We start from the raw sequence: 57,550 nt of genomic DNA, 5'->3' as shown, positions 1-57,550 counted from the left end.
AAAACCATTAAGCAAATTCTGTAATGTAAAGCGCTGAAACAAGAAAAAAATGAGCGTAATTAACGTAGTCATAATTAAAGCTACTACCATCGCTTCTAACACGTCTGCTTTAATAAATGCTTCAAAAAAGGTGTGACTCTTACGATGTCCACTCCACCATGTTAAAAGTAAGGTAAGTGAAATCACAACAAGTAAAGGTACTAACAAATTCCAAGGCTTAGAAGGCAAATCCTTCGATACGCAAGGATGACAATCATGCCAATCTTTTTCGTCTTCTTCCTCGAGCTTCATAGGAGCCGTAGACGTTGAATGATGAAAAAAGCTGAAATAAATCCCTACTAAAATAATCACAATCGAAAAGAAATTATAAGGAATGCTTTGAATAAACAAAGAATAAGCGTCTTGTTTTATGCCTTGATGATCAATTGCCATTTGAATGATTGAGACCATATATCCTACAAATGCCGTTGCCACGGGAATTAAGACGATAACAGGAGTAGCAGTTGTTTCAATAACAAACCCTAGCTCTGCTGTCGTCATTTTCACTTTTTTCAGCAGCGCTCTCATAATGGGCGCGATCGTCACAAAACGAAATGTGGGAGCACTGAATGTTCCAATGGTTGAAACATAGGTTAAAATAAGAGCTTTTTTTCTTGTATCAATTCTTTCTGCAGCTGTTTCCACAAAACCTTTAACTCCTCCAGCCATCTTAATCATTCCGATAAGCCCTGAAAACGCGTATAAAAAGACAACGATTTCTATATTACTTTTATTTCTAAGAGCTTGTACAACGTAGTGAAGTAACTTTTCAACACCTCCGACAATCGAATGATCAATCAAATAAGCGCCTACTAATAAGCCTAAAAACAACCCTGGCAGCACTTGTTTGGTGAAAATAGCTATTGGAATAACAATTAAAAACGGTATAATTGAAAACCAACTAGATTCCATAGGACTCTCCCCTATCTTAAAAACCATATTAGACGTCTTCACGTATCGTTCATTAGCTTTTAATGTAACCCCAATAATATGTGTATATTCACGAAAACAATACGTATAAGCAGCACTGATTGAATAAACTATTTCTAATTAAAAACAGCATAGTAAAAATCTTTATTTCTACAACAAAAAAAGCAGTTTGCACATGCAAACTGCTTTTGAAAAGAAGCGGAAGACGAGGTTCGAACTCGCGACCCCCACCTTGGCAAGGTGGTGTTCTACCACTGAACTACTTCCGCGCAATATATAAAAGTAAAGATGCGGGTGAAGGGACTTGAACCCCCACGTCATAAGACACTAGATCCTAAGTCTAGCGCGTCTGCCAATTCCGCCACACCCGCGTGTGAATTGAAAAATAACTCCAAAATGGCAGGGGCAGTAGGAATCGAACCCACACTGACGGTTTTGGAGACCGTAGTTCTACCTTTAAACTATGCCCCTAGAAATGATTTCTTCAAAAGAACCTCGTTTATTGACGACGCTATATTATAATAAAACATATATGGAATTTCGTCAATAGGTCTTTTTATGAATCATGACTAGTACTGGCGACTTCAAAAAAACTGTGAGGCATATCACAGCTTTTCACACTTTCCACTGCCAGTTGCAGCACCTTTTACCCTCTACCATTTATTTTTAGAAGCTTTCTGTAAAAGCCCTTTTTTAGGCAAAGTGCAGAACTATACAAAATGTCTCCAAAATCGCGTGAAGACTGAAAGAATATGGAGGAGTGCAGATTTTACAGGAGGCACGTTTTTTTGAGAATCCGTATTAAAATCCACAGGTTCCCCCTCATTTCCCACAAGCGTACTGTGAGAAATTTTAGTTTCAATAGCCCCTGTTAGCTCGGCTGCAAATTCTTCACTATCTATCATAACCATAGATTCAGTATTTAAAAATACAGAACGTGAATCTAAGTTAAAAGAACCAACTGCGCTCAAACGCTGGTCGTAAACAACGGATTTCCCGTGAATGGAATAAGGCTGTTGATATTCATAAAGCTTTGAAGCCGCTTTTATGACGCGATTTTTCACTCCTAAGTATGCAGAAAAAGCCATAGCATTCGGAGTGGACGTAATAGAATTCGTTAAAATAATTCTTTGCACTTTAGATTTTACTGACTTATCTATATACTGTTCCATCTCTTTTGTTGGTACAATATAAGGACTTTGAACGACAATGGATTTTTCAGCTTGCTCGGAAAGCTTAATAAACGTTTTCCATATAAAAGGGCTTTTATTCATTCTTTGAATAGGATTTGTAATAAAAGAAATCTTTCTTGTAGGCATCGTCGATTCTCTCCATACAATATAAGGATGGACAAAGGGTTCGTTTGCTTTTTTGGCCTCTTCGTATTGATCTATTAACAATTTCTTTCCTGAAAGGCCACGAAATTGTTTAGTTTTCTTGAGCTTTGGAAAAGCTTTGCGCGTATACGGGTGGTTCCATAATTTCTCTACATACTTCTCCATTGAGAGAATGACACTATTACTTTCTTGCTTTGTATTATAAATCAGCACATCACGGTCATAGACAAAATTTTTATCCGGTTGACTGGCCAAGTATTTATCTCCAATATTTCGTCCTCCACTAATACCTAATTGGCCATCGACTACTATTATTTTATCGTGAAGACGGTTATGCCATGTCCAAGGTTTAAGAATAGTAAAGGGCTCATAGTACTTTAATTCAATATTATTGTGGAAAGCTAGAGCATAAAGAACATTTTTTCTCTTGCCTTTTAACCCATGAGAGATCCCGTCTAACAGCACTCGAATACGTATACCTCGGTCCGCAGCTTCGAATAAAGCACCCATAAGTAAATCCGACGAACGACCTTTGCCGATGGAAAAGTACGCAATATCGATTGTATGCCTCGCTTCTTGAATCATCTGCATCCGAACAAGTCCTGAAAAATAACCGTTTTCCAAAAGCATAACGCGGTCTGTGGATTCTTTCTTTCCGTAAAAATTCTCAGTATTCATTACTTTTAAGTCTTTTCCCTTGTGCAAAGGGACATAAAACAGTACCAATGCAGTTACGAATACATATATGAAGTACAATACGACAATCATTATTAGTATATTTATTAGCATGTTTCCTGTCACAATCCCTTTCCATTCTTATCGTTCTGTTTTTATTAGGATTCTTACTTTTTTAACTTCTATACCTTTTAAAATAAGAATGGAACGATGGATTATTTGTTACACTACTGTTGATTTCCGTGCAAGCCTTCGCTTCCGCTCCTGCAGGGTCTCACCTATTCTGCTTTCCCTATAGGAGCCTTCGCCTTGCCCTCAAAACAACTGCTAGAAGCTATTATATACACGAAACCTACATTCACTCTGCCAATAAAAAAAAGCAGAAGTTCATTATCTTCTGCTTTTGCAATTTATACCCTATTGTGAACCTGCTCTAAGTGCAAGTAAAACAGCGGCTCTTTTATTGATTAAGGTCGTTTTCCATATCTTTTATGTCTTGCTGAAACTCAGTTAAACGCTGACGCTGTGTTGCAGAAGCATTTTCAAGCGCATTCTCGATTTGCTGAGAGGCTTCGTTCACTTCACCTATCGCTTGCTTCGCTTCATGTCCATAGGATGCATCATTTTTAGCTTCATTTGCCTGTTCATATGCATCTACTGCTTCTTTATGCCCCTGCTGTGCTGCTTGAAACGATTGTTGTTTATCTTTGTTATATGGGAATTTTTTCATCATAGTGCTCCTTTCCATTTGTTCACTCTATAGTGTGGCATTTTTCCACTTATTCATACGACGTTTCAATAGGTTGAAGCTGCGTAAATATTCCGCATAACAACTTCCTTTATTATTTAAGAGCGTCCAATGATATCTTTTATCCCTTGAAATACTTTCTATATTTTACATAAATGTATAATCACTTTCTTTAGCGGACATCATACGAATAGCTTATTTGAACGTCAAAATATATTGGGGTTGACTGCATGCACTTGTTTCTTTCCTTTTTGATCATTTGTGCAGGGATTATATGGATGGAAATAAAAAGATTACCTCAACACTCTCATAAAAAAGAACGGAAAATTTTTATTGTATTCATGACAATCAGTATCATGATCGCTCTTGCAAAAATCTTTCGGCTGCCTCTACCGAACCCTTCTGATTGGGTAGAAGCAATGTTTCAGCCTTTAAGTCACTTATTATTCCGTTGGATCACTTAATTCGTGTATATGGCAAAAGGATGTGCTCATTTTGCTTAATGAAATCAATATTTCGGCTGCGCAATTTCGCAAGCTAGTAACTTTATATAGCATCGGAAGCACAATTATTGTTGTGCCTGCCGCTATTACGGCTGATGCTCATCAAGATGCCTGGATTGCAGCACTTTTCGGTGTAGCATCAGGAATTGGCTTAGTTTTGCTTTTTACCTCACTAGGAAAAATGTTTCCAACGCTTACGCTGATGGAAATGAACGAAAAAATTTTAGGTAAACTGTTTGGAAAGATTGTTTCTGCTGTTTTTGTATTATCCAATTTGTTTATCAGCAGTCAAGTTCTTTACTATGTAGGGAATTTTCTCACTACACAAATTCTTCCCTACACGCCGCTTACAGCCATCCACATTGCATTTATGGGTGTGGTTATCGTAGGAGTACGCCTAGGAATAGAAGTTATTGCACGAAGTGCCGAGATTTTATTCCCTTGGTTTGTCGGATTATTCGGACTTCTGATTTTGTCTATGATTCCGCAAATTAAAATAGAGCATATTCAGCCTGTGTTCGAAATACATCCAAAAGCTTTTATTCGGGCTGTTTTAACGTTTTTAAGCATGAGTTCTTTGACTTATACGATTCTGCTTATGATTTTCCCTTCCCATACACCAGACACAAAAAAGTCCACTCAATCTTTTTATATAGGGAATATAGCCGGTGGACTAGTGATGGTTACGTTAATCTTACTTGGAATTTTAGTGCTTGGTCCTTATTACTCCCAAATCACCATGTTTCCAAGCTATGAATTAGGAAGAAGAATTGATGTAGGAAACTTTCTTCAAGGTATTGAAGTAGTCATTGCTATTTTGTGGTTTATTACTCTCTTTTTTAAGCTTTGCATTTACTTTTACGCTACTCTTTTGGGGTTTGCCAATGTATTTCATATAAAGGACTACAAGCTATTTTCTTTTCCAGTCGCACTCATCATGATTACACTTTCCCTTATTGTATATCCAAGCGTTTCTTATCAAAAAGATTGGGATACAAAAACGTGGATTCCCTACAGCTTACTTGTAGGCATCTTATATCCGCTTTTCCTTTTAATTGCAGGATTTATTCAAAACAAAAAGCAGCATTCTTCTAACAGCGACTAAAAAATCAAAAACCTTTAATAGAGAATGCACCTTCAGTATAAGTAGTTATTTTTCTGGAAAATATAACATTAATTATTCATGTATAGGAGCTAGTCTATGCTAGGGGTATTGGGGTTACTTATTGTTTGCACGCTCGTCATTTGGTTTGAAGTACCTAACTTACGGCAAAAAAAAGCGAAGAAAGAATTATGGCTATTCTACACAGTTCTTGCAATTGGAACGTCCGTAAGCATCTGTAAAGCACTGGGTTTGTATGTTCCAAATCCTTCTGATTTATCAGCTGCTATCTTTAGACCAATCAGCATATTTTTACTTCATTTATTATCTTAATACGTAAGACGAGGAAGTGAATACCGTGAAACCTGTAGTTAAAATTTCAACGATTCAATTTCGCATGCTCGTCATGCTTTATACAATTGGAAGCACAATTGTTATTGCTCCAGCGGCTATGACTGTTGATTCTAAGCAAACTGCTTGGATTCCGGCTATTCTCGGAGTAGCATGCGGATTTGTATTAGTGAAAGTATATATAGCTCTCGGACTTTTATTTAAAGATAAAAATCTGGTAGAAATCAATGATGTAGTATTTGGAAAATATCTAGGAAAAGGTGTATCTTGTTTATTTGTCCTATCTACTGTCATAACGTGCAGCCGCATTGTATACTACGTCGGGAGTTTTTTAAATACCCATATTATGATGGAAACGCCGCTGCTTGCTATTCATATTATTTTTATGCTTGTAGTTGTGTTCGGGGCAAGACTCGGGCTAGAAACAATTGCACGCTGCTGTGAAATCTTTTTCCCGTGGTTTGTTGGCCTTCTCGGAATTTTTATTTTTTCACTAACTCCTCAAATGAAACTTGAAAATCTTATGCCTTTAATGGACATTCACTTAAAACCGCTGACTCATTCGGTTCTTATCTTTCTTAGCATTACTTATTTTACTTTTGCTCCTTTGATGATGATTTTCCCCCTTCATTTAAGAAAACCTGAAAAAGGAGCTAAAGCTTTAATGAGCGGCAGCCTGCTAGGTGGATTTATTATGGTAATTGTTATTTTTTCTTGTATAATCGTTATTGGTTCTTATCATTCTTCAACTACCATGTTTCCCGTATATGAAATGGCTAAGCGAATTGAGGTGGGAAATTTTTTGCAAGGAATCGAGGTAATTATTGCCATTATATGGTTTCTTACTCTTTTCTTTAAAGTTTCTCTTTATTTTCATGCTTCCATCGCTGGACTTTGTCATATTTTTAACATCAATGAAACTCGATTTCTAACGTTACCGATGGGATTAATTGTTACGACTTTTTCCATTATTGTGTACCCAACCATTACCTATCAAAAAACATGGTTAGCCGAAACGTGGATTCCCTATAGTTTTTTGATGGGAGCTTTATATCCTTTTATTCTTCTTATCATAGGATGGATTCGTTTTAAACCAGCTAAAATAAAAATAAAAAAGATAATAAAATCTACATAAAAAAAGCAGGTAGTCACCTGCTTTTTTATGCTTGAAGCGCTTGAAGCCCTGCTTGGTTTAAGAAATGCCAAGGCTTATTAAAGTGGGGTTGAAAGAAAAAGTCCATAAAGCCAAGCTCATCGATCGTCATTTCCTGCTGTACGCATACAGACAATGTATTAATTGCTTGAGTAGCATCAATTTTAGAAATAACCTGTGCACCTACAATTCGTCTCGTTTCTTCTTCATATACTACTTTTAACGTAATATTTTCGTACGTTGGCATGAATTCTGGTCGGTTATTTTCTGATATTGTGATACTTTTCACATTCATATCAAAAAGAGAAGCCGCTGTTTCAGTTATGCCGGTAGATGCAACATTGTAATCATAAATATGCAAGCCTGATGTTCCTTGTGTTCCCATATACTTAATCGTCGGTTTAACAAGGTTTTGAGCAACTAATGTTCCCATTCTAACCGCATTTGTAGCAAGTGGAATATAGGCATGTTTCTTAATCGGATTGTAGTAAATCGCACAGCTATCTCCGGCCGCAAATATATCTTTTTTGCTTGTTTGCATATATTCATCAACCACAATTGCGCCGTTTGGAAGCATGTCTACCTGCCCTTTTACTAAGTCTGTGTTTGGACGAAAGCCAACACACAAAATAACAAGATCCGCTTCATATTCACCTGCAGTTGTCACTACTTTTTCAACAGATCCATCGCTGCCTGCAAATTTAGTAACCGCTTGGTTTAATGCTAATGTAACTCCGCGCTTTTTAAATTCCGTTTCCATCAAGCTTGTAAATTCTGGATCAAGATATTTATTTAAAATACGATCAGCACTATCAATGAACGTGACTTCTTTTCCATACACTTCAAAGGCTTCTACTAATTCTGCACCAATATAACCCGCACCAATTACGGCGATTTTTTTTGCTTGTTTTGCTTTTTCGATAATGTGATTAGCATGCTGATAGTTTTTACAAAGCACAACATTATTTAAATCGATGCCTTCAAGGTTTGGAATAATTGGCCATGATCCAGTTGTCATCACTAATTTATCAAATGTATCTTCAAATTCTTCGTTTGTTTCTAAGTTTCGCACCGCTATTTTTTTGTCTTCTGTATCAATATTCGTCACTTCATGTTTCATTTTCATATTTACACCCATCTCTTGCAATTCAGACGGTGAAGAGTAAAATAAACCATTTGCATCTTTTACGACCCCGCCTACATAGAGCGCAATTCCACAAGACAAAAATGAAACATTATCATTTCGCTCATAAACTGTAATTTTAGCTTCTGGATAAAGTTCTGCCATATTTTTTACTGCTGCTGTTCCTGCATGTGTACACCCTACTACTGCAATTTTCATAGATGATATCCCCCTTAGGATTATAGAAAATATAATTTGTGAAGTTTTTCACATATATTGTGAAATGTTTCACATACCTTTTACAATTCTTATTATACAAACATGTTTGTTCTTTTTCAAGAGATATGTGAAAAAAATCACATACTTTTTTTAAAAAATATGTTACAGAGTTCTTTAAATAGCATTGAAGCTTGATATGATGCGCTTTTTTTGTTGATGCGCTGCTGATGAACAATTTCATCAGCTTGTTTTTTTACGTAGAAACTCACTATCCAATGCACTCTCTAACAAAAAAAATAAACCGGATAAAATAATCATCGCTAAAATAGATACACGGATTCCGCTTATAAGCAAGTCTGCTATATAAACCGATAGAAAAGTAAAAAATATGTCCACAAAAGCTGCAGATGCTACAAATAATACTCTGTTCATCCTAGCATTCTTCATTAAAAAAATAAGCGCCTTTGAAAAAAGCTCTGTGATAGAGCCAAACACAAAAATAAAAAATAGAAATAAACATATGGCCCAGTAAGAGTCATACTCCACTCCCATCACTCTAAGGAAGCCTATAAAACCAAAAAAGTAGCTTCCCATTAAGATAGCTAAAATGATTAGTACCATCGCTCCTGCTATAAAGAACGCAATTAAAAGATCCATTCCCTTGCTTTTTCTTTTCATTGTTCCATGCCACCTTACTTATGATTCAATCCGTATTATACCAAAAAGAGGACGAGACATAACGAAACGAATCCATTCTAAAAACAAACAACTAGTACACATGAGCGGAGTCACTTTGGACACCGCCGTTGACTTCCGTGAAAGTCTTCCCCTTGTCCTCCAATCAACTGCTAGAAAGACCTACACACGAAACCTACATTTACCACAACAAAAAAAACGAACCACGAATCAAACATCTTGATCAATGGTTCGTTTTTCACTTTGTCTAAAATCTTTTTGTCCTAGTCTCTTTTCTACTTTACTTATCTTTTTTATCTTGAAGAGCTTGTTTTAAAGCATCTCCCAAGCTTGAACCAAATGCTCCGTCATCGTTGTATTTGTTAAGAAGCTTTCGTTCTTCTCGTTTTGAAATCTTTTTCTTTTTGTCCTCGGCTTTTTCCACTACTTGACATGAACGGCATTGGAAATACGTACCCGCTTTTCCTGAATGAATTTCCATTCGTTTATGACACTGCGGACAGCGTCGGTTCGATAGTTTAGGGTCTTTTGCGCGTCTATAGCTGCACTCAAGGCTTGAACAAACGAGCACTCTTCCTTGCTTTGTTTTCTTTTCTTTTAAGAACGAACCGCATTCCGGACATTTAGAGCCCGTTAAATTATGAGGTTTGTACGTTTGATTACTTGTTTTTACTTGCTTGACAAGCTTTTCTGTTTGTTCGCGAATATTCGTTAAAAACTCTTTTGCATTTCCTTTTCCTTTAGCAATTGCTTCTAAGTCACGTTCCCATTTAGCCGTAAGCTCAGGAGACTTTAACTCGTCTGCTACTAAGTCAATCAGCTGCTTTCCTTTTTTTGTTGCGTGCAGACGGTTATTTTGGCGATCAATGGATTCGTTTTGCAGAAGTTTTTCAATAATATCTGCACGTGTTGCCGGCGTACCTAAGTTGTGTTTTTCCATTTGTCCAAGAAGATCGGCTTCTGTATAGCGCTGCGGCGGCTCTGTAAATGCACTTTTCATCGTTACATTTTGAATGAGCAGCTTGCTGCCTTCTTTCATATCAGGCAGCTTCACCGTTGCTTCTGAGTCTCCACCAGAAACTTTTTTGAAGCCTGCATTCACAACTTGCTTTCCGCTCGCTACCAACAGTTCCCCGTTTACTTCAAGCTCTGCTTTAACCACTTCATACTCATATGCAGGATAAAACAATGAAATAAATCGCTTTGCAATTAAGTCATACAGCTTTCGTTCATCAGCTGATAAGTCCTGTAAAAACACAGGCTGATCCGTTACGATAATCGCATGGTGATCACTTACTTTTTCATTATTAACCACTCGCTTTGGCAGCTGTGCATTTTTTAAAATTGGACGAACTTCTTCTTTATATACAGCAGAGATGCTTTCCAAGCGCTCTTTCATAGTGGAAACCATATCTGTTGTTAAATAACGAGAATCTGTACGTGGATACGTGACTAACTTATGCTGTTCATATAACTTTTGAAGTACATTTAATGTCTTCTTAGCAGAGAAGTTAAAGCGTTTGTTAGCGTCGCGCTGCAGTTCATTTAAGTCATAAGGAAGCGGCTGCGCTTCTTTATGCATTTTACGCTTGATTGTTTTCACAACTGCTTCACCTGATAATTTTGAGTGCAGCTCTTTTGCACGTTTTTCATCAAAAATGCGCTTTTCATTGCCCTTTTGCCAAGCTGCTTCAAACGACGAAAACTGAGCTGTAAGCGTCCAATATTCACTAGGTTTGAATGTGTTAATTACTTGTTCACGCTCAATTATCATCGCAAGCGTCGGTGTTTGTACACGTCCTGCTGATAATGGTTCTTCGTATTTAGTCGTTAACGCTCTCGTTACGTTTAAACCGATAAGCCAATCGGCTTCTGAACGGCAAACTGCTGAATCATACAAACGATTAAACTCTTTTCCTGGTTTTAGCTGTTTAAACCCGTCACGAATCGCTTTGTCCGTTTGAGACGAAATCCAAAGACGTTTAAACGGCTTGTTCCAGCGTACCTTTTCCATAATCCAGCGTGCTACAAGCTCTCCTTCACGCCCTGCATCAGTCGCAATAATTAACTCGCCAATATCCTTTCTTTTTGCTAGATCGGATACTGTACGAAACTGAGAGCTCACTTTACGAATTACTTTTAGTTTCATTTTCTCAGGCATAATTGGCAGATCTTCTAATCGCCATGTTTTATATTGGTTATCATAATCCTCTGGTGTTTGTAATTCAACTAAATGGCCGAGTGCCCATGTTACGACATACTTTGGCCCTTCAATATACCCTTTTTTTGTTTGTGTGCTGCCAAGCACGCGCGCAAGATCACGTGCTACACTTGGCTTTTCTGCTAATACAAGTGATTTCATTTTATGTATACCTCCAATTCACTTGTTCCATTATACATGATTGTATACTTTTTGTACGACTTCAAGATTAAGTTTACATAATCATATTATAATAAATAAAGCTGAAGAATTTCTCTTCAGCTTCTAGCTACTTCTTTTTATAAAATAGTCGCGAGATAATTAAACCGATAGCTCCTAAAACGATAAATAACAAGGCTCGTATAGCCATTGGGATAAAAGGTAAATCATATAAAACGAGTTTAAAAAGTGTTAAGAACAAAATGCCCACGCCGACATATGTTGCTGTTTTAAAATTTCGAAGTGATCCTATTACGAATGCAGCAATGGACAAGCATAGCCAAACGGCCGTCATAATAAGCGTTTGTGTATTAGCGGAAAGATCAGTGGTTCCAGCGACCGTCACTTCCGTTGCAAAAATTAAAGAAAGAATAGAAAAAACAATACTTCCTCCAATTTTGAACGTATCGTGCTCATCTTTTTCTGTTTTTTGAATACTGATCCATACAAATACTAGAATAGAAGCTAACACAACAACCCAGTTTAATGTCGGAAGAGACAGCACTTGTTCGATTGGTGTAACTAAGATATACGTGGCACTCAGTATATAAATCGTATAAGAAAACAGTTGATGAAGTAGATTTTTATACGTCATGGCGATATAGTAAACAGCAAGTCCTTGAATCACATATAAAATGACTCCTTCTCTTAAATCGACGAGCTGATGAATAAAAAACGCTACTGCAACAATTAAATAGGTAATAAAAAATTCAAATTTCTCCTTAGAACTTCTTACTGTGTAAACACCTAATGCGTAAATAATAACTAGCGCAAGCAGCACCATGGTAGTCGTGCCATCGTCAAAAACGGCAAGCAGCCAGCCGTACGTAGCTGCTAAACTCGATAGAAGGGTAAACGCATATACTTGGAGTACGGATTGTGATAGAAAAAAGCTAGAAATTAAGCATAAATGCTGAATCAGAATCGCCATACCTAATAACGCTTTTACACCATTATCACCAACAAACGAGTAATAAATGAGTAGCGTAAAATTTAATAGTACCGCGGAAAGAACATATAAAATTGAATATTTTTGTTTGATTGCCACATATAAAAAGGCAATATACAGAAGCGTTTCATAGCCAATGAAAACCAGAGCATTAGGCGAATTACTTTCAATAAGAAAAGGAACTAGTACGCCTCCAACCGCGCTAATAATCCCTAATGCCTGTGAACGATAAAAGACTGTCGCGATCATCCCTAAGATAATCCAGCTCGTATTTAGTATAAAAGCAAGCGTTGGTCCTGCTAAATGATATAGGCTATGCATCGCAAACGTCGTTAACATGAGAATAGGAATAGCTCCTCCTACAAGTACTTGCCCGAGCACCAGCCTACCCTTTTTGATTTGGAAATGACCTGTTACAGCAAAACCTATTGAAACAACGAAACCGAGAACAACTTTTGCTTTTTCATTCATTAATCCATAGTCAGAGGCTGCTTTAAATCCCCATAGCACGCCAATAATAAATACGAAAATAAAAATTCTCGGCAGCCATGTTTGAAAAAGGACTTTTTCCCAATCAACAGGCTCTTCTATTGCCTGTGAGCTTTTAGCTGCTGTTTGAGCAGGACGTTTAGTCGTCTCCTCGCGCTGTTTGGGAGGAGCGTGAACTGCTTTTGGTCTTGGAGAATTTGTTTTATATACAAGCGACTTTAGCTTGGCTACGTCTTCTTCTAAACTGCTTATTTTTCGTTCAAGCTCTTCTATTCTTTCGTTTTCCATATTTCCTCACCCTTTCTCTTTAAAGTATTTGTGATTTTTATATGTATACCTTACAGAACTTAACTATTATACCATCAAAAGGAATATCACTTAGAAAAATTCTATTTTTAGCAAAAAAAAAATACAGCGATCTTTTCAAAAGAAAAGTTCGTTGTATAGGATGTGCTACATTTTTTTATGTCACTTTCTCGCTGTATGTACTGTGAAAACCCGCTTCGATGTGGGCTACTTGAAAGCTATGATGACCAATTAAATATTTAACAATATCCACACGGTCAATTTTACCTGGCTTATTGTTCATTGCTTCTCGCACCATAGATTGAAATGTTTCTTTGCAAAACTTCTTTTCATGAAGCAGAATCGTTTCACAATACTCTTCATGGTCTCCCTCTGAAATACGATAATAATGCATTTCTTTCACCCCTTTTTAATGTTATACCTATTACATACCCCAAATATTGCTATTTTAACAAATTAATTTTATTATTCTTTATTTTTCCATTTATATATAATTTACAGCACAACGTTTCGAAACTCATCGTTATAAATGCTAATTTGAAGACGCTGAGAAAAACGTTCTTCTTCAATGTAGGTCTCAGGCATTAATCCAACAGGATATACCCTCGGGTTTTCGCCGCTTCCTAATATGTATACATACATCTTTCCTTCGCTTGTATATCGAACTTTCGTCGAAATACCTCCTTGCCCTTGAAGAGGCGCATAAACCGCTCTTACATTATCTCTAATTTCTTGTACAAATCCATGTAGTTCAACATCCGAATCGTAATAGTGGTTTGCTTCATACAAGCCGTAAATACGAGACTTATCGATATCACATAATATGTTCCAAAATTCAGATAAATCTTCTTGGAACAACACTTGAATAAAATTTCGTGCAGCTTCTTGCTGTTCTTTTGTTAATTCTTTTGTTAGCGCAAACTCTTCATTTTTTAACATCTCAGTCACCTCCCTTATGTATGTAATACGACAAGAGATACAAATAACCTCTTTTTTCAGCTTATTAGCAACCAATTTATTTTTCACATTAAAAATTGAAAAGCTATCTCGACTAAGATGTCAAAATAACTCTTCAATTACTGTAGAATAATTACGTAAAATACTCGATTTTCGCATTTGGAAAATACTGATCAATGTAATATTCCAACGTCTCTCTTAATTCTTGTTCTTCATCTTTCGCGTATACATACTTTCCAATCCCGTAACGCCCCCATTTGTAGCGGCGCTCTTCTTCATTCATCTCAAGCTTTGTTTTCGGATAGTTTTTCTCAATCACCCGTTTGGCCGGCTTGGTAAAGCGATGCTGAATCATTTCAAATGTAATATCATCTCTTGACTCTTCAGGTATAGAAGCATCAAGCTTTTCAAACAGCTGACGGTATCCCTCTTGCCAACCTTCATGAATGTAAATAGGCGCCACAATAAAGCCAAGTGGATATCCGGCTTTTGCAACTTTATTAGCAGCTTCAATCCGATAATCAAGAGGAGATGTACCAGGTTCAAAGTTTTTTATAACATAATCTGCGTTTATGCTAAAGCGAAAGCGCGTGCGACCATTATGTTTAGCATCCAATAAATGATCCACGTGATGAAACTTAGTCACAAAACGCAGTTGACCTAGTTCACTTTCCCCAAAATATTCAATCGCGCGCTTTAATGAATGTGTTAAATGATCAATTCCTACGATATCAGATGTACAAGCCGCTTCAAATCGCGTTATTTGAGGGGCTCTTTCCTGCATATATTGCTCTGCTTGACCTAATATTTCTTCAACATTCACGTACGTACGAATATATGGTTTGCTTCCCATTGTTGTCTGCAAATAACAATAGTGACAGTGCCCCATACACCCTGTTGCAAAAGGTATTGCATATTCAGCTGACGGTTTAGATGTATCAAATTTCAAGGTTTTACGCACACCAACTACTAAAGTAGACTTGGCATTGCGGTATTTTTGCAAATCATTTTTTCCCGGTATATTACGCACTTGATTATGAGAAGTTGTTTGACGAATCTCAATTCCCATCTTCTCAAATTTTTCTTTTAATTGAACACCAAGCGGGTACTCCATTGCCCCTGGCTCAATGTATACTAATTGAGGTACAAAAGGTTTTATCATCATGTACACTTCCTTTTTTCTAATACTAATAGCGTTTGAAAAATAAAAAGACTCTATCCGTGGTAATTATTTTTTAGATCAAAAAAGACTCTCTATTTAAGAGAGCCTTTCGTCAATCATATTGTTCATAATCAAATATCTTGTTATACATGTTCTCTGCTTCTTCATACGTTGAATACACGGCATCATCTTCAGCTAACAAATGATAAGACTCATGCAGAAACAGCGCTTTTTCACCTTTATTTTCAGGATGTTCAACAATTTCAGCTTGATTAATATTGGCAACGTTTGCCGTATGAGGGTTTCGGTAAATAACAAATACTTGATCTCCTACTTGATATTCTTTTTTCTCCACGATCATCATCCTTTTCTTCTTTCTTTACTCGTATGATGTCCGCTTTTACTCATTTTATCCGATAAAAACACGTGGTGAGATCATCAAGAATTTATACGCTTTTACGCTCAATAAACCGAAAAGGAAGCTCAATTTTTTGAGGATCCTTGCTCCTGACTAGTTTAAAAAGCGTTTCGCCCATTTCTTTGAGAGGAAGTTCGATCGTTGTGATTTGTAAATAAGAAGAAAGCGGATGATTATCAAAACCAATAATAGCTAAATCGCCTGGAACTGATATACCCGCTTGTTCGCACTGAGCTTTTATACCAATAGCGACTTGATCGTTTGTTACTAAAAGCGCCTGAGGCCGATTTTTCATCTGCACCAATTTTTTCACCACTTTTTCACCATCTGTCACGTTCAAACAGCCTTGAAACACCCATTCCGGATGATAAGGCTCATTTATTCTTTCTACATATTCTTTGTATGCTTGCTGCCTCTGTTGACTATTTGTACCCGTCATTCTTCCAATACAGTAGCCAATATCCGTATATCCTTTTTCTTTTAAATACATGAGCGCTTTCTTAAAAGCTGCATAATGATCAACGTATACGGAGCGAATAGAACGATTTTGTACGTTTTCGCACACGGCTATCGGCCCGTACTGCTGATAATATTCAATCGTGCTCCAGCTGCCTGCTCTAGAACAAATAATCACTCCATCAACCTGCTTTGTTTTTAGCATATGAAGCGCTTCTTCTTCTTTTTTTACATCATAGTTCGTCTGACAAATAACAAGCTGATACTGCTTTTCTAACGCTTGAGAGGCCACTCCTTCTAAAAGCAGACTGAAATAAGGATGATTAATAAAAGGCAAGACGACGGCAATCATATTTGTTTTCCCTTTTGATAAGTGAACGGCATTAATGTTTTGTTCGTAATTAAGTTCTTGAATTACTTCTTCTACCAGACGGCGCTTTTCTTCTTTTACATACGGATGATGATTTAAAACCCGTGACACGGTCGAAACAGATACACCAGCTTTTTTTGCGATATCTCGGATATTTGTCATGTTTTCACCTTTTTCTCTTGCGCTGAAACGCGTTTCATACTTTATTCTCATTATAAAGTGAAAAAGCAATAAGCTAAACCCGTTACAATCATGTTTTTATTCACTTATATAAGGAGGTCATATCATGGGTATTTTATTATTCATTTTATTATGCGGAATTGAAATCGGAGGAGCGGCTTATGCACTTAAACAAAATGAGACACTTTGGAAGGAGCTAGATGAAAAAAAGCCGACTGATTTTTTCAAACAGTAAAAAACCCTTAAAAAGAATGTTCTTTTTAAGGGTTTGATATTACGCAGCTTCTTTAGATGATTTTGATTTTTTATTTAAACGAGGAAAGCCAATTACAATCGCAATGATACCGCAAACCGCTGTTAACATTGGATAGAATGTAAATGGAATAATCTCAACCGGTGAAACTTTAGCAAATCCTGCTGCGAGAAGCATTTGTGCACCGTAAGGGATAAGCCCTTGAACGCTGCATGAAAACAAGTCGAGCAGACTGGCTGATTTACGATTATCAATTGAATACTTATCAGAGATTTCTTTCGCTAACGGACCTGCTGTAATAATTGAAATCGTGTTATTAGCCGTGGCTAAATTGGTTAAACTTACTAATCCAGCGATACTGAATTCTCCGCCTTTTTTTGTTTGAATGCGTCGTGTTAATAGGTTCAATAAGAACTGAATACCACCGTTATAGCGAATGAGTTCAACCATTCCGCCAATTAAAAGAGATAAAATAATTAATTCCGACATTCCGCCAATACCTTCTGTCACAGTTTTAGCAAGAGAAGAAAGCGTGTAGCTTCCGTCAGCTAATCCAATTACGCCGGCTAATACAATTCCTCCGGTTAAAATGCTTAATACGTTTGCACCAAATATGGCAGCAACGAGTACGCCGACATAAGGCAAGATTTTAAACCAGCTAAAATCTTTAATTTCTACTGATGACGTATTGCCTAGCGTCATTACAAGTAATAAAATCACTGTAACAATCGCTGCAGGAAGGACAATAAAAAAGTTTACTTTTAATTTATCTGACATATTTGTTTTTTGCGTACGAACTGCCGCAATGGTCGTATCAGAGATTACGGATAAATTATCTCCAAACATTGCACCACCAACAACAGCAGCAATTGCCAATGTAATGGATACATGCGCCTGCTCACTGATTCCTACAGCGATAGGCCCTAACGCAGCGATCGTTCCCATTGACGTTCCCATCGAAATTGAAATGAATGCGCCAATAACAAAGATTCCGACTACCACTAAGCTTTGTGGAAGCACAGACAGAGCTAAGTTTACCGTTGAATCAACAGCTCCCATGCCTTTAGCGACTTGAGAAAAAGCACCTGCCAAAATAAAAATAAGTACCATAATAATGATATCAGGATGCCCTGCTCCTTTAGCAAAACGTTCCACTTTTACATTAAGTGAATCTTTGCGGTTCATAGCCAGCGCCACGATGGCTGCAATGATAATAGCTACTAATACAGGCAGCTTATAAAAATCTCCCGTTATAATTCCTGATCCGACAAACAGGACTAAAAAGACGCCCAGCGGTAACAGCGCCCAGCCGTTTCCTTTTTGTTGTTCCATTCTTAACACCTCTTGTTTACGTAATAAAAAAAGACCTCTTCTTATTGATAAGAAGAGGTCTCTTATTTGTATCATAAGATTACCCTTCTCATCTTCCAAACGAAACATCGTCTGCTGGATTTGGCACCGCACTGCGTACAGCCAGTTGCCGAGACATCATAGGGCCAGTCCCTCCGTCTCTCTTGATAAGAAGTTTATAGTTGTTTTAAAAATAGTCTTTCACTACTGTAATCTCTTTTTATTTAATTGTCAAATGCTATTTTAGAAAAATATATAGTGTGAAAATTCTCACATCAATTAGCTACGTCACGTTTTAAAAACGCCACCCACGCTACGCCCATAAAGAAGACAAAGTGTGCAACTAAGATGAAGATTGAAAATGGAATTGTCATTCCGTCAAACATCGTCTTCATTCCGTCCATATACTGCACAAAGTTTGTGTTGGCGAACAGTAAAAATTTCCCCCACCATAGACCAAACTGCGATACTATCCCAGTTACTGCTTTCGCCCCAATACTTACGACAATAGCTAGACTTGAAGCAAGCGCGCTGTTTCTAAATAAAGACGACAGCATAAAAGCAAACGTCATCATCATAAACGTTTCCATATACGCGCTGTCATACGTAAGCGTAATGTTTTTAAGCAGCTGCGCATCTCCTTCTAGACTGGCAAATCCAAAGAACAATGCTCCCCATACAAACGAAAAAAGCAAATAGCTCAGCAAGTAATACAAGCTAATTAAAACGAGCGTTATGTACTTGGACGTTAAAATCGTTGAACGTCTAGCAGGGCGAATTAAAAGAAGCTTAATGGTACCCGCTTCAAACTCTTTTGCAACCATTGATCCTCCAACAGCAAGCGCGAAAAATTGAACGAGGATCAGCATGCCTGCACTAAATGACAGGAAATTCAATATGTTGTCTTCCGTTCCTGCGCTGTTTGCTACTTTCTTCATTAAAAGAGCCATACAAAGAGTTAAGATGCCGATTGTAATAAACGTGACTTTTGTACTTCTTTTGTAAAACCATTTCATATGTTCATTTTGAATTAACTTAAGCATGGTGCTCTCCCTCCGTAACGGACATAAACGAATCTTCAAGCGTCTCATAAACAGGAGTGATTCGGTAGACTAAAATATCGCTGTCCACTAATTTTCTATTCACAGCTGGAATTTGTTCTTTCATAATCACTACATCAATACTATCGGATTTTATTGTTACTTGGAATTCTTGAGATAAAAGATCCGCTGCTTGTTGCACGTCAGATACTTCAAATTCTACATACATCCCTTGATCTTGACGATTTGGAGATAGATCTTGAACAGCTTTTAACTCGCCGTTTTGAATAATACCAACGCGGTCACATAATGCTTCCACTTCTTTTAATAAGTGGCTCGCGATTAAAATTGAAATACCTTCTTCCCTGCAGAGGGTTTGTAAATATGTACGAAATTCTCTCATTCCCGCTGGGTCTAGACCATTTGTTGGTTCGTCTAGTAAAAGCAATGCAGGCTTATGTAAAATAGCTTGAGCTACTCCTAAACGCTGTCTCATCCCAAGGGAATACGTCTTCACTTTTGCATGAATGCTGTTTTCAAGCTTTACTAGCGCAATCACTTCATCCAAGCGTTCTGCTGTGATCCCTTCATGCATATTCGCAAAGTGTTTTAAATTTTGATAGCCCGTCAGATAATCATAAAACTCAGGATTTTCAATAATCGCTCCAATTGATTTCATAGCTGATGTAAACTGTTCTTTTAAAGGAAAACCATTGACGGTAATTGTTCCCTTTGTTTCTTTAATGAGTCCTACGACGGTACGAATGAGCGTTGTTTTTCCAGATCCGTTCGGACCAAGCAATCCGAAAATCTCACCGCGCTCAACCGATAAGGATACATCATGCAAAATGGTTTTCTTCCCAATTACTTTACTGACATGATCTACTTGTAGCACTGTTTCTGTCATCATGTACATCCTTTCTTTAATTAGCAATACGCCTTCTATTGTTTCTCTTTTTTAACTATTTGTCTACTATAACCTTATTTTTGGAAAAGTAGCCCATTCAAATCATTCGTATTATCCGCTTACATTTGATAAAATAAAACAAATCTTAGTTAGAGGAGGACTTCTACATAATGAACTTAACCGTATACCTTGCCGGGCAAATTCACGATAACTGGCGAGACGAAATTAAAAACCAAGCAGAACAATTAAACCTTCCCCTTACCTTTGTCGGTCCCATGACAGACCATGACCGCTCCGACAACATTGGAGAAGAAATTTTAGGAAAACAGCCTAATGCTGTCTTAAAAGATGAAGCTGCTTCTCAAATTAATAATTTACGCACACAGGTGCTCCTTAAAAAATCTGATGTGGTCATTGCTTTATTTGGTGAAAAATACAAACAGTGGAACAGCGCAATGGATGCGGCGACAGCCATCGCATTAGATAAACCGCTAATTTTGGTTCGCCCTGAAAAACTGCACCACCCGCTTAAAGAACTGTCAAACAAAGCCCAAGTTGTAGTCGAAACGCCAGAACAGGCTCTTCAAGCACTAGCTTATATTTTTGAATAACAACAAATAAGAGCTGTCGAAAACCGGCAGCTCTTATTTGTTGTTTGTTGAAGGCTCTGTACGAAGCATACGATGAGTATTTCGTGGGAAGTTCCGAGATTATTATTTTTTTAGGTTTTTTTCATTTTTGAATAACGATAAGCAAAGTTACAGTCAGGTGCTTACTTTTTTGATCCGGATGCTCCATAATCTTTAATCGTTAACTTCACATCATAGTTAATTGGCACTTCACTAAATGTTTGATCCCAATTTCCTTTGACCCTCATCCATGTTATAGGCTGCTTAATTCTCAATTGATTTCCGAAACCTGCAACATCAACTTTATATTTTGTTTGCATTTTTTCTAGTACGTTTCTTACCAGGTACTTTACTTTTTTTTCTGAAGTTTTTTGCGCATTCTGTAAAAATTGATTATTAAAAGAGCTCCCTGAGGTCATCCAACTTTCAGATAGCCTTCCCACTGATTCAATGTGTACATCAAAAGAGATATTATCTCCTTTAACATGGGGTTGAATGTGACTTTTCATAGACTCTATTTCATATACAATCAGCTGACCGGTCTTTTTATCAAAGCTTTTTACTAGCCCGCCTTTCCCTTTCCCTGTAATCCAAGCCAAACCATCTAGTTCTTCTTCATTCAAAAAACCAATCATTTTGCTTGTTTCCCCTTTAATTATACCAGCACCCGCAAATTTGATTTCTCCATTTGCTGATAATACATTTTGCAACAGAAAACTAGATCCAGTTTGAATCTTGCTTGCTAATTTAATAAGCGGCATGGGCGGTAAAACCCGCGTTGTTCGATACGTATTGTCTATCATTCCATACAGGTGAAAAGCTGGGATCTCTCCTGCTGTTTTTGATTCTAACGTGTCGCTAGCTCTTCCTTTACTAATAAACACAAGGCAACTAGGTCTAAAATCATTGTCCCGAAGAGTTTGGTCCACTAATTGCTCTAAACTATACGCTCGTGCAAGGGCCTCACTGATAACCATTACTTTCATATGAGGACTAGTTAAAGGAGTGTCACTTCTTAAAGATAATTCACGAAGCATTTGAAAAGGAGAATCTCCTGTTTCCGAAATATTTACGTAAGATTTCTGCTGCGGTCCTCCTTGTTTAGTGGTTGAACTTGCGACTTGAGGAGTGATAAGTTGATAAGTTGACGTAATCAGGTTCTTTTTAGTATACCCTTCTCCTTGTTCATCAAATTCTTTTTCAGCTATGGACTCCTTACCTTTATCATAGGCCACACCCACTCCAAAACTTTGCTCTTCAATTTCATGACTGCTCCAGCAGCCTGCCAGAGGAAAGAGCAAAAAAACAGAAAACAAAACCAATAGGTACTGGAAATGGTTAAAGGTTTGTTTCATATTTTACTCCCTTTACTTTTGAAATAATGAGAAGAAGCAGCGGCAAAAAGCCAAATAAAACTAAGGCGATATTGCCAATCATATCTCCCAATTTAAATACATCATTAATATTTTTAGGAATCATGGAAATAAGATATATGACCGGAAGCAAACCATACATAAATGGATGAATGTTTTTTTGGAAAAGCTGAGACAGTCCTAATGAAGCGGCGTAATGGTTAATAGTAAAAGAAGCAAACATCTGCATGATCCATACAACTAGCAGCAAGGAATCAAATCGTTCAAAAATCAAGCCTGTCAGCTCAAAACTCCTTATTAAATCAAGCGTTGGCCATGTTCTTATTACTACTCCATCAATCGATAACGCTCCAATCACCATTACAACAGTAATCACATAAATAAATATAGGAATAGTAATTCCAACTAGCACAGCTTTTCCTGCTTTGTGCGGTTCTTTCATAAAAGCTAAAATGATTAACATGATTTCAGGACCGGTGAATGCAAGAGCAGTTGTTTTTACCCCTTTTAGTACAGGAAGGACTCCTGATCCAAGTACGGGGCGCAGATTATCTATTTCAAATATTTTCATACTCATAAAAGCTACCAGTAAAAAAAGAATAACGGTAATAGGGAATATAATTTCAAACAGTCGAGCGATCGGATTAATGCCCCCTCTAATTAAATAGAGGCTTATCCACATGAATGGCATAATAATAGCCCACGTCGGCGTTCCTTCCAGCAAGAGATATCCGGTTACTTCTGCCAATGAACGAGCGTGAAAACCACCAAGCAGTAAAAAATAACCTATCATAAGTAAGCTAATTAACTTACTCAACCATTTCCCTGTAATTTCTTTACTGTATTGATAAAACGTCTTTCCAGGGAATTTCCGGCTTAACTTCACCATGATTATCGCTGCTATCATGGTGACTATTCCTCCTAGAATAACAGTTAACCACACATCTGGTGTTTTCACTTGTTCCGCAGCTGTTCGAGGCAACGTCAGAATACCAGTTCCAAGTATAAAATTGATGACAATAATAGCTGTTTGTGGCGTCGTAATACGATCTTTTGAATTTATCATTACCTCTGATTCACTTCCTTTTATCATAAGCTGCTATCCTTTTCGTAGAGAATCTTTGGTGTGCATCATCTTTGGACGTCTTTTCATCATCATAAGAGGCATACGGACCATCAAGTCTTTCCATTCACTTAAACGATAGGGTACCGCTGGACTCATGTAAGATACGCCAAAACTTTTTAGTTTCACCAAATGACTGGTCATAAAAAGGAAAAATAAAACGACGCCGTATAATCCAAGTATGGCAGCGCATAGCATAGCTATGAAGCGAAGAATACGCAATGAAATCCCGACGCTATATTGCGGAATAGCAAACGATGAAATGGCAGTTAACGCCACAATAATCACTAAAATAGGGCTAACAATCCCTGCCTGCACAGCAGCTTCTCCAATAATTAATCCACCGACAATTCCCATTGCTGGACCAATTGGTTTTGGTAACCTGAGTCCAGCTTCTCTCAAGATTTCGATAGCTATTTCCATGAATAAGGCTTCTATAAGGGCTGGAAACGGCACTCCAGACTTTGTTCCTATAATGGAAATAGCCAATTTAGTCGGAATCATCCCTGGGTGGAACGAAATAAAAGCAATATACAAAGCCGGTGTAAAAAGGGAAAGAACTACTGCAATATAACGAAGAAAACGAATAAATGTACCGGGAATCCACCTTTCATAATAATCTTCCGGCGACTGTAGCATCATGCTAAACGTAACGGGGGCAATCAAAGCAAAAGGCGTCCCGTCTAATAAGATGGCTACTCTCCCTTCCATCAAAGCAGCAATTACACGATCAGGACGCTCCGTATTCTGCACCTGAGGAAATAGGCTAAGGTAATTATCTTCAATGAGTTGTTCCACATATCCTGACTCCGGTACATTATCAAGATCAATTTTTTTAATTCGTTTTTCTACTTCTTCAACTAGTTCTGGATCAACAATTTCCTTTATGTAAGCAACAACTAAGTCTTTTTTGGAACGCTTTCCTACTTGAAATTTCACCAGCGACAAATTTTCAATGTCTCCGCTTCCTCTTAATAAAGAAGTATTATCACTTAAAGATTCAGTGAAGCCTACTCTCGGCCCTCTCACTAATGCTTCTGATACGGGCTCTTCAATCGTCCTTGTTTTCACTTTGCTTGTACCAAGAATTAAAGCAGGTGATATTCCGTCAATTAAAAGAGCCGTAGATCCTGTTAAGACTTTTGATGTTACTTCTTTAATGAAATGAACCTCTTCTACATCACTGATTGATAATACTTGGCTTTTAATAAACTGTTTTGAAAGGCTTTCCTTTACGTAAAGCTGATCCTGTTGGTATTCTTTTGAAAAATCAGCCATCAATGATGACAAAATATGTTTTTCAATAAGATCTTTATCTGATAGCCCCTCTACAAAAATAATAGCTGCCTGAATGCCTGTACGTCCTATAATAAACTCCCGAAAATGAACGTCGGAGTTATGACCAATTTCATTTTTAACTGCTTTTAGAGTTAAAGCTAAATGATCCGTAACATGATTAGATGAATTTTGAGATGTAAATTCCTGTTTGTTTTCCTTTTCATTCGCATGGTTTCCTATTTTTTTTATTGTTGATCTCCATTTTTTCACTTTCATCACTCTTCCTCTGAATTACGAATCCCGCTTAATAATTTGTAGATTATATACGGGATGAAAAAAACCAGAACTGCTTGTATAAAAACTGGCCCTTCTGGAAGATAGGAAACAACTAATTTCCACATAATCATCACCCTATTTATGTCCATATCAAAGCAATTTTAGAAATAAGCATCCGTAAAATATCAGTGTTTACTTCATAGAAATTCTTTTATTTACCAGGTAGTATTATTCTTCTTTTTGTTTCTTATACAAAGGAATACAACATCCATCTTAAAAATGAAAAAGAGCTGCTTACTGAAGGCTTAGATATACTAGTTTGCTGCTCAAAGTTTTGGTGAATGCTAGAATAATCAAGCGTTACCGCTCAAAAAATCCCTTAAATGGTTGACGAGTGCTTAAAGTGTCGGTTACACTTTATGTTTGAAATATTGTATTCATATCGCTCTTATCTCAAAAGAATGGTATAATTTTATAGATATTGAATTTGGAGGACTGCTCATACATGATTACAGTTAGTAATGTAAGTTTACGATTTGGCGACCGAAAGTTATTTGAAGATGTGAATATTAAATTCACGCCTGGTAACTGCTATGGATTAATCGGCGCAAACGGTGCTGGAAAATCAACGTTTTTAAAAATTTTATCTGGTGAAATTGAATCTCAGACTGGTGATGTACATATGGGCCCTGGCGAACGCCTTGCTGTCTTAAAACAGAACCACTTCGAATATGAAGATCAAGAAGTTATGAAAACCGTTATTATGGGGCACGCTCGCCTTTATGAAGTAATGCAAGAAAAAGATGCTATTTATATGAAAGCAGACTTCACAGATGAAGACGGAATGAAAGCAGCTGAGCTTGAAGGTGAATTTGCTGAATTAAACGGTTGGGAAGCAGAATCAGAAGCGGCTATTCTTTTAAAAGGATTAGGTATTTCTGAAGATCTTCACGCCAAAAAAATGGCTGAACTAACGGGTAGTGAAAAAGTAAAAGTGCTTCTTGCACAAGCTTTATTCGGAAAACCTGATGTATTACTTCTAGATGAGCCTACGAATAACTTGGATATCCAAGCAATTCAATGGTTAGAAGAGTTCTTAATTAACTTTGAAAACACAGTCATTGTTGTATCACATGACCGTCACTTCTTAAACAAAGTATGTACGCACATTGCTGACCTTGACTTCAGTAAAATCCAAGTCTACGTTGGTAACTATGATTTCTGGTATGAATCAAGTCAATTAGCACAAAAAATGGCGTCAGATGCAAACAAGAAAAAAGAAGAAAAAATTAAAGAGCTTCAAGCCTTTATCGCTCGCTTTAGCGCAAATGCATCGAAATCAAAACAAGCAACGTCTCGTAAAAAATTGCTTGATAAAATTTCATTAGATGACATCCGTCCTTCTTCTCGTCGTTACCCATACGTGAACTTCACGCCGGAACGTGAGATTGGAAATGACGTACTTCGCGTTGAAGGTTTAACAAAAACAATTGACGGCGTAAAAGTACTTGATAACGTAAGTTTTATTATGAATAAAGATGACAAGATTGCTCTTGTAGGCCGAAACGAACTTGCAAATTCAACATTAATGAAGATTTTAATGGGTGAAATGGAAGCAGACAGCGGTACGTACAAATGGGGTGTCACAACGTCTCAAGCCTTTTCCCCAAAAGACAACTCCGAGTACTTTGAAAACGGAGATTTAAACTTAGTAGACTGGCTGCGTCAGTATTCACCTAATGATCAAAGCGAAAGCTTCTTACGCGGTTTCTTAGGCAGAATGCTATTCTCTGGTGAAGAAGTGTTGAAAAAAGCCAACGTTCTTTCCGGAGGAGAAAAAGTTCGCTGTATGCTTTCTAAAATGATGCTAAGCGGTTCGAACGTTCTTTTACTAGACGATCCTACGAATCACCTTGACTTAGAATCAATCACAGCACTAAACAACGGACTTATCAGCTACAAAGGTTCAATGATTTTCACATCTCATGACCATCAGTTCGTTGAAACGATTGCGAATCGTGTGATTGAAATTACGCCAAATGGAGTAATTGACAAGCAAATGACGTACGATGAGTATTTAGAAGACAGCAACCTGCAAAAACAAGTAGCTAGCATGTACGCTTAATAAAAAATCCCCCCGTTCTTTAAAGAACGGGGGGATTTTTTATATATGCACCTCTTGATTTAGCGATGACTTCGGAGAATACGTTAAAAACGCTAAGCTAGCAAATACTAGTGCTGCTCCGCATATGTTTACCAAAGTTAGAGATTCTCCTAAGAAAAAGACGCCAAGTAAAAAAGCGGTAACGGGCTCTGCTAACGATAACGTTACGGCGGTAGACGCTTGCACTGACTTAAGCGCTGTAGAAAATAATACATAAGCAATCGCCGTCGTAAGTATTCCTAAATGAAGAGCAATCCCCATTCCATTTAAAGAGACTAGCCAGCTCATATCGTACATAAACCAGCATGGTATCAGTAAAACGGCGGCGGCTGTGAACACAAGCGAAGCTCCTACTTGCGGATCAACATGCTGAACAATTTTTTTATTGACAGTCGTATAGCAAGCAAAAGACGCCCCTGCTCCTATCGCCATACCCAAACCTATCACGTCGATTTGAGTATCTTTTTTTAACAGCAAGCAGCTGCACCCTATAATACCAGTAACCGTAGCAAGCAACCATTTTTTTATAGGTTTCTTGCGGTACACTATGTAATCTAATACTCCTGATAAAACAGGCGCACTGCCAATTGCCACCATTGTGCCTACTGCAACACCCGTTTTAATGACAGCGGAAAAAAATAACGGCTGATAAGCGGCCATACTTGCTGCAGCAACCGCAAGAGGCAAAATAGGAAGACGTCTTACGTCCACATTCTTTCTTTGTATAAGACAAGCTGTAAGAAGCGCTAGTCCCCCTACCGCTAAACGTACGGCTCCAATAGCCACGGAATGCGCTTCAGCAGATGCTAAAGCTTGGGCGGTTCCTGTTGTTCCCCACAAAACTGCGGCACATAAAATAAGTATTTTTGATAATGAAGTATTCATCGTTTCATCTCCTTTCTTTTATCATAGCTAAAAGAAAGAAAAAAGTTTTTCCGCTTTTATGATCTTATTTGTCTGTTTTTAAGATACTTCGATATCGCGTCGGTGAGACTCCTTCTTGTTTTGCAAACCATTTCGTAAATGAAGACAAGCTGTGATAGCCGACTTCATGCGCAATATACGTTACCGAGTAGCTGCTCTCTTTTAGCAGTTCTTTTGCTTTATTTAAACGTATATGCGCTACATAGCTTTGAGGCGAATAACCCGTTTTTTGTTTAAACCAAGCGGAAAAATAGGCAGGATGATAATTTTCCAGCTTAGCAAGACTTTCTATGTTTAACTCTTGATTAAAGTTAACATGAAGGTAATCAATGGATTTAAACGTTTGTTTCTTTGGTAAATAATGCTGAACGTAACGGACTAAATCTTCAAGCGCCCCCCTGTCAGTGCTTTTTTGAAGCCCATCAAGTAACAGGTAGCGAAGTGCTTTCCAGGTTGAATCCCATTGAATAAAAACTGCTTCTTGAGAAAGATGCGCACTTTCTGTAAATTTCAAAGGAATATCAACAACCAAACATTCATTTGTATTTTTAGCTTGATACGTATGAAGCTGACGAGGCGGAATGTAAAAACATCCTTCTTGCAGCGTTAAGTGCTGCTCGCTTGCTTGAATATCAAGAGCGCCTGCTAGCGGAAACAAAAGCTGACTGTAGTTATGATCATGAGTATGAGGTGAATAGCTGTAGGCTCTTTTTTCGCAAATAATTTCACGTAGCGTATCCATTTTGTTCTCCTTTCCTTATTTCCTGTCTCAAAGAAGCTGTTCTATGCCGTCCAAAACGGTTCCCAGCACCCTTAACGATTCTGCTGGAGCATATAAAACATCCAATGAATGATCGGCATTTTCGATGACCGCAATATTCATTAGATTTGTTTTTAATCGATAAACTTCTTCAGTATAATAGTGATCACCACTTCCTATTACAAGAAGACCTTTGTGAGAGCTTTTTAGTAAACTTTCAAACAGTTCTGTTCTTGTTAAAAGCGGCGTCAGTAAAAGCATCACTGCGTCTTTGTAAACTTCATCTTTCATAACTCGCTGAATTAGAGGAATGGTCCCAAGCGATTTCCCTGCAAATATGATATCTTTATAGCTATTTTTAGGCAAAACGTCTTGCAGCACTAAACAAATGTCTTTCATCATAACGTCTGCAATCTCATCTGTAGACTTTGTCATCAGCTCTTTGGAATATGTATAGTGAATCTGAACCACGTCAATTCCGTGTTTTATCATCAGCATCGTTACATAATACAACAGGGGCTTTTCGTACGTATAGCCTAGCCCTGAAAACATAAAGCAAATGCGAGGCCCTCCTGTTTTAATATATGTATAGGTAATCTTATTAGTTTGGCTGCTTACACTTTTTTGCTCTACTTGCATGTCACTCCTCCTTTTTAAATATTCTAACATTTAATCCCGTAAAAAAACCCCATCTTTTTCTTTAAAAAATAAACGGGTTTGATAATGTATCGTTAAGCTATTGTAGAGCCGTTTAATGACGTTCTATTAGGTTCTGGTTTTCAAAGCAGCATATCTTTATAAATTAAATTATATGGGGGCAACTGTTTTTTTCCTTTTTTACATAAATAAAAGTTACAAAAAACACTACTGTACTTTTCCACAAACATTTATAAGCTTATCTAAAACAGAAAAATAAGTAGAACAACAAACTTCGAAAATATAAGAAGCTGATAGTATATGAGCAAGTGGATTCCTCACATTTTAACGAAAAAATTCTGGTAGAGAAACAAACAGAGGTCTAACGCTAAAAATAAGTTCAAATAATAGGATTACGAGCAACTTTTGGCGTAATTTATCGGCCTCCATTATCTCCGTTCACAAAGAAATCGTGGATATAATAAAGTTGTATAAAAGGCTGAATTACTTGGTGTATGTGCTAATCCAAAAGCATTATCTACCTTAATTAAAAATGTATTTTTTTGTAAGTTCAACACAATCTTTTGGGCAATTTAATACAATAATCTGGAGGTGAGGGAATGAAAGAACATCAATCTATATCTATTAGTTTGTGCATGATTGTAAAAGATGAAGAAGCTGTGATAAGGGATTGTTTATCATCTATTCAAGAAATAGTTGATGAAATTATTGTGGTTGACACAGGATCTACCGATGAGACAAAGAAGATTATTGCTGAATTCACAGATTTTATTTATGATTTCAAATGGACTAATGATTTTTCAGCTGCACGGAATTTTGCTTTTTCTAAAGCTAAGAAAGACTATATTTTATGGCTTGATGCGGATGATATTATAACTGCAGAAAATAAAGTAAAGTTATTAACATTAAAACAAACATTGAATCCCAATATAGATGCTGTATCAATGAATTATCACCTTGCATTTGATGAGAGTGGTAATCCGAGTTTCATCTCCCGGCGCAACCGTCTTGTTAAGCGCAAAATGAATTTTAAGTGGTTTGGTTTTGTACATGAATTTTTAGAAGTATACGGAAATGTTATTGATTCGGATATTGCTATTACTCATAAAAATTTTAAAAAAAGCAGTGATCGTAATTTACGAATTTATGAAGAATTATTAAAGGATGGAAAATCGTTTTCTCCTAGAGATCAGTATTATTATGCTAACGAGTGTAAAGATCATTGTATGTACGAACAAGCAATTGAATGGTACCAGAAGTTTCTAGATGGCGCAAAAGGATGGCTTGAAGATAATATTGAGGCTTGTGGAAGAATGGCAGATTGCTATATTTATTTAAAAGACTGGTCTAATGCTATTGATAGTTGTATCAATTCTTTCAGATATCATGCTCCAAGAGGAGAGATTTGCTGTCGATTAGGCTTTATATACTTACAGCAGAATTGTATTGAAAAAGCTATTTCTTGGTATAAACTCGCTACAGAAATAGAAATTCCAAATACTAGTCCTTTTGTGAATAAGCCTTGTTATACATGGCTTCCTCATTTACAACTTTGTTTATGCTACAGTAAACTATCTAAATTTCACGAAGCTAAAAAACATAATTCTCTTGCTGCTTCGTTTGTTCCTGACAATCCTCATGTTAAGCATAACGAAAATTTTCTTCATTCTGTTCTTCAATAAAATAAAAATTTTATAAAATACTACTATTTATCATTATTTAAAAACATCAATTTACAAAGAAATATAAATCTGAAAACATTACTAAGCTAGGGCGTTATCTAAGTAATTAGTGGAGCAAACACTTTTCCCCCACTCTTAAATCCCTCTCATATCAACAGCTTCCTCACCCTCCATCTTTTTCTTAAAAAAATGAGGGTTGAGGAAATAGCTCTGCAAGCAATTCATAAGACTTCTTTTTTGCTTCATAGTCATGGATATTTGTAATAATTAAAAATTCGTCGTTATCGTATTTTTGCTGCAGCTGAGTTAACCCTTGTTTTACTTCAGCTGGATTTCCTACGATCATACGAGGACGATTGGTGCTTATTTTTTTAAGCTCTTCTTCTGAATAAGAACGATTGCGCACTTCTTCTATCGATGAAATTGTTGTGTCTCCGCCTTTGGCTACTTTCAACAGCCAATCATCCAACGTTTTGGCGTGTTCCTCGGCTTCTTCTGTTGTTTCTGCACATACAACAAATACACATACGTTGGTGTTAGGCTTTGATTGATACGAAGAAGGGACAAATTCTTCTTTATAATGACGAATGGCTTCTTGTCCACCAACTGAATAAATAAAGTGTCCAAACGTAAAAGAAATGCCCAGCTCAGCAGCTGATCTTGCTCCTCTTTTATTGATACCAAGATGCCACAGTTCCGGCTTTGTTTCACTTAACGGATAAGCTGTCACCCCGTAATACGGATGGTCAGACGGCAAATTATGCTCAAGATGTCCTTTTAACGCCTGAATTTGCCGCGGAAATTCATTGAGGCTTTTACGTACTCCATCTGTAAGCGCTAGCCGCGTCAGCGCATCTCCTCCCGGTGAGCGTCCAAGACCTAAATCAATTCGATTCGGAAACAGATTTTCAAGCAGCTGAGCATCTTCTGCTACTTTATACGGACTGTATTGAGGAAGAAGGACTCCTCCAGATCCAATTCGGATTCGGCTCGTTTGAGAAGCTAAGTGCGTCATTAAAAGAGTTGGAGATGAGCCTGCAAGACCGTTCGTATTATGATGTTCCGCTACCCAAAAGCGATGGTAGCCAAACTTTTCCGTTAATTTTGCCAGTTCCACCGTACGTTTTAACGCTTCTTTTGGTGTTGATCCGCTTGAAACTGGAGACTGATCCAATACGCTTAGCTTAATCATAGCTGATTCTTCCTTTCGATTTTCAATTTCTATTGTATCTATTGTAGGAGAAAAATATGAATTCGTCTTGAAATTTGCTTCACGCTCATAAAAAAAGCAAACGCTAAGGCGCGTTTGCTTTTTCTTTTTCTTATTTTGCTTCGTGTATTTCTTTCACACGCTTATCGCTCGGCAACAGCCATGTTAACAGCCCTAGGATTGGTAAATAGCTGCAAAACAGCATAATAAACTGAAGGCTGAAGACATCGGCTAATTTACCGAATACAACAGCTCCTAAAGCTCCCATCCCAAAAGCAAGCCCTACAATTAAGCCGGAAACCAAGCCAATTTTCCCCGGCATCAGCTCTTGAGCATAGACGACCGTGACGCTGAAACTTGACTGGAGAATAAAGCCGATTAGTATTAAAAGAGGCGCTGCGACTCCGAGAGAAACGTGAGGGAGTAATAAAGTAAACGGTACTGACCCTAACATAGAAAACAATAAAATATTTCGTTTTCCGAAACGATCGGCAAGCGGACCTCCAAAGAATGTTCCAAACACCCCTGCAATCATAAATAAAAAAACGTAAAGCTGAGCGCTTTTGATAGGCAAATTAAATTTTTCAATAATATAAAACTGAAAGAAATTAAGGATGCCTGCTCCGTACCATGAACGTGCAAAAACGAGAAAAATTAAAAGTCCAATCGCAAAAATAATTTGCTTGTTCATCGTAAATGAAGCATCTGACTGCTTTTTCTTCAAGCGTTGACGAGTAGCTAACTCTGATTTATACCATTTAGAGACGCTGTATAGAACCACTACGCCGATACCTGCAATTAACGTAAACCAAATTGTTCCAAACTGACCAAGTCCGATAAAGATAAATGCCGTAAACAGCGGAGCCATCGACTGTCCAGTATTCCCGCCAACTTGATAAATAGACTGTGCCAGCCCCCGCTTTCCTCCTGCTGCCATATACGCTACGCGAGAACCTTCCGGGTGAAAAATAGCGGATCCGAATCCTACAAATAAAACAGATATAATCACAAAATAAAAATTTGGCGCTAAAGCGAGTCCAACCATACCAATCATGCTTAAACACATTGCAATTGGCAATAAAAACGGCGAGGGACGCTTATCGGCAAATACGCCGAATACCGGCTGCATAATCGATGACGTCATGTTTAAAGCAAAGGCAATCCAGCCGATTTGCGTGTAGTTTAAATTCATCGATTTTTCAAGGACTGGAAAAAGTGCCGGTATAACGGACTGCATACAATCATTTAGGAAATGTCCTAAACTAATAGCAAATAAAATACGGTAAATCGTCGCCGGCTGCGCTTGCTGCGTTCGTGCTGCTGCTTGCATTCATAACCCTTCTTTCTTATTTAATCTACATTAAAACTGTTAAAGTCTTACAATGTCTTTTTCTATTATACAGTGAAAAGTAAGATTATAGTTGTTTTCTTTTTTATAAAAAAGGGAAAATTGCCTGTGAGGTGAGAACAGTGAAAAAACATGTGCATATGATTGTAGACGGACGCGTTCAAGGGGTTGGGTTCCGTCACTACACGCAGCTAAAAGCAATGGAATGCTCCATTAACGGATGGGTACGAAATCGAGACGATCAAAAAGTAGAAATTGATGCTGAAGGTGAAGAAAGTAATATCCAAAAATTTATTGAAGAAATTAAAAAAGGTCCCTCGCCGTTCGCTTCTGTCAGCAATGTGGAAGTAAAGGTAGTAAACACCCCTTCCCACACCCATTCTTTTCGCGTAAAGTACAGTTAAAATACTCGCTAAATTAAGATAATTTTTGATAAAATGGAAAAGTAAGCGATTTTATATCATCTACATATAAGGGGGAAAAAACGATGGTTGAAAACAAAATTGTGTTAATTACAGGTGCAGCTCAAGGTATTGGTTATCAAATTGGTGAGCGCTTTGCTGAAGACGGAGCGACTGTTGTCTTAACTGACTTGAATGAAGACGGAGTTAAGAAAGCAGCAGACAAATTGAAGACAAAAGGCTACGAAGCATTAGGCATTAAAGCAGATGTGACAAATGAAAGTGACATTGAACAAATGATTGCTCAAACGGTTGAAACATATGGCCGCCTTGATGTATTAATTAACAATGCCGGCATGCAATTTGTTTCCCCGCTCGAAGAATTTCCTACTGAAAAATTTGAACTTTTAACGAAAATTATGCTTGTTGCACCTTTTGTTGCGACTAAGCATGCGTTTCCTATTATGAAAAAGCAAAAATTCGGCCGCATTTTGAACATGTCTTCCATTAACGGATTGATTGGTTTCTCAGGAAAAGCGGCATACAACAGTGCTAAGCACGGCGTGATTGGCTTAACGAAAGTGGCTGCTCTTGAAGGTGCGGAGCACGGCATTACGGTAAATGCGATTTGCCCTGGTTATGTTGATACACCGCTTGTTCAAAATCAATTAAAAGATTTAGCACGTACGCGAAATGTAGCGCTTGAAAAAGTGCTAGAAGAAGTTATTTATCCTCTTGTTCCTCAAAAACGCTTGCTGGCAGTTGATGAAATTGCAGACTACGCAATGTTTTTAGCAAGTGATTTAGCAAAAGGCGTCACCGGCCAAGCTGCTGTGATCGATGGAGGATATACGGCTCAATAAAAAAAGAGTGTCAGTGTAACTGACACTCTTTTTTATTTATTGAATTTCAAATTCTCCTAAAGAACCGGTCGTCTGACCTGCTTTTACTGCTTCTGCGTATAAATAATACGTTCCCGCTGGAAGAGCTTCACCATTAATTTTTCCGTCCCACGTTGCGCTAGAGAATCCTTTTCCTACATTCGTATACGAACTTAACAATTCCCCTTTTTCTAGCGTTGCATCGTAAATGTAATAGCTAAGCTTCTCTGCTCCTCCTGGTAAATAACTGCCGTATTCAAACGAGCCATTTCCTAGTACATCTACATACGCAGAAGTAACGCGAGGATAATCCGGCTCTTTTACAAATAAGATCGTTGGAACATCGTACGTTTCTTTATTGTTACTTACCGTAATTGTGCCTTCGTAATAGCCAGGAGATAATTTCCCTGCATCTACTTTTACATTGAGATTTACTTTTTGCGTTTTTCCTGCATTAACAACTAAATCGTTTGTTGATTTAACGTCAATTGCTTGATGGCTTTTCTTAAATTTCACTTTGACCGAGTATTTTTGACTGTGATTTGATAGATTTTTAATCTTAAAGCTTTGTTTTTCTACTTGTTTCCCTTTATCTTTATAAAAGACGCCGTACGAGTGACTTCCTGGGGTAATAAGCGTTTTTGCTTTAATTGCATCTACTACGCGCATGCTTCCTGCACCCTGCGTATTATGAGGGTAAATGAGCCCGTTGCGGTCACGAAGCAGTTCCGTTGTGTTCATTAAAGATGCTTTTACGTCTTCTACTTTATAATTGGGATGCGCCTGTAAAATTAACGCTGCTGCTCCTGCTACGTGCGGTGCGGCCATGCTTGTTCCTTGTTTTGATCCATATCCATGAGGATTGCTTGGATCATTGGTTGGCACTGTACTGATAATATCGACTCCCGGTGCCGAAATGTCCGGCTTAATCATCCACGTATCCACAACCGGTCCGCGAGATGAAAAGTCAGCCATTGTTTCATCGACTGTCTGATTAAAGGTTGCAGTAAAAGAGCCTGTGACGGATCCTTTTGCTAAAGAAGATATCAAAGCTTGTCCATCGGCTTTCGATAGGCGAATACTCGGCAGAGATGTACCTGGAATATCAGGAATTGTTCCTTCTACGTTATTGTAAATGACTGTTGCAACAGCGCCAGCTTTTTTCGCATTGTCAACTTTATCTACAAATGCAATGTCACCGCGGGAAATAACCGCTACTTTTCCTTTTACATCCTTTCCTTCAAAATCTTCTGGTTTTCCAAGTCCGACAGGTACAAATTCATAATTTTTACCGCTTGCATCCAGTAACGCCTTGTCGTTTGGAAAGCCCATTACTTCAGCTGAAGCATAGCTTGCGTTATCTACGGTTAATGTCGTTTTATACAAATTATAAGGAAGCTGAGTCGCACCAACTGAAATAGCTTCACGAGACGTTCCCGGAGAGCCTACTGTCCAGTTAGCTGGTCCACTGTTTCCATTTGATGTAACGGCTACTACTCCTTCTTCCATTGCCCAATCTAATGCAATACTCGTTGCCAAGTCCGGATTATTAATCGTATCTCCAAGCGACAGGTTCATTACATCCGCCCCGTCTTCTACCGCACGTTCAATACCGGCAATCACGTCTTCGGTTGAACCCGTTCCTCCTGGGCCTAGTACACGATACGCAAGTAAATGAGCATCAGGAGCTATCCCTTTAATTTTTCCGTCCGCTGCAATTGTTCCCGCTACGTGCGTACCGTGCGTTGTGGCTTCGCCTTTTGGATCTCCAGCCGGCGTTTCTTGAGGGTCTTTGTCATCATCAACAAAATCCCATCCTTTATATTTCTCAAACGCGGACTTTAAATCCGGGTGGTCGTAATCAACGCCTGTATCGATAACGGCTACGGTCATATTTTTACCTGTATATCCTGATTTCCACGCTTGATCTGCTCCCACGTAGTAAATGCTTTTATCCATTTCAGAACCGTATTCTTCGGCGCTCACTTCTTTCGATTTTACTTCTGTTGTATGATATTCAACGCTTGGATAAATAGCTTTTACTCCGGGTAAACTTGCTACTTTTTCAAGGTCATTAGCTGGAAGTTCCGCTGAAAACCCGGAAAACACTTGGTCGTATTCTCGCTTTACTTTTGAAGTTTTAGAAGCTTTTGAAAGCTCTTTTTTCACTTCGTCACGCGCTTTTTTAATCTTTCCTTTACTTTGCGCTACTCCTTTTTTCTTTGCTTCCGCTACAGACTCTTCATTTAACTCCACAATAACTTTTACTTTTTTAGCCGACTTTAAGTTATAGTCTCCTTGAATTTTAACTAGTGACGGTTCCAGCGCCGGCTTTGAATTCCCGTTAGCCGATGCTCCCATTGCAAAAGAAGATAAAGCAACCGAAAATGCTACTGTACTCAATACAGCCCGAATTGATACTTTTTTCATCGTTTTTCCCTCTCCATTTCTCTCTATAATTCGTACGACTATGTATGTCTTCATCCCCAAAACATACGCATCTTTTACTTAGCTAATGAGCTAAAAACTAGAATAGTATGGAAGTTCTATATATTACTATAAAATCCTTGAGTCTATGGAATCATTTTATATATTTCTCCAAACTGAGCACTACTGCTCAAAAAAGGAAGAATTTTGTCTGTTCTTTGCTTTTTCAGCACTTTTTTATTCCTGAAATTATGAAGGAATTAGATGAATATACAAGAATACTGGCGATTTTCTGTTAATTTAGCTATTTCGATGAGGGACTCATTCCTACTTTCTCTTCGTTTACTTATAAGGTTTTTTTATTATTTTAAGAAAATTGTTCTTATAAGCGTTTTTTATTTTATAAGTTATTATTTAGAACATAGTTTAATTTAATATAAAATATTGCACTTAATTAAATGAAATTTTTAAAAATTACGAATAATAAAAGTAGTTCGTGCAGATACTAACGTCAACGCTCGCAAAAAGGGAGGTATGATTATGATAGATTTAAATTTCATCCTACTCATCCTTGATCTTCTTTCATCGCTTGTTACGATTGGCATCTACTTTACAACTAAGTAAATGCTTAACCTTCTCTTTACTCTTCTAGCGTATGTACTTAAGCTATCACAAAAAAGAAGCAAGCCAATTTTTACTGGCTTGCTTCGACTATATAATAAAGTAGTTAGAGTGAAAGGGATTTATCCGCGTCTTCCGCCTCTGCCACCTCGTTTTGATTCAGTGCTGCGTTTTAGTGTAGATAAATTATCTTCACTATCTTTTAAGAAACGCGCCATTTTTTGTTCGAAGTTTTCCTTTGGTTGGAAGTTGCTTTTAGAACGATTATCATTATTTCTTGCCTGACGTGGCGGGCGTTGTGAATAAGAAGATGAGGGTCTTTCCGGTTTATCTATCGCTTTTTTAATCGATAATCCAATTTTTCCGTCTTTCTCATTAACGACTTTCACTTCAATTTCTTGACCAACTTTAAGATGGTCATTAATGTCTTTTACATAGCTGTCAGCTACCTCACTAATATGTACAAGCCCAGTTTGACCTCCAGGTAATTCTACAAATGCTCCAAAATTAGTAATACCTGTTACTTTCCCTTGTACCTTGCTACCTACTTCAACTGCCATAAAAAATGTTCCTCCTCAATAATATTAAAAGCACTTCATTATACCAAAGTGCGTAAGAATAACAAAGTGTGTATGAGAAAACAATTTGTTAAATTACACTTTTTCCGCCTCTTTTTTGTTTTATGAAAGAAATCAGTCAAAATAATGCCCATATTAGATATACCTAATATGGGCATTTCTCTCATTTCCACCATTCATCAAACATGCTAGCCGGTAACTGACGCTTATGTTCAGTAATACGATAGCGCTGTTCAATTTTTTCAGCGGCTTCTTGTGATACTTCTTTTCCTTCCAAATAATCGTCTAGTTCATCATAAGAAATTCCTAGTTCCGTTTCATCAGATTGACCAGGACTATTATCTAATAAGTCAGCTGTTGGTACTTTTTCGTACAATCGTTTATCTGCACCTAAGTCTTTTAGCAATGCTTTCCCTTGACGTTTTGTTAATCCCGTTAGAGGCAGCACGTCTGCTCCGCCATCTCCGTATTTTGTAAAAAAGCCTGTTACTGCTTCTGCTGCATGATCGGTTCCGATAACTAAAAGGCCGTTTTCTCCTCCGATTGCATACTGTACAATCATACGCGTACGTGCTTTGACATTTCCTTTATGAAAATCAGACAGTGCTATATCTGTAGAACCTGTAAACGAACTTTCAAATGCTTCCACCGTGTTTTTAATATTAAATGTATATGTTTCATTAGGTTTAATAAATTCTAGTGACGCCTTCGCATCCGCTTCATCATGCTGCGTGCCATGAGGCAAGCGAACGGCTACAAATTTTGCTTCATATTCTTCTTTGCGCAATTCGTCTACAGCAATCTGCGCTAATCGTCCAGCTAAACTAGAGTCCTGCCCTCCGCTTATACCTAATACAAAGCCTTTTGCATTTGCTGACTTTAGGTAGTTTTTCAAAAAATCAACGCGGGCACGAATTTCTTGTGCTGGATCAATTTCAGATTTCACATGTAGCTCTTTTCTTATTTTTTCTTGCATGTCTGACATGATACATGCTCTCCTTCCATTATATGTAGATTTCTTACTGATACAATCCATGTTTTTTACTATAAAAATAACAGAGATCAGGCATTAAATATCGTGGTTCTCCGCCCCTGGCAAATTCTTGACGAATATAAGTAGAGCTGATTTCCATTGCTAGCCCCTTATCAAGAAGCTGAAACCGGCCGTCGTCATAATTTCGAAGCAAAGGAGAATGACTAATAGCTTTCAACATGTCTATTCCCTCTCTTGCCATGATGATAAACTGGTTTTGACTAATAAGTTCATCTGCTTTCTTCCACTTGCCCTCACCAATATCTTGCAGTAAGTCGGCTCCCATAATAAAAAATAAGTCAGCGTGTGGGAGCAATTTTTTAAAGTGCTCCATAGTGTAGTATGTGTAATGATAGCCGGGCAATACGTCTAGCTCATACGTATCGAGCAAAAATTTCGGGTTGTCTTTAATCGCTAAGCTAACCATATTTACACGGTGTTCATCGGACGTTTGAAGCTTTTTATCTGTCCGTTTGTGCGATGAAGGCAAGAAGATAATAGCATCTAACTTCTTTCGATGCGCAACCGTTGATGCCGTCCAAAGATGAACGTTGGTAACCGGATCAAAAGATGAACCATAAATCCCAATTTTCGCTCCTTTTTCTAAAAGCGTATCTATTTTCTTATCAGGGTTTAGCTGTTGAAAATAAGCAAGCGTATCTGACATGTCTCCAGCTCCCTACTATTTTTTATTTAGGGCTTCCGCTACTTTTTGTTTTACGTACGCAATTTGACGCGTTTTATTTTCCCAACACTTTTCGCTTAAATCTACTGGATATTCTTCTGGATTGCGCGTGCGCTTATATTCATCCCAAAGCAGCTCTAAATTATCTTTTACGTACTGCTGAATTTCTTGAAGTTCTTCTGTTTCATACACAAGCTTGCCGTTTACAAAGATATCATGATGAAGTTCTTTTGCCTCAAAATTTGTGACGAATTTACTGATAAACGTATGAACAGGGTGGAACATTTTTAAACGCTCTTCGCTTTGAGGGTCTTCGTCTTCCATCGTAATATAATCCCCTTCAGATTTCCCATTCAAATTATTAATAATACGATATACCCGCTTTAACCCTGGTGTACTGACTTTTTCAGGATTCGCACTAATTTTAATCGTATCCATCATCTCGCCATTTTCTCCTTCAATAGAGACGAGTTTATACACTGCTCCAAGCGCTGGCTGATCATATGCAGTAATGAGCTTCGTACCAATTCCCCACATATCTATCTGTGCACCTTGCGACTTTAAATGCATAATCGTATCTTCATCTAAATCGTTGGAAGCAACAATTTTTGTCTCTGTAAACCCTGCTTCATCCAACATTTGACGAGCTTTTTTAGACAAATAAGTTAAATCGCCGCTGTCTAAACGAATCGCCGTAAAATTAATTTTGTCTCCTAATTCTTTTGCTACTTTAATCGCATTGGGAACTCCTGATTTTAAGGTGTCGTACGTATCAACTAGAAACACACAGTTTTTATGGCGACGAGCGTATTTATGAAATGCAATATATTCATCTTTATAAGCTTGCACCATTGCATGGGCATGCGTTCCTGCAACTGGAATTCCAAATTTCTTTCCTGCACGCACGTTAGAAGTAGCACCAAATCCGCCAATATAGGCTGCTCTTGTTCCCCAAATAGCAGCATCCATTTCTTGAGCGCGTCGCGTTCCAAACTCCATTGCCACTTGATCTCCTACTACATGTTTGATTCGGGCTGCTTTTGTTGCAATCAGCGTTTGGTAATTCACAATATTTAATATCGCTGTTTCTACAAGCTGAGCTTCAATTAACGGTGCCTCTACACGTAAAATTGGTTCATTATGAAACACAAGCTCACCTTCACGCATACATCGAATTGTCCCAGTGAATGTAAGGTCTTTTAAGTAAGCTAAATAATCTTCTTTAAAACCTAATTCTTCGTGCAAGTACGTTAAATCAGATTCGCTAAATTTAAATGCTTTAATATATTCAATAATTCTTTCTAATCCAGCAAAAACAGCATACCCATTTCCAAAAGGAAGTTTGCGGAAAAAAACTTCAAAAACAGCCTTCTTTTGATGAATGTTATCTTCCCAATACGTTTCTCCCATATTAATTTGATATAGATCGGTGTGTAGCATTACGCTGTCATCTGTAAACATATTCATTGATTTCCTCCACTTTTATGTCCTTAAATAATTTCTGCTCCGAGGCAAGATTTAAAGTGTTCGAGCGCCCACTCATGGCCTTTTTGATTAAAGCTCGCTACGGCTTTTTCATAAATATAAATAGTAAATCCTTTATTATAGGCATCTACTGCTGTATGAAGTACACAGATATCCGTACATACACCTGCTAAGTAGACATCGTTAATCTGTCTTTCTCGCAGTTTAATCTCCAGATCTGTTCCAGCAAATGCGCTGTATCTCGTTTTATTTATCCATTCTACATTTGCCTTTGATTGATACACATTATATAAATCATTTAACTTTCCGTATAGCTTCCTTCCTGCAGAACCTTCAATATTATGAGGCGGAAACAGCGCTGATTCTGGATGCAAGGAATCATTTTCTTTATGAAAATCAATGGCAAACACGACATACTCGTCTTGCTCAATAAATTGACGCGTGATATCGCTTATAGATGTTTCAATGTGTCGCCCTGGTTCTCCGCATGTCAAAGCTCCGTTTTCAGCTACAAAATCATTGGTATAATCAATGTTAATCAGTGCTTTTTTCATTATGTTTCCCCCTCATAAATAAAAATTAACAGTTAACATATTGTTAATTATTTGAATTGAAAGTTTTTTCTTTTAATATCGTGCTGTATAGATTGGCTTCATCACATTCATCTCAACAAACCGGTAGAGCTTGGTTGGCTTTTTAGACGTTCTCGTCGTTGTTTTTCCGTCTACTTCTTCAATGAATGGCAGCATTCTTATTTTTCGTGCAAACGCCTGATCACTTTTAATTGCCGCATCATCCGTTACGGTAAGCAGCACAGCCTGCAGTTCAGAGTATGTAAACTGAGAAGGCAGAAACTTCTGAGCAATAGTCGTTTGCAATAAATCTTTCTTAATTTCCTTGATTGCATCTCGAATGATGATTTCATGATCAAAAGCTAAAGGCAATGAAAAGATTTCATCTATTTTAAATAATTCAACTCGAGCAGCATCATCATTCGCTTTTCGTTTTATTAGACTATCTTCTGGGACAATTGCATAATGTGCGTTTGTGATGACCCATCCCCTATCGTCTCTTCCGGGCTCATCATAGACACCATAGTGTTTTAAATGGATATCGTTCACGCCCGTTTCTTCTTCGAGCTCTCTTTTAGCCGCTTCAAAAGCTGATTCATCAGGATGGACAAATCCGCCGGGAAGCGCCCACTTTCCTGCTTCGCTGTTCTTTTCTCCCTCCGCGTTTAGCATTGCTCGCTGGATAAGCATTAATTTTAAATTCATTTTAGGTGGTTTGTATGGTTCTTTTTCTTCCGTCACAATCGTAAATACAGCAATATCTGACGTATAGCCATAGGGTTTAGGGTATTCTTTTTTCATTTGATTCGTCATTGCTTTTTTGTTCGACATTCAGCATTTCTCCTGATCACTCTTTTTACAATTAACAATATGATTAATGTTAATTATATTTGTTTTATGGAAAATGTCAATACTTTTCCCACTAATTATAAAGAGAAGGTAATTTATGTTGTAAATAACGTTATGTTTCGTATTTTTTAGAGTTTATATGCATAAAAAGCCGAGTGAAGAAGTTCTCATTCCCCCTCTTCCCTCAGCTTTTTTCCCTTTTAATTAACGTGCTGCTAAACCAATCATCATTTTACCGTCTTTAAAATATTCAATGACATAGTCAACAGACGGACAGTAAATAAACGCTTCTTCTGTAAGATCAGCTGTTTGTTGGAAAAACGTTAGAGCCTGAGCTAAATCGACGCTTACGGCTTTAGTTGCTCGTTTCCAAAATAAAACAACCTGATGTTCTTTTATATTCATCTCTTGAAGCCATTTTTTGATTTCTTCAATATGCCGGGCGGACTTTTTAATTAATACTTTTCTCCAATTAATTTGCATGATTGTTAAAAAAGGAAAGGTGTTTGAAAGTTTTTCGAAGTAAATGCTTGTCTGCTTTTTCGTTAGCAAATCTGCACTGTTACCCAATGTTTGAATATAATGTTCTACTTTTGTCATAATCATCCTCCAGTCGAAATTGGAGTTTGCTAGAATTTTCAGAGACGTTCTCTACTCTTCTTGCTAAAAATCCTGCAGCTTTCCAACCGTGCTTTTTCTCAACAATGTTTAAATTTCACCTTTTTATACAAATTATTCAAAATAATTTGTGTATTTTAGTTTACCATAAAACTTAATCTTTGACTTTGTTTATGTAAAACCTTATTTGTGTTTCGACCAAAGAACGAATTCCATAGAAGAAAAGCTATAAAAAAGTTGACATTAACATTTATAAAAGTTAATATACTTACTAAAAGTAACTTAATTGCATATAACAAACAAGGTGAAGAAAATGAACTATCAAACAGATGTGTGTATAATAGGAGCCGGACCAGGCGGTGCTCTACTAGCCTATCTACTGGCTAAACAAAATATATCAACTATACTGATAGAGAGATCTGATAAGCTTGGAAAAGAATTTCGAGGCGAACATTTAAATGAAGATGGAGAAATGATTCTTAAAAAACATCATATATTTGAAGAAATTGAAAGCTTAGGCCTCCTTCGAATGTCTAGGGTCGAATACTGGAAAGATGGACATGTATTCAAAACGATAGAATCTGAACTTGGACATGCAGGAATTCATGTTCCACAGCAGCATCTTCTTCAGTCTATAGATAGCCGAGCAAGCAGCCATCCCTCCTACAAACTTATGCTGGGCACAAAAGTAACGGAGCTAACGCAAAATGAAAAAGGACAATATACTGGAATAAAAGCTCAGCAAAAAGGCCGGGGTGAAATAATAGTTGAAAGTAAAATCATTATTGGAGCAGATGGTCGATATTCAACTGTTCGCAAACTTGCGCACATAAAAAACAATATTCATAATCATGGATACGATTTGCTTTGGGCGAAAATTCCTGCACCTGCCAACTGGGAGCCTTCTATTAAATTTGCGCTTGTGAAGCAGCAGCAGGTAGCGCTTTTTTCTCAAGCAAAAGGCTTTGTTCAAATCGGATGGAATATTGAAAAAGACAGCTATCCTGCTCTTCGAAAACAATCGTTTAAACCGTTTATTCAGCGTTTAATAGAGGCTTTCCCTAGCTTAAACCTTTCAATTGAAAGGTTTATTAAGTCGTGGTCAGACTTTACGCTTCTTTCTGTGCAAAGCAGCATAAGCGAAGTGTGGTCAAAACATCACCTGCTCTTGTTAGGTGATGCTGCTCATACGATGACTCCTACTGGCGCTTTTGGATTAAACGAGTCATTAAAAGATGCTGACTTACTGTCTGACTTACTGCATCAAGTTTTTTATCAAAACAAAGAGATTTCAGAAACATTGAGACAGTTTGAACAGAAAAGAAAGCCAAGATTAATAACTCTTGAACGTATTCAGTTTCAGCGAGAAAAAGAATTCCCGTCTCATTTTATTTCTTCTTAAGTCAACAAAAAAGAGATTCCATAGATAAACGGAATCTCTTTTTTGCAATCATGATTTTTTAGCAGTTGTGCTATGTAAGTTATCTTTTATGTATATTCCGCGAAGTTAATCTTGCTTTGCCCGCTGCCATTTTTGAAATTCAAGAAATTGTTTAAACTGCTCTTTGCTTATTCCTGACTCCGCTGCTTCTTTTGCTAACTCAAGCCACTCATTATCAATATCCAACGATTCAGATTTATCCATAGGCTCATGAATCAATCTATCAATACTCACGTTCAATGAGGTAGAAATTTTGTTTAGAAATTGAATAGATGGGTTGAGCTGAATTCCTCTTTCTACTGAAGATATGTACGATTTAGCAACACCCGCTCGGTTTGCAAGTTCTGTTAGCGATATTCCCTGTTTCATTCTAAGATCTCGAATACGTTGACCAATTGTCATTATAATCACCCTTACTAATGCTTACTTATCGATAATAATACCATAATTTCACTTTATCGTGCATTATAAATAAACGTTCTTACTGTAAAGGGATAATTATACATCTAGTGGACATAGCTTGAGACCCGCTATAAAGGTTAGCTATGCGTAACGAATTCTTTATTTCCTTACTGATGTATCGGCTAAGAACTTGAACTAATACTTTGTAAAAATTGTCTAATTTCCTCAATGCTTATACCTGTTTCTTTTGCTTCCATTATGAGCATAACCCATTCTAAGTCTAACGCATTTTCGTCTTTAAAATTCATAATTCGCTTCCTTTCTTCTTTTTCGGGAATTGAGAACGTTTTCTTTTTTCTGTTTTTGGGCATTCTCCCTTATTTTTCACTATGGTTTTACAGTATAATGGATATTACTAGAACATTAGACATTTTATATTTGCTAAAAAGCACCAATTTTTTTGAAATTTTTGTCTATTCCTATCATAATGATTTTACCGTTACACAAACGCTACAGTTAGACACTAGGAGGATTGCTTTTATGCCTTTTCTGCATACGGCGACAGAAAAAATTTACTATGAAATTCATTCGCCCGTGTTCACTGACAAGACAGAAACCGTTGTTATGGTTCATTCTTGTGTCACTGATCATACGCTTTTTGATTCTATTACTGCGGAATTAACCCAACATTACCGTATTATTCATTACGATTTGAGAGAGACAGGAAAGAGCGCCTCTGCTACAGGAGAATTATCGTTTGAGGCTCATATTGAAGATCTTTTTCTCTTATTACATACGTTACATATAAAGAAGTGTTACTTAGTTGGAGTGGGATTTGGAGGACAAATCGCTGTTAAATTTACCGCCCGCTATGAATTTCTTATTGAAGGACTGATACTACTGTCTCTTCCTTTTTATTCAGATAGCACCATTCAAAAGATTAAGAGATGTTACAACGAAGAAAGCAAAAATCAAATACCGGTAAATAAAATCCTTGAATTAGGCAAACTGGAAAGTCTGGAATATACAAACATACAAGAGGTAATTGAAAGACTTAAACAAATGGATCCCAATGTATATTTCCGCTTCGTTAAACTTTCTATTACAGCCAGTCTATTTCAAGAGCTAAGCAGCATTTCACTTCCTGTACTCACTTTATCTGGCCAACATGATTTGCTGTTTTCATCTCAGTATCTGATTTCAAAAACGATGTTTTTAAAAAACTACAGTCATATGACTATACCTAACGCACACTCTTTATTTCTAATAAAAGAAAAAACAGCTTTATTCAGAGAAATTGTCATAGATTTTATTAAAAGTAATACATCTCAGCTGCCTTCTTTAAAGAATGATCCTATGAAAATACTTAAGAACTGGGAAAGTGATACGGCTATAGACATACAAAAAGAATTCCATGCCCACACACCCTCTCTTAAAGTAGATTTCTTATACTCTTTTTCCGTCTATGTAAATGGTCAGCTTATTACAGAAGGCTGGAATAAGCGCTTTGCTCAAGAAATTTTACTATATCTTATTTTTCATCATTCTATCAGCAGGGAACAGCTATGCGAAGCACTGTGGCCTGACATACCTTTAAGCAATGCTAAAAAGAATTTACGCGTCTACTTGTCTCATTTAAAAAAGTTATTGAACGCAGAAAATTCAGAGCCGGTTTTACTTGTTAACAGGCAGCTCATTTCTTTAAATGCCGATGTGTCAAGCGATGGATTAGATTTACTAACTGACCTTCAGTGGATAACCGAACAGTCTGACCCGTCTCTGAAATTCAAGGAGGCTGAACAGCGCCTGCATCAATTAGTTCCTCATTATTTAACAACGATTTATGACGACTGGTTCCTTGATATCCGAGTGAAAATAGAGATTATTCTTCTTGATCTATTAATCTGGATGAAAGAATGGCTTTGTGAGAATGGAAAAGTTTCGAAAGCCGTATTTTTACTCGTTAAATTTATTGATTTAGTAGAAGAAAAAGAATTCATTTATGATGAAATTATCGATTGCTATATCAAGCTCGATAACAATGAAAAATCAGAGTACTGGCTGAATCAAAAAATGCAGTATTTAGTTGAATAAATCAGTCTCATTTATACCATCACCGTGCAGAACTGTATACGCTTCTAACCTGTTACCGCAGAAAGAGATTGGATATAGTGCTTTTTGAGTGATATAGTTTTCACTCTCTATATTTTCGTAGATTTTTAGAGGCTTAAAGGAAACTTTTTTTATTTATTTACCATTTTCCATACATTATGAAATATAATAGGAGAAATAGTAATAGCTTTTGTATATAGAAAGCATTAAAAGAAAATGAGGTTGGGTTATGAGAGAAACAATTGTTGCAGCTTTAAAGAAAATTGAAGAAGATTACGACGTAAAGGTATTATACGCTTGTGAATCTGGAAGTAGAGCATGGGACTTTCCATCTAAAGATAGCGATTATGATGTTAGATTTATTTATATTCATAAGAAAAATAAATATTTAAGCATTGACCCAATCGGTGTAGGTAAAAAGCGAGATGTAATAGAGCTACCTATTAATGACCTATTAGATGTTAGCGGCTGGGACTTAACCAAGACATTAAAACTTTTTAGAAAATCAAACCCACCTTTACTAGAATGGATGCAATCAAACATTGTATATTACAAGGCGTATTCAACATTTGATAAAATGAAAAAACTACATTCTAACATCTTTACTCCTACTTCTTGTATATACCACTATTTAAATATGGCTAGAAATAACTTTAGAGAGTATTTACAAGGTGACGAAGTAAAAATCAAAAAATATTTTTACGTTTTAAGACCCGTGTTAGCTGCTAAGTGGGTTGAACAATATAATGAATTTCCTCCACTAGAATTCCCTATTCTCTTAGAGAAACTGTTACCAGAAGGAGAATTAAAAGAAGAGGTTAGTAAGCTGTTAAAGCGTAAAATTAGTGGTGATGAGCTAGATTTAGAACCACGCATCAATGTTATTAATGAATTTTTAAACATAGAAATTGACCGTTTAGACAAATACGTCAGAACTTTATCTGTAGAATTAGATGACCCTACATATGAATTAGATCAATTATTTAGAGATACTTTAGACGAAGTTTGGAACTAAGTATAAAACAAAAAGGCTTATCCCTAATGCAAGTAGCAGCGGATAAACCTTTTATTTATAATTTCTATTAAAGCGGTATATTATTATTCGTATTTTTTGTTTCATTCAAATAGCTCTCCACATATATTTGTTCTGCATCTGTAGCATTTTTAATTCCATCCTCCGGACTAAATTCAATGTTTCTCCTTATTGCTACACGATCTGCAATGTAACCCATTGCTAACAAAAACACTATACATCCGCCTGCCCATAGCAACATTGTCATTTTAATATCCCCTCTTTCTTCTTTAGTTCACCTAGCGTCGCGTAATACAGCATATATCCTCCGCAGGATAAAAGCCCTCCAACAAGTAAAATGGCAAGTTTTTTAATAACTATCCCCTCCACATTCTTTTAAACAAAACAGAACTAACAGATGATTCGACTTTATGTTAAACGTTTTTCCGCAAAAAGGAATTTAAATTAACATTCCCTATACTTACTATACGTTATAACACTAATAAAAGTTTCAGAAAATTACATCAATAATTCCCAAGTTGATTTTCAACAAAACTTATTATATTTTTTATGTTTCATCCTAAATAATTTCAAAACCGCTGCCAATCTATCTATAAAGCATTCGAGGCTTTACGCCGCTTCAATCAGATCTACTATTATTGCCAGGTGCATTAATTATGATGCCGATTGTGACTGAATGCATCAACCAATTACCTCAACATTTAATTTCTCACGGTACAGCTTTAAATAATACAATTCGTCAAGTTGCAGGTTCAATTGGTACTGCTATACTTGTTACAATTATGACGCAACAAACTACGGAACACCTCGCTAAAGCAATAACAACTTCGACTATAGATATGGTAGTAACGATGTATTCTTATTTGCGACGCTATTGACTCTAATTGCGTTATTACCCTCTCTCTTCTTACGTACACCAAAGATCAATAGAGATAAATAATAAAAAGCCGTTTCTTTGGTTAAGAAACGGCTTTTTTATTTTAATAAACAATTATATTTAAAGCATATATTTTACATTTGGATATCATATTTAGATTCAAATGCAGACACTTTTTCTTTAGCATCTAAAAATTGTGTTTCAGCAGCTTTTGTGTTTTCTTCTAAAGTTGATTTATCCTTACCACTTTCTTTTTGTAGAACTTCTAGCATTTCAACTTGTTTATTTAATGACGAAGTTACGCTAGTGACTGCGGAATTCAATTGATTATATTCTTCAGTACTAAAGCTAGCTTTATATTTCTCCAACTCTTCCTTAATAAGCTTTATTCTTTTCATAGGCATTCCTTGTATAGACTTAATAGCCTCAGTTGCGTCTGCATCAATTTTTTCATAATCGTAGCTATCTGCATTAAAATCTTTGTCTAACTCAATAGTGTTCACCGCATTAAAGTGCTGAGTAATATCCGCTTTAGTTAACACAATATGCATATGAGTACCAATTGCAGCCTCGTACACATCTACTGCCGAACCATAACGCTTCTGAGCTTTTATTGCTTGATCATTACTTAAATGGTCTATCTCAGTTTTTAAGTCTTTTACATGTTTGTCTAGTTCACCATCATCGCCCTGAAGAATATTCTTGCTTTCAATTGACTTTGCTAGTATGTTAAAGTCTGCTTCAAAAACAAGATAATCATCAGATTCCATATATCCTTTTTCTTTTGTATATTCTTCATACTCACTCTCTAATTTAGAGAGTTTTTGTTCGAGTTTTTTCTGCTCTTTCCCCATTTGTTTCTGCTCTTGCTTAGCAGATCCTTGTTTTTGTTCTTCTTTCGTTGACCCACAAGCTACTAAACTAATAGATAGCAAAGATGCTACAAGTCCTAGGCCGATTTTTCTTAAATTCTTCATTTTTTCTCCTTTTTTTGGTATGTAGTTTTTTCACCAAACAATGATAGCATATATTATGTACTCCAAAAGAACGATTTTAGAAAAATTATCAAGTTTTCTATAGATAAACCATTAAAAGCAACAATATTCTATCTGTTAGTAGCAGCTTTAAAAAATCTCTTATCCGCAGTTTTACGAACAATTGCTTAATTATTAGACCTTTTATCTGACGCGCAACGAAACTAAGTAAAAACCGTTTCACTGTTTAGAAAACGGTTAGTTACTTTAATATATAATTCTATACTTAGAGTTAATTCGATATTTCAATCCCCTATTGCTGATTCAAAATAATAAATTCACAATTTTTTTAGCGCGTTAACTTGTTTTTCTAAAATAGAAATTAACTGTTTTTCTCACAAAAATAGTACTATTTTCAAAAGGAATCTTTTATTTCTCCTGAGAATAGTACTACACTATATTAGATAACCTTTATTTTTGTTTTAATTGTATAATATGTATCTGCTATGAGTCCTACTGCAAGTCCGCTAATCATCCCGTACGGTAATACACCTGGTACATTTTGATAAAAAGTGCCGATTAACATTGCAGCTAGGATGCCGAAAAGTACGCCTATCACAATATGCGAACCAAACTTCACCTGTTTTGCGGTATACATTCTTCCTCCTCCTCACTTTTTTTCCATTATATCACAACAGAATCGTTTATTTAATGATAACTGAGCGAGGAATGCGAATGTAATAAAACTGTAACCTTATATAACTATTTTAGTACTACTCTTTTGGCGAATAAAATGTCATATGAGGCTTTTCTTCTTGGTAATACGCTAAACGGTCTTGGAGCGTACCAGTATGAAATTCAAATTTATGACCGTCAGGATCCGTAAAATAAATAGATTTTTTGTCTCTCTCGTCACGATTTCTTCCAGGTAAGATATTTACATTATGCTGTTTTAACAGCTCTTTTGCTTGGTCAAAACTTTCAATGGAAATAGAAAATGCTAAATGAGTATACGAATACTGAATTTCTGATCTAGGAATATCTTTTTCTTCGTTTAACGCGAGCCACATTCCATTTAGACTAAAGTAAGCGGTGGACTTTCCTTTTACTAAAAGTTCCGCCCCTAACACTTTTTGATAAAATATGATGGACCGTTCTAAATTTGACACAGAAAAGCATATATGATTAATTCCTTGAATCATCTTTACCCCTCGCTTTCTATTATATAACTTTTCTTTTAGCGCCTATTTTACTGAAAAAACATACTTTTTGCCATGTAAAGAGCTACTCCCCAAATCATACATGCAGAAGCCTTATTGACCCAAATCATTATTTTCCCATTTGAATCCATTTTTCCTACCGCTTTTCCGGCAAAAGCTAAGGATAAAAACCATATCCATGAAACGCATATCGTAACGAGCGTAAAAATCCATTTTTCTTTTCCGCTGTACAGTAGAGAATTTGTTCCGATTACACCCATAATATCCATCAGCGCGTGAGGATTTAGCAGAGATACAGAAGCAGCAAATAAAATTTGTGCTTTCACCGTCATCCCTTCCTTTACTGACGTTTTTGAAGGTTCGCTCTTCCACGTCACAAAGCCCATATACGCTAAAAAAAGAAAACCTATTCCAAAAATAAGCGCTTGAAAAAATGAAAAAGTAGCGGCTACTGCTGAAACTCCCAGCACTGCTACTAGAATTAAAATCGTATCACAAACAGAAGCCGTTACCACTACAGGAAGCGCCTGTTTGATGGTTCGTTGATTTGCTCCTTGGTTAAAAACAAACACATTTTGTACTCCTAAAGGTAAAATCAAACCGAATGCTAACAATAAAGCATGTATAACCACTGTAAACATGTTGTTCTCTCCTTTCTCTTTTATCCTACAATTGACATCCCTTGTTGTCTCCATCCAAATTTTGATTTATAATACCAACCAAATTATAAAAAGGTGGTCTCACATGAACTGGACTCCAAATCCGGCTGATAAAAAGCCAATGCACAAACAAATTCAAGAGTATATGAAAGAGAAAATCATAAATGGAGAGTGGCCTATTGGAACGAAAATTCCTTCTCAGCGCCATTTAGCTGCTAGCTTTTCTGTAAATAGAAGCACGGTGGTGACGGCAACCGAAAACTTAATTGCTGAAGGACTGCTCAGCGGAAACAAAGGAGGCGGCACCAAGGTCATCAACAATACGTGGAGCTTACTAGCATCAGGTTCTCACATGAACTGGAATTCGTATGTAGAAGCGGGAATATACCAACCAAATTCTCCGACTATCCGCCATATTAACGAAGCTGAATTTCAACCGGGCATTATTCGTTTAGGAACTGGAGAGTTAGCACCTGACCTGCTTCCTTCCCATCATCTTGCGGAACTATTTAGCGGAACTAACCATAGAAGCGTACACTTGGGCTACGAGCACCCAAGAGGAAATGATGAGCTCCGACAAGAGTTAGTGAAGCATGTAAAAAAACGCGGCATTGAAACGTCTCCTTCATCTATTTTAATTGTATCCGGTTCACTTCAAGCCCTTCAGTTAATTTCAATCGGCCTGCTGCCTCCAGGTGCCAATATATTAGCTGAAAAGCCTTCTTATCTTTATTCTCTACCGTTATTTCAGTCCGCACAAATGAAACTAACGGGCGTTTCATTAGACGAAGAAGGAATGCATTTAACTTCATTAAAAGACCAGCACGAAAAAGAAAAAGGCACAGCTTTATATACAATACCGAACTTTCATAACCCTACCAATGTAACGATGAGTGAACAAAGGCGCCAAGAGCTGCTTCGCCAGTGTGAAAGAATGCATTTGCCGATTATTGAAGATGATGCTTACGGAGAGCTTTGGTTCCATTCACCGCCTCCACTTTCATTAAAAGCTCGAGATAAAAATGGAGTGGTTCTTTATTTAGGAACGTTCTCTAAAACATTTAGTCCGGGATTTCGAATTGGATGGATTGTAGGGCCTGAACATGTAATTGAGCGATTGGCCGACCTTAAAATGCAAGTTGACTACGGAGCCAGTTCCTTATCTCAATGGGCCGCTGCTGAAGCTCTAAAAACCGGAATTTATGACAAGCACGTTGCCAGCGTACGCTATAAATTAAAAGAAAAATCTCAGCAAACGCAGGCTATTTTAGAGAAGTATTTAAAAAGTCTTGCTGCGTGGAATACTCCGAGCGGAGGTTTTTATTTTTGGCTGACGCTGCATAAGCCTGTTTCGATGCGGAAATTATTTAAGCACTGTCTCGACGAAGGAGTTCTTTTAAATCCAGGCGCATTGTATGACCATGAAACGTCACAGCATATCAGAATATCCTTTTCTTATGCGACGCTTGCAGAATTTGAATACGGCATTAAAATAGTCGCAAAAAGCCTTAAGAATCTTTACAAGTGATTCTTAAGGCTTTCTTGTGTTAGGCGGCAGCTTTATCGAAAAAGTGAGCTTATTATGCTGACGCTCTGCTCGTATCTCTCCTTGATGCAGCTGAATAATTTGTTTTGCAATAGCCAGCCCTAAACCTGAACCATTTACGTTCGTTCTTGATTCATCACCTCGATAAAATCGATCAAATAACTTTTCCACCTCAAGTTTTTCACTGATGTTAATGCTGTTACTAAAGGAAATTACCAACGAATCCTCATCAATTTCCTGATTCACCTCTAATACGGAAGGCTTTTCGCTGTACTTCTTGGCATTTTCGAGCAAGTTTTGAAAGACTCTTACCATTTTTTCTACATCAATAAATGCATGCCATTCACAAGCAAAGTTAGTCTGAACGTCAATGCCTTCTCTTGTTAACATCGGCTCGTACTCTCCTATTACCTGTTGAAGCAAACGTTTCATGTCAATTTCATTTCTCTGAAGCTGAAAATCCGGACTCGTTAATTTTGTATAGTCAAACAACTCATCTATTAAATCCGTTAAATAATTTGCTTTTGAATCAACAATATATAAGTAGCTATCTAATGTTTCATCATCCATACTTTCTCTTTTTTTGATTAAATCTAGGTACCCAACGATGGATGTTAACGGCGTACGCAAATCGTGAGATACACTGGATATTAGCTGATTTTTTGCTTGCTCCAGCTCTCGTTCACGATCAAATTTTGTACGAAGCTGCGCAGACATTTTGTTAATGTTTTGACTTAATTCAGCCAGTTCATCTTTTCCTCGTACCTGGATGGTTGCGCCTAAATCTCCATTTGAGATTTTTTGAACTTGTTTAGAGATTTCTTTCAGATAACGAATATGGGAACGAATAAGTGCTAAGAAAACAAAAACAAAGACCACAACGGCGATAAAGAAAAGTCCAAACGCTAATACATTATATGCAGGGACATTCATTTTCTCTTCTTGTATATACCTGCTCAAAACAAGCCTAGCAATTAAAATAAAAATTAAATTGGTAGCCAAAAAACTTATAATGATAGCAAAAAGAAGCTTTACACTTATTCTTCTCATATCCTGTATCCTACGCCCCATATGGTTTTAATATAAATGGGCTTTTTCGGATTATCCTCAATTTTTTCACGAATTTTTGTGATATGGACCATTACATTATTATCCGATTTAAACGCGTCTTCTTGCCACACGGCTTCATATATTTTCCCCATGCTCATCACTGTTCCTTTGTTGCGTGCCAGCAGCTCTAAAATATCAAACTCTTTTGGCGTTAAACGAATCTCTTGGCCGCGCACAAATACAAGGCGGGTGCTGCGGTTAATTTCCAAATCGCCAATTTGAATAACGTCACGCTCAGCGCGTTCATTGTATTTTTTATAGCGTCTAATTTGTGATTTGACTCGTGCGATGAGTTCGAGTGGGTTAAATGGTTTTGTTAAGTAATCATCTGCGCCTGCTGTTAGACCAGAAATTTTGTCCATATCTTCTGACTTCGCCGAAAGCATAATAATGGGCATGTTTTTTTCTTCACGTATTTTAAAAGCTGCGTCGATTCCATTCATCTGCGGCATCATGATATCTAATATAATTAAATCTACTTCTTGTTCCTCTAAAAGCGCTAATCCAGATACAGCATTAGAAACTTTCAGCGTTTCAAATCCTTCATTTTCTAAGTAAATAGCAATTAAATTACGAATTTGCTCATCGTCATCTATAATTAAAATTCTGTCTTTCATTTACAAACTCCTTATACCTCATTCTTTTCGCATGAAAAAATGTATGCGGGAGGCACGTTTCTCCACTCTTTTTCAACTTTAATGTGGGGGAAAAACGTGCGGATCAACTCTTTTTTTAAATTCGTATACTGAAACGTAATAAATTTCCCTTCATCAGCTAATACGCTTCGCGTGTTTTGCAAAATACAATCTGACACCTCAGCTGCTAAAGAAGCAAAAGGAAGACCTGATAGTACGTAATCTACTTTTGAAATATCATACTGTATCAAGTACTTTTGAACATGTTCAGCCGAGCCGTGTATCACATACACATTTTTTTCATCTCTTACTTGTTCCTTTACTTTTTCGTAAAAATGCCGATTGTATTCGATAAGAAGCAAAGTTGTACAAGCGCTTCGTCTTCTTATTAATTCACGGGTAAAAACTCCGGTTCCTGGCCCGTACTCTACTATACAGGCTGCATGTTCAAAATCAATCCCTTTCACCATTTTTTTCGCTAAGTGCGTAGAGCTTGGCAAAAGCGCTCCTACCGTTCGCGGCTGGTGAAAATATTGATACATAAAAGCTAAATTCATTTTCTATTCCTTCTTTCTACTCTTTCTTTCTAGAATAGAAAAAAAATCTAAAGAAACGTTAAGTAAATTTCTTAAGAATTCTTAAGAAAACAAAAAGGAGGATGGGACATAACGGAATTAACCCAATCTAAAGACGAGCAAATTGGATTAATAAACTCATATGGATTGCTCTTGACACCTCTGTTGATTTCCGTGCAAGACTTCGCTTTCCGCGGCCGGCCGATGAGCCTCCTCGTCGCTTACGCGCCTGTGGGGTCTCATCTGTTCCGCTTTTCCCGCAGGAGTCTTCTACCTTGCCCTCCAATCAACAGCTAGAAGCGGTGAAACCAACGTTTATAATAACAGTAAAAAATCCGAATGGTCAGTCAATAATACCGATTGATCATTCGAATTTATCCTTAACTAAAATATTTTTGTCCAGCCTCGATTACTCGTTTAAAAGATAATTTATCGTAAATAACATCCGCTATTTAAATCAAAGGTAGCTCCTGTATAATGTTTTGCTTGAGGACTCAGTAAAAAAAGAACGGTATCTGCCACGTCTTGAGGCGTAACAAAGCTTGGAATCAGCTGATGATCGATGTATTCATTTTTGCGCCACTCTGGAATATTTTTCATCATATCGGTATTTACCATTGTAGGTGCTACGGCATTCACACGGATATAAGGAGAAAAATTCATTGCACAGCTTTTGGTTAATCCTAATATCGCTGCTTTAGACATTCCATATATAGCATCGGAGCTTCCTTCCATTCCTGATACGGACGATATATTAATAATTGCTCCTTCTGTTTCCTTTTCCATTAATAATTCGCCAAAGTATTTGGAGAAATAAATATATCCTTTAATATTAATGTCCATCACAAAATCTATTTCCTTTTCTTCATAATCCAATAAATTTTTCCCTAAATACACGCCTGCATTATTAACTAATCCATATAAATTTTTATCTTTTATTTGATAGAAAAGATTTCTTACGCCCTTCCCTTCTTTAACATCTACTACATACGTTTCAATATGGCCCTTTGTATCTTCAGCTAGCTGTTTCAAAGCTCCTTCATTACTATCACAAGCAATAACTGAATAGCACTTCGACACACATTCTTTTACAATTTCTTTTCCAATTCCAGCACCTGCACCCGTGACGATTACCCATTTTTCTTTCATCTCGACACCTCTTATCTACTTTCTGTTACACATACTTGTTATGTAAATATTCAAACATTTATTATACCATTATTTTCTATATAGACGTCCATTTCTTGCGCTCTTTTTTAG

At 37.1% G+C, this 57,550-nt stretch carries 57 protein-coding genes, 3 tRNA genes, 1 pseudogene and 1 riboswitch (1 of these 62 only partly in view); of the genes and pseudogenes, 15 read left to right on the top strand and 46 right to left on the bottom strand.

The genetic code is table 11. From position 1 onward, the window contains the following. The 6 genes from MKX72_RS11245 to MKX72_RS11220 all read right to left on the bottom strand — a co-directional run. Positions 1–951: the 5' portion of a Na+/H+ antiporter NhaC family protein gene (locus MKX72_RS11245; protein ID WP_028413444.1), read on the bottom strand. It extends 450 nt beyond the left edge of the window; the window shows 951 of its 1,401 coding nt (coding positions 1–951); its start codon is at positions 949–951; its stop codon lies off the left edge, out of view. Positions 952–1,166: 215 nt separating this feature from the next. Next, positions 1,167–1,238: transfer RNA gene (locus MKX72_RS11240), tRNA-Gly, on the bottom strand. Between the two features lie 20 nt (positions 1,239–1,258). Continuing rightward, positions 1,259–1,340: transfer RNA gene (locus tag MKX72_RS11235), tRNA-Leu, on the bottom strand. A gap of 26 nt (positions 1,341–1,366) precedes the next feature. Beyond that, positions 1,367–1,440 (bottom strand) — tRNA-Trp (locus MKX72_RS11230). Between the two features lie 239 nt (positions 1,441–1,679). Next, positions 1,680–3,074 (bottom strand): phospholipase D-like domain-containing protein, encoded by a 1,395-nt coding sequence (locus MKX72_RS11225; protein ID WP_154991768.1) that lies wholly within the window; start codon positions 3,072–3,074, stop codon positions 1,680–1,682. 367 nt (positions 3,075–3,441) lie between these two features. Further along, positions 3,442–3,711 carry a hypothetical protein gene (locus MKX72_RS11220; RefSeq protein WP_155008137.1) on the bottom strand — a complete coding sequence of 90 codons (270 nt, stop codon included), beginning with the start codon at positions 3,709–3,711 and terminating at the stop codon, positions 3,442–3,444. A gap of 296 nt (positions 3,712–4,007) precedes the next feature. Between MKX72_RS11220 and MKX72_RS11215 the strand changes: the two genes are divergently transcribed. The 4 genes from MKX72_RS11215 (at position 4,008) to MKX72_RS11200 (ending at position 6,820) form a co-directional block, all read left to right on the top strand. After that, positions 4,008–4,193 carry a hypothetical protein gene (locus tag MKX72_RS11215; RefSeq protein ID WP_028413446.1) on the top strand — a complete coding sequence of 62 codons (186 nt, stop codon included), beginning with the start codon at positions 4,008–4,010 and terminating at the stop codon, positions 4,191–4,193. A 22-nt stretch (positions 4,194–4,215) separates the two neighbouring features. Beyond that, on the top strand, positions 4,216–5,337 hold the full coding sequence (locus MKX72_RS11210) for a GerAB/ArcD/ProY family transporter (RefSeq protein WP_235918753.1): 1,122 nt from the start codon (positions 4,216–4,218) through the stop codon (positions 5,335–5,337). A gap of 96 nt (positions 5,338–5,433) precedes the next feature. Next, complete coding sequence (locus MKX72_RS11205) at positions 5,434–5,667, top strand: hypothetical protein (RefSeq protein ID WP_033578905.1); 234 nt, start codon at positions 5,434–5,436, stop codon at positions 5,665–5,667. Between the two features lie 25 nt (positions 5,668–5,692). Further along, positions 5,693–6,820: a GerAB/ArcD/ProY family transporter gene (locus MKX72_RS11200; protein ID WP_028413449.1), complete on the top strand. Its 1,128-nt coding sequence runs from the start codon at positions 5,693–5,695 to the stop codon at positions 6,818–6,820. Positions 6,821–6,845: 25 nt separating this feature from the next. Here the strand turns inward: MKX72_RS11200 and MKX72_RS11195 are convergent, their stop codons facing one another. From MKX72_RS11195 to MKX72_RS11155, 9 genes are all read right to left on the bottom strand, one after another. After that, entirely contained in the window at positions 6,846–8,180 is a 1,335-nt protein-coding gene (locus MKX72_RS11195; protein ID WP_028413450.1) for an FAD-dependent oxidoreductase, read from the bottom strand. Positions 8,181–8,420: 240 nt separating this feature from the next. Beyond that, positions 8,421–8,858: a YrvL family regulatory protein gene (locus MKX72_RS11190; RefSeq protein ID WP_155008138.1), complete on the bottom strand. Its 438-nt coding sequence runs from the start codon at positions 8,856–8,858 to the stop codon at positions 8,421–8,423. 298 nt (positions 8,859–9,156) lie between these two features. Next, positions 9,157–11,238, bottom strand: coding sequence for a DNA topoisomerase III (locus tag MKX72_RS11185; protein ID WP_034265868.1), 2,082 nt, complete (start codon positions 11,236–11,238; stop codon positions 9,157–9,159). A gap of 127 nt (positions 11,239–11,365) precedes the next feature. Beyond that, on the bottom strand, positions 11,366–13,021 hold the full coding sequence (locus tag MKX72_RS11180) for a DUF2339 domain-containing protein (RefSeq protein WP_034265865.1): 1,656 nt from the start codon (positions 13,019–13,021) through the stop codon (positions 11,366–11,368). Positions 13,022–13,196: 175 nt separating this feature from the next. Then, positions 13,197–13,433 (bottom strand): hypothetical protein, encoded by a 237-nt coding sequence (locus MKX72_RS11175; RefSeq protein WP_013056931.1) that lies wholly within the window; start codon positions 13,431–13,433, stop codon positions 13,197–13,199. 101 nt (positions 13,434–13,534) lie between these two features. Beyond that, positions 13,535–13,978, bottom strand: a complete 444-nt coding sequence (locus tag MKX72_RS11170; protein WP_034265862.1) for a hypothetical protein — start codon at positions 13,976–13,978, stop codon at positions 13,535–13,537. A 151-nt stretch (positions 13,979–14,129) separates the two neighbouring features. Next, entirely contained in the window at positions 14,130–15,158 is a 1,029-nt protein-coding gene (splB, locus tag MKX72_RS11165) for a spore photoproduct lyase (protein WP_025752275.1), read from the bottom strand. A gap of 112 nt (positions 15,159–15,270) precedes the next feature. Then, complete coding sequence (locus MKX72_RS11160) at positions 15,271–15,519, bottom strand: transcriptional regulator SplA domain-containing protein (protein ID WP_033578899.1); 249 nt, start codon at positions 15,517–15,519, stop codon at positions 15,271–15,273. Between the two features lie 85 nt (positions 15,520–15,604). After that, positions 15,605–16,564 (bottom strand): LacI family DNA-binding transcriptional regulator, encoded by a 960-nt coding sequence (locus MKX72_RS11155; RefSeq protein ID WP_028413456.1) that lies wholly within the window; start codon positions 16,562–16,564, stop codon positions 15,605–15,607. A gap of 124 nt (positions 16,565–16,688) precedes the next feature. Here MKX72_RS11155 and MKX72_RS11150 point away from each other — a divergent pair, with 124 nt between their 5' ends. After that, a complete protein-coding gene (locus tag MKX72_RS11150; RefSeq protein ID WP_255219815.1) occupies positions 16,689–16,817 on the top strand; it encodes a hypothetical protein in 129 nt (42 codons plus the stop codon). A gap of 39 nt (positions 16,818–16,856) precedes the next feature. Here the strand turns inward: MKX72_RS11150 and MKX72_RS11145 are convergent, their stop codons facing one another. The 3 genes from MKX72_RS11145 to MKX72_RS11135 form a co-directional block, all read right to left on the bottom strand. Beyond that, positions 16,857–18,167 (bottom strand): Na+/H+ antiporter NhaC family protein, encoded by a 1,311-nt coding sequence (locus MKX72_RS11145; RefSeq protein ID WP_034265856.1) that lies wholly within the window; start codon positions 18,165–18,167, stop codon positions 16,857–16,859. Positions 18,168–18,252: 85 nt separating this feature from the next. Next, positions 18,253–18,359: riboswitch (SAM riboswitch) on the bottom strand. A 101-nt stretch (positions 18,360–18,460) separates the two neighbouring features. Further along, positions 18,461–19,228 (bottom strand): ABC transporter permease, encoded by a 768-nt coding sequence (locus MKX72_RS11140; RefSeq protein WP_034265853.1) that lies wholly within the window; start codon positions 19,226–19,228, stop codon positions 18,461–18,463. Beyond that, a complete protein-coding gene (locus tag MKX72_RS11135) occupies positions 19,221–20,132 on the bottom strand; it encodes an ABC transporter ATP-binding protein (protein ID WP_034265850.1) in 912 nt (303 codons plus the stop codon). The genes MKX72_RS11140 and MKX72_RS11135 overlap by 8 nt, the downstream gene beginning before the upstream one ends. Positions 20,133–20,302: 170 nt before the next feature. Between MKX72_RS11135 and MKX72_RS11130 the strand changes: the two genes are divergently transcribed. After that, positions 20,303–20,743: a YtoQ family protein gene (locus tag MKX72_RS11130; protein WP_025752263.1), complete on the top strand. Its 441-nt coding sequence runs from the start codon at positions 20,303–20,305 to the stop codon at positions 20,741–20,743. Positions 20,744–20,904: 161 nt separating this feature from the next. Here the strand turns inward: MKX72_RS11130 and MKX72_RS11125 are convergent, their stop codons facing one another. Genes MKX72_RS11125 through MKX72_RS11115 form a run of 3 tightly spaced genes read right to left on the bottom strand, consistent with a single transcriptional unit; the run spans position 20,905 to position 24,811 of the window. Next, positions 20,905–22,116, bottom strand: a complete 1,212-nt coding sequence (locus MKX72_RS11125; RefSeq protein ID WP_034265847.1) for a Ger(x)C family spore germination protein — start codon at positions 22,114–22,116, stop codon at positions 20,905–20,907. Beyond that, positions 22,100–23,227, bottom strand: a complete 1,128-nt coding sequence (locus MKX72_RS11120) for a spore germination protein (protein WP_034265845.1) — start codon at positions 23,225–23,227, stop codon at positions 22,100–22,102. The genes MKX72_RS11125 and MKX72_RS11120 overlap by 17 nt, the downstream gene beginning before the upstream one ends. A gap of 6 nt (positions 23,228–23,233) precedes the next feature. After that, a complete protein-coding gene (locus MKX72_RS11115) occupies positions 23,234–24,811 on the bottom strand; it encodes a spore germination protein (protein ID WP_034265842.1) in 1,578 nt (525 codons plus the stop codon). 505 nt (positions 24,812–25,316) lie between these two features. On the opposite strand from MKX72_RS11115, the gene MKX72_RS11110 reads away from it, so the two are divergent. Further along, positions 25,317–26,936: an ABC-F family ATP-binding cassette domain-containing protein gene (locus MKX72_RS11110; protein ID WP_155008139.1), complete on the top strand. Its 1,620-nt coding sequence runs from the start codon at positions 25,317–25,319 to the stop codon at positions 26,934–26,936. 39 nt (positions 26,937–26,975) lie between these two features. Here the strand turns inward: MKX72_RS11110 and MKX72_RS11105 are convergent, their stop codons facing one another. From MKX72_RS11105 to MKX72_RS11095, 3 genes are all read right to left on the bottom strand, one after another. Next, positions 26,976–27,860, bottom strand: coding sequence for a DMT family transporter (locus MKX72_RS11105; protein ID WP_155008140.1), 885 nt, complete (start codon positions 27,858–27,860; stop codon positions 26,976–26,978). Between the two features lie 64 nt (positions 27,861–27,924). Continuing rightward, positions 27,925–28,641 (bottom strand): helix-turn-helix transcriptional regulator, encoded by a 717-nt coding sequence (locus MKX72_RS11100; RefSeq protein WP_155008141.1) that lies wholly within the window; start codon positions 28,639–28,641, stop codon positions 27,925–27,927. 27 nt (positions 28,642–28,668) lie between these two features. Beyond that, positions 28,669–29,298, bottom strand: a complete 630-nt coding sequence (locus MKX72_RS11095; protein ID WP_155008142.1) for an alpha/beta hydrolase — start codon at positions 29,296–29,298, stop codon at positions 28,669–28,671. A gap of 617 nt (positions 29,299–29,915) precedes the next feature. On the opposite strand from MKX72_RS11095, the gene MKX72_RS11090 reads away from it, so the two are divergent. Further along, positions 29,916–30,998, top strand: coding sequence for a tetratricopeptide repeat-containing glycosyltransferase family 2 protein (locus MKX72_RS11090; protein WP_223260153.1), 1,083 nt, complete (start codon positions 29,916–29,918; stop codon positions 30,996–30,998). Between the two features lie 181 nt (positions 30,999–31,179). Here MKX72_RS11090 and MKX72_RS11085 read toward each other — a convergent pair whose 3' ends face one another. Beyond that, complete coding sequence (locus tag MKX72_RS11085) at positions 31,180–32,190, bottom strand: LLM class flavin-dependent oxidoreductase (RefSeq protein WP_034265824.1); 1,011 nt, start codon at positions 32,188–32,190, stop codon at positions 31,180–31,182. Between the two features lie 130 nt (positions 32,191–32,320). Continuing rightward, on the bottom strand, positions 32,321–33,538 hold the full coding sequence (locus tag MKX72_RS11080; RefSeq protein WP_028413468.1) for an MFS transporter: 1,218 nt from the start codon (positions 33,536–33,538) through the stop codon (positions 32,321–32,323). A gap of 140 nt (positions 33,539–33,678) precedes the next feature. On the opposite strand from MKX72_RS11080, the gene MKX72_RS11075 reads away from it, so the two are divergent. Both MKX72_RS11075 and MKX72_RS11070 read left to right on the top strand, forming a co-directional pair. Then, positions 33,679–33,960 carry an acylphosphatase gene (locus tag MKX72_RS11075; RefSeq protein WP_013083031.1) on the top strand — a complete coding sequence of 94 codons (282 nt, stop codon included), beginning with the start codon at positions 33,679–33,681 and terminating at the stop codon, positions 33,958–33,960. 83 nt (positions 33,961–34,043) lie between these two features. Beyond that, positions 34,044–34,820, top strand: a complete 777-nt coding sequence (locus MKX72_RS11070) for a 3-hydroxybutyrate dehydrogenase (RefSeq protein ID WP_013056911.1) — start codon at positions 34,044–34,046, stop codon at positions 34,818–34,820. Positions 34,821–34,856: 36 nt separating this feature from the next. On the opposite strand, the gene MKX72_RS11065 is transcribed toward MKX72_RS11070, so the two are convergent. From MKX72_RS11065 to MKX72_RS11030, 8 genes are all read right to left on the bottom strand, one after another. Next, a complete protein-coding gene (locus MKX72_RS11065; protein ID WP_098627176.1) occupies positions 34,857–37,268 on the bottom strand; it encodes a S8 family serine peptidase in 2,412 nt (803 codons plus the stop codon). A 740-nt stretch (positions 37,269–38,008) separates the two neighbouring features. Beyond that, entirely contained in the window at positions 38,009–38,446 is a 438-nt protein-coding gene (locus MKX72_RS11060) for a S1 domain-containing RNA-binding protein (protein ID WP_013056909.1), read from the bottom strand. A gap of 181 nt (positions 38,447–38,627) precedes the next feature. Next, positions 38,628–39,449 (bottom strand): ammonia-dependent NAD(+) synthetase, encoded by an 822-nt coding sequence (nadE, locus tag MKX72_RS11055; RefSeq protein WP_155008143.1) that lies wholly within the window; start codon positions 39,447–39,449, stop codon positions 38,628–38,630. A 34-nt stretch (positions 39,450–39,483) separates the two neighbouring features. Beyond that, positions 39,484–40,164 (bottom strand): nicotinate (nicotinamide) nucleotide adenylyltransferase, encoded by a 681-nt coding sequence (gene nadD / locus MKX72_RS11050; protein WP_049164380.1) that lies wholly within the window; start codon positions 40,162–40,164, stop codon positions 39,484–39,486. Positions 40,165–40,179: 15 nt separating this feature from the next. Continuing rightward, entirely contained in the window at positions 40,180–41,649 is a 1,470-nt protein-coding gene (locus MKX72_RS11045) for a nicotinate phosphoribosyltransferase (protein ID WP_028413473.1), read from the bottom strand. Positions 41,650–41,672: 23 nt separating this feature from the next. Next, positions 41,673–42,221, bottom strand: coding sequence for a cysteine hydrolase family protein (locus MKX72_RS11040; RefSeq protein WP_034265816.1), 549 nt, complete (start codon positions 42,219–42,221; stop codon positions 41,673–41,675). A gap of 72 nt (positions 42,222–42,293) precedes the next feature. Next, complete coding sequence (locus MKX72_RS11035; protein WP_028413475.1) at positions 42,294–43,070, bottom strand: NUDIX domain-containing protein; 777 nt, start codon at positions 43,068–43,070, stop codon at positions 42,294–42,296. Between the two features lie 222 nt (positions 43,071–43,292). Then, positions 43,293–43,688 (bottom strand): CDI toxin immunity protein, encoded by a 396-nt coding sequence (locus tag MKX72_RS11030; RefSeq protein ID WP_014460246.1) that lies wholly within the window; start codon positions 43,686–43,688, stop codon positions 43,293–43,295. A 331-nt stretch (positions 43,689–44,019) separates the two neighbouring features. Here MKX72_RS11030 and MKX72_RS11025 point away from each other — a divergent pair, with 331 nt between their 5' ends. Then, a complete protein-coding gene (locus tag MKX72_RS11025; protein ID WP_028413476.1) occupies positions 44,020–45,108 on the top strand; it encodes an FAD-dependent monooxygenase in 1,089 nt (362 codons plus the stop codon). A gap of 105 nt (positions 45,109–45,213) precedes the next feature. Here MKX72_RS11025 and MKX72_RS11020 read toward each other — a convergent pair whose 3' ends face one another. Continuing rightward, entirely contained in the window at positions 45,214–45,549 is a 336-nt protein-coding gene (locus tag MKX72_RS11020) for a helix-turn-helix domain-containing protein (RefSeq protein ID WP_033578883.1), read from the bottom strand. 182 nt (positions 45,550–45,731) lie between these two features. Beyond that, positions 45,732–45,857 (bottom strand): anti-repressor SinI family protein, encoded by a 126-nt coding sequence (locus MKX72_RS11015; RefSeq protein ID WP_154991390.1) that lies wholly within the window; start codon positions 45,855–45,857, stop codon positions 45,732–45,734. A gap of 232 nt (positions 45,858–46,089) precedes the next feature. Here MKX72_RS11015 and MKX72_RS11010 point away from each other — a divergent pair, with 232 nt between their 5' ends. Then, positions 46,090–47,643 (top strand): alpha/beta hydrolase, encoded by a 1,554-nt coding sequence (locus MKX72_RS11010; protein WP_155008144.1) that lies wholly within the window; start codon positions 46,090–46,092, stop codon positions 47,641–47,643. Between the two features lie 247 nt (positions 47,644–47,890). After that, positions 47,891–48,676, top strand: a complete 786-nt coding sequence (locus MKX72_RS11005) for a nucleotidyltransferase domain-containing protein (protein WP_028413480.1) — start codon at positions 47,891–47,893, stop codon at positions 48,674–48,676. Between the two features lie 67 nt (positions 48,677–48,743). Here MKX72_RS11005 and MKX72_RS11000 read toward each other — a convergent pair whose 3' ends face one another. After that, complete coding sequence (locus tag MKX72_RS11000; RefSeq protein WP_080754417.1) at positions 48,744–48,941, bottom strand: hypothetical protein; 198 nt, start codon at positions 48,939–48,941, stop codon at positions 48,744–48,746. Positions 48,942–49,272: 331 nt separating this feature from the next. On the opposite strand from MKX72_RS11000, the pseudogene MKX72_RS28315 reads away from it, so the two are divergent. Beyond that, positions 49,273–49,506, top strand: a pseudogene (locus MKX72_RS28315) (hypothetical protein); the annotation flags it as partial. 199 nt (positions 49,507–49,705) lie between these two features. Here MKX72_RS28315 and MKX72_RS10990 read toward each other — a convergent pair. The 4 genes from MKX72_RS10990 to MKX72_RS10975 form a co-directional block, all read right to left on the bottom strand. Further along, positions 49,706–50,548, bottom strand: coding sequence for a hypothetical protein (locus tag MKX72_RS10990; protein WP_028413482.1), 843 nt, complete (start codon positions 50,546–50,548; stop codon positions 49,706–49,708). A gap of 457 nt (positions 50,549–51,005) precedes the next feature. Beyond that, the gene (locus MKX72_RS10985) at positions 51,006–51,203 is read right to left on the bottom strand and encodes a hypothetical protein (RefSeq protein WP_016763981.1); all 198 of its coding nucleotides are present in this window, start codon (positions 51,201–51,203) and stop codon (positions 51,006–51,008) included. A 115-nt stretch (positions 51,204–51,318) separates the two neighbouring features. Beyond that, entirely contained in the window at positions 51,319–51,747 is a 429-nt protein-coding gene (fosB, locus tag MKX72_RS10980; RefSeq protein ID WP_033578879.1) for a FosB/FosD family fosfomycin resistance bacillithiol transferase, read from the bottom strand. Between the two features lie 47 nt (positions 51,748–51,794). Continuing rightward, positions 51,795–52,406, bottom strand: coding sequence for a LysE/ArgO family amino acid transporter (locus MKX72_RS10975; RefSeq protein ID WP_033578878.1), 612 nt, complete (start codon positions 52,404–52,406; stop codon positions 51,795–51,797). A gap of 103 nt (positions 52,407–52,509) precedes the next feature. On the opposite strand from MKX72_RS10975, the gene MKX72_RS10970 reads away from it, so the two are divergent. Next, positions 52,510–53,952 carry an aminotransferase-like domain-containing protein gene (locus MKX72_RS10970; RefSeq protein WP_033578877.1) on the top strand — a complete coding sequence of 481 codons (1,443 nt, stop codon included), beginning with the start codon at positions 52,510–52,512 and terminating at the stop codon, positions 53,950–53,952. Positions 53,953–53,955: 3 nt separating this feature from the next. Here the strand turns inward: MKX72_RS10970 and MKX72_RS10965 are convergent, their stop codons facing one another. The 5 genes from MKX72_RS10965 to MKX72_RS10945 all read right to left on the bottom strand — a co-directional run bounded on the left by MKX72_RS10965 (position 53,956) and on the right by MKX72_RS10945 (position 57,439). Then, the gene (locus tag MKX72_RS10965; protein ID WP_235918754.1) at positions 53,956–55,020 is read right to left on the bottom strand and encodes a HAMP domain-containing sensor histidine kinase; all 1,065 of its coding nucleotides are present in this window, start codon (positions 55,018–55,020) and stop codon (positions 53,956–53,958) included. Continuing rightward, positions 55,017–55,697, bottom strand: a complete 681-nt coding sequence (locus MKX72_RS10960) for a response regulator transcription factor (RefSeq protein ID WP_099330907.1) — start codon at positions 55,695–55,697, stop codon at positions 55,017–55,019. The genes MKX72_RS10965 and MKX72_RS10960 overlap by 4 nt, the downstream gene beginning before the upstream one ends. Before the next feature lie 11 nt (positions 55,698–55,708). After that, complete coding sequence (locus tag MKX72_RS10955) at positions 55,709–56,272, bottom strand: class I SAM-dependent methyltransferase (protein WP_033578874.1); 564 nt, start codon at positions 56,270–56,272, stop codon at positions 55,709–55,711. A 127-nt stretch (positions 56,273–56,399) separates the two neighbouring features. Next, complete coding sequence (locus MKX72_RS10950) at positions 56,400–56,576, bottom strand: hypothetical protein (protein WP_223546567.1); 177 nt, start codon at positions 56,574–56,576, stop codon at positions 56,400–56,402. A 143-nt stretch (positions 56,577–56,719) separates the two neighbouring features. Further along, a complete protein-coding gene (locus MKX72_RS10945) occupies positions 56,720–57,439 on the bottom strand; it encodes an SDR family NAD(P)-dependent oxidoreductase (protein WP_155008145.1) in 720 nt (239 codons plus the stop codon). Positions 57,440–57,550 lie beyond the last annotated feature (111 nt).

The sequence above is a fragment of the Priestia sp. FSL R5-0597 genome (genome assembly GCF_038006305.1).
Taxonomy (GTDB): Bacteria; Bacillota; Bacilli; order Bacillales; family Bacillaceae_H; genus Priestia; species Priestia zanthoxyli.
This window is presented reverse-complemented; position numbering and strand designations above follow the sequence as displayed.

What these genes read in the sequence shown, in the direction of transcription:
- MKX72_RS11225 (WP_154991768.1), bottom strand. Translation starts at nt 3,074, where the DNA reads ATGATTGTCGTATTGTACTTCATATATGTATTCGTAACTGCATTGGTA.
- MKX72_RS11220 (WP_155008137.1), bottom strand. Translation starts at nt 3,711, where the DNA reads ATGAAAAAATTCCCATATAACAAAGATAAACAACAATCGTTTCAAGCA.
- MKX72_RS11215 (WP_028413446.1), top strand. Translation starts at nt 4,008, where the DNA reads ATGGAAATAAAAAGATTACCTCAACACTCTCATAAAAAAGAACGGAAA.
- MKX72_RS11205 (WP_033578905.1), top strand. Translation starts at nt 5,434, where the DNA reads ATGCTAGGGGTATTGGGGTTACTTATTGTTTGCACGCTCGTCATTTGG.
- MKX72_RS11195 (WP_028413450.1), bottom strand. Translation starts at nt 8,180, where the DNA reads ATGAAAATTGCAGTAGTAGGGTGTACACATGCAGGAACAGCAGCAGTA.
- MKX72_RS11190 (WP_155008138.1), bottom strand. Translation starts at nt 8,858, where the DNA reads ATGAAAAGAAAAAGCAAGGGAATGGATCTTTTAATTGCGTTCTTTATA.
- MKX72_RS11185 (WP_034265868.1), bottom strand. Translation starts at nt 11,238, where the DNA reads ATGAAATCACTTGTATTAGCAGAAAAGCCAAGTGTAGCACGTGATCTT.
- MKX72_RS11180 (WP_034265865.1), bottom strand. Translation starts at nt 13,021, where the DNA reads ATGGAAAACGAAAGAATAGAAGAGCTTGAACGAAAAATAAGCAGTTTA.
- MKX72_RS11175 (WP_013056931.1), bottom strand. Translation starts at nt 13,433, where the DNA reads ATGCATTATTATCGTATTTCAGAGGGAGACCATGAAGAGTATTGTGAA.
- MKX72_RS11170 (WP_034265862.1), bottom strand. Translation starts at nt 13,978, where the DNA reads ATGTTAAAAAATGAAGAGTTTGCGCTAACAAAAGAATTAACAAAAGAA.
- splB (WP_025752275.1), bottom strand. Translation starts at nt 15,158, where the DNA reads ATGATAAAACCTTTTGTACCTCAATTAGTATACATTGAGCCAGGGGCA.
- MKX72_RS11160 (WP_033578899.1), bottom strand. Translation starts at nt 15,519, where the DNA reads ATGATCGTGGAGAAAAAAGAATATCAAGTAGGAGATCAAGTATTTGTT.
- MKX72_RS11155 (WP_028413456.1), bottom strand. Translation starts at nt 16,564, where the DNA reads ATGACAAATATCCGAGATATCGCAAAAAAAGCTGGTGTATCTGTTTCG.
- MKX72_RS11150 (WP_255219815.1), top strand. Translation starts at nt 16,689, where the DNA reads ATGGGTATTTTATTATTCATTTTATTATGCGGAATTGAAATCGGAGGA.
- MKX72_RS11145 (WP_034265856.1), bottom strand. Translation starts at nt 18,167, where the DNA reads ATGGAACAACAAAAAGGAAACGGCTGGGCGCTGTTACCGCTGGGCGTC.
- MKX72_RS11140 (WP_034265853.1), bottom strand. Translation starts at nt 19,228, where the DNA reads ATGCTTAAGTTAATTCAAAATGAACATATGAAATGGTTTTACAAAAGA.
- MKX72_RS11135 (WP_034265850.1), bottom strand. Translation starts at nt 20,132, where the DNA reads ATGACAGAAACAGTGCTACAAGTAGATCATGTCAGTAAAGTAATTGGG.
- MKX72_RS11130 (WP_025752263.1), top strand. Translation starts at nt 20,303, where the DNA reads ATGAACTTAACCGTATACCTTGCCGGGCAAATTCACGATAACTGGCGA.
- MKX72_RS11125 (WP_034265847.1), bottom strand. Translation starts at nt 22,116, where the DNA reads ATGAAACAAACCTTTAACCATTTCCAGTACCTATTGGTTTTGTTTTCT.
- MKX72_RS11120 (WP_034265845.1), bottom strand. Translation starts at nt 23,227, where the DNA reads ATGATAAAAGGAAGTGAATCAGAGGTAATGATAAATTCAAAAGATCGT.
- MKX72_RS11115 (WP_034265842.1), bottom strand. Translation starts at nt 24,811, where the DNA reads ATGAAAGTGAAAAAATGGAGATCAACAATAAAAAAAATAGGAAACCAT.
- MKX72_RS11110 (WP_155008139.1), top strand. Translation starts at nt 25,317, where the DNA reads ATGATTACAGTTAGTAATGTAAGTTTACGATTTGGCGACCGAAAGTTA.
- MKX72_RS11105 (WP_155008140.1), bottom strand. Translation starts at nt 27,860, where the DNA reads ATGAATACTTCATTATCAAAAATACTTATTTTATGTGCCGCAGTTTTG.
- MKX72_RS11100 (WP_155008141.1), bottom strand. Translation starts at nt 28,641, where the DNA reads ATGGATACGCTACGTGAAATTATTTGCGAAAAAAGAGCCTACAGCTAT.
- MKX72_RS11095 (WP_155008142.1), bottom strand. Translation starts at nt 29,298, where the DNA reads ATGCAAGTAGAGCAAAAAAGTGTAAGCAGCCAAACTAATAAGATTACC.
- MKX72_RS11090 (WP_223260153.1), top strand. Translation starts at nt 29,916, where the DNA reads ATGAAAGAACATCAATCTATATCTATTAGTTTGTGCATGATTGTAAAA.
- MKX72_RS11085 (WP_034265824.1), bottom strand. Translation starts at nt 32,190, where the DNA reads ATGATTAAGCTAAGCGTATTGGATCAGTCTCCAGTTTCAAGCGGATCA.
- MKX72_RS11080 (WP_028413468.1), bottom strand. Translation starts at nt 33,538, where the DNA reads ATGCAAGCAGCAGCACGAACGCAGCAAGCGCAGCCGGCGACGATTTAC.
- MKX72_RS11070 (WP_013056911.1), top strand. Translation starts at nt 34,044, where the DNA reads ATGGTTGAAAACAAAATTGTGTTAATTACAGGTGCAGCTCAAGGTATT.
- MKX72_RS11065 (WP_098627176.1), bottom strand. Translation starts at nt 37,268, where the DNA reads ATGAAAAAAGTATCAATTCGGGCTGTATTGAGTACAGTAGCATTTTCG.
- MKX72_RS11060 (WP_013056909.1), bottom strand. Translation starts at nt 38,446, where the DNA reads ATGGCAGTTGAAGTAGGTAGCAAGGTACAAGGGAAAGTAACAGGTATT.
- nadE (WP_155008143.1), bottom strand. Translation starts at nt 39,449, where the DNA reads ATGTCAGACATGCAAGAAAAAATAAGAAAAGAGCTACATGTGAAATCT.
- nadD (WP_049164380.1), bottom strand. Translation starts at nt 40,164, where the DNA reads ATGTCAGATACGCTTGCTTATTTTCAACAGCTAAACCCTGATAAGAAA.
- MKX72_RS11045 (WP_028413473.1), bottom strand. Translation starts at nt 41,649, where the DNA reads ATGAATATGTTTACAGATGACAGCGTAATGCTACACACCGATCTATAT.
- MKX72_RS11040 (WP_034265816.1), bottom strand. Translation starts at nt 42,221, where the DNA reads ATGAAAAAAGCACTGATTAACATTGATTATACCAATGATTTTGTAGCT.
- MKX72_RS11035 (WP_028413475.1), bottom strand. Translation starts at nt 43,070, where the DNA reads ATGTCGAACAAAAAAGCAATGACGAATCAAATGAAAAAAGAATACCCT.
- MKX72_RS11030 (WP_014460246.1), bottom strand. Translation starts at nt 43,688, where the DNA reads ATGACAAAAGTAGAACATTATATTCAAACATTGGGTAACAGTGCAGAT.
- MKX72_RS11025 (WP_028413476.1), top strand. Translation starts at nt 44,020, where the DNA reads ATGAACTATCAAACAGATGTGTGTATAATAGGAGCCGGACCAGGCGGT.
- MKX72_RS11020 (WP_033578883.1), bottom strand. Translation starts at nt 45,549, where the DNA reads ATGACAATTGGTCAACGTATTCGAGATCTTAGAATGAAACAGGGAATA.
- MKX72_RS11015 (WP_154991390.1), bottom strand. Translation starts at nt 45,857, where the DNA reads ATGAATTTTAAAGACGAAAATGCGTTAGACTTAGAATGGGTTATGCTC.
- MKX72_RS11010 (WP_155008144.1), top strand. Translation starts at nt 46,090, where the DNA reads ATGCCTTTTCTGCATACGGCGACAGAAAAAATTTACTATGAAATTCAT.
- MKX72_RS11005 (WP_028413480.1), top strand. Translation starts at nt 47,891, where the DNA reads ATGAGAGAAACAATTGTTGCAGCTTTAAAGAAAATTGAAGAAGATTAC.
- MKX72_RS11000 (WP_080754417.1), bottom strand. Translation starts at nt 48,941, where the DNA reads ATGACAATGTTGCTATGGGCAGGCGGATGTATAGTGTTTTTGTTAGCA.
- MKX72_RS10990 (WP_028413482.1), bottom strand. Translation starts at nt 50,548, where the DNA reads ATGAAGAATTTAAGAAAAATCGGCCTAGGACTTGTAGCATCTTTGCTA.
- MKX72_RS10985 (WP_016763981.1), bottom strand. Translation starts at nt 51,203, where the DNA reads ATGTATACCGCAAAACAGGTGAAGTTTGGTTCGCATATTGTGATAGGC.
- fosB (WP_033578879.1), bottom strand. Translation starts at nt 51,747, where the DNA reads ATGATTCAAGGAATTAATCATATATGCTTTTCTGTGTCAAATTTAGAA.
- MKX72_RS10975 (WP_033578878.1), bottom strand. Translation starts at nt 52,406, where the DNA reads ATGTTTACAGTGGTTATACATGCTTTATTGTTAGCATTCGGTTTGATT.
- MKX72_RS10970 (WP_033578877.1), top strand. Translation starts at nt 52,510, where the DNA reads ATGAACTGGACTCCAAATCCGGCTGATAAAAAGCCAATGCACAAACAA.
- MKX72_RS10965 (WP_235918754.1), bottom strand. Translation starts at nt 55,020, where the DNA reads ATGAGAAGAATAAGTGTAAAGCTTCTTTTTGCTATCATTATAAGTTTT.
- MKX72_RS10960 (WP_099330907.1), bottom strand. Translation starts at nt 55,697, where the DNA reads ATGAAAGACAGAATTTTAATTATAGATGACGATGAGCAAATTCGTAAT.
- MKX72_RS10955 (WP_033578874.1), bottom strand. Translation starts at nt 56,272, where the DNA reads ATGAATTTAGCTTTTATGTATCAATATTTTCACCAGCCGCGAACGGTA.
- MKX72_RS10945 (WP_155008145.1), bottom strand. Translation starts at nt 57,439, where the DNA reads ATGAAAGAAAAATGGGTAATCGTCACGGGTGCAGGTGCTGGAATTGGA.